At 71.8% G+C, this 41,346-nt stretch carries 32 protein-coding genes and 2 pseudogenes; 14 read left to right on the top strand and 20 right to left on the bottom strand.

All coding sequences use genetic code 11. The features are described from left to right. Nucleotides 1-79 precede the first annotated feature (79 nt). Nucleotides 80-775 (bottom strand): type 1 glutamine amidotransferase domain-containing protein, encoded by a 696-nt coding sequence (locus ABZS54_RS23970; protein WP_355539603.1) that lies wholly within the window; start codon nucleotides 773-775, stop codon nucleotides 80-82. 280 nt (nucleotides 776-1,055) lie between these two features. Between ABZS54_RS23970 and ABZS54_RS23965 the strand changes: the two genes are divergently transcribed. Beyond that, nucleotides 1,056-1,964: a LysR family transcriptional regulator gene (locus ABZS54_RS23965; protein WP_355539600.1), complete on the top strand. Its 909-nt coding sequence runs from the start codon at nucleotides 1,056-1,058 to the stop codon at nucleotides 1,962-1,964. Between the two features lie 191 nt (nucleotides 1,965-2,155). Here ABZS54_RS23965 and ABZS54_RS23960 read toward each other — a convergent pair whose 3' ends face one another. Further along, nucleotides 2,156-3,208 carry a 2-dehydropantoate 2-reductase gene (locus ABZS54_RS23960; protein WP_355539597.1) on the bottom strand — a complete coding sequence of 351 codons (1,053 nt, stop codon included), beginning with the start codon at nucleotides 3,206-3,208 and terminating at the stop codon, nucleotides 2,156-2,158. A 236-nt stretch (nucleotides 3,209-3,444) separates the two neighbouring features. Here ABZS54_RS23960 and ABZS54_RS23955 point away from each other — a divergent pair. Beyond that, nucleotides 3,445-4,208 (top strand): annotated as a pseudogene (locus tag ABZS54_RS23955) (SDR family oxidoreductase). A 335-nt stretch (nucleotides 4,209-4,543) separates the two neighbouring features. Further along, on the top strand, nucleotides 4,544-4,921 hold the full coding sequence (locus tag ABZS54_RS23950; RefSeq protein ID WP_355539612.1) for a MerR family transcriptional regulator: 378 nt from the start codon (nucleotides 4,544-4,546) through the stop codon (nucleotides 4,919-4,921). Between the two features lie 175 nt (nucleotides 4,922-5,096). Here ABZS54_RS23950 and ABZS54_RS23945 read toward each other — a convergent pair whose 3' ends face one another. Beyond that, nucleotides 5,097-5,975, bottom strand: coding sequence for a DMT family transporter (locus tag ABZS54_RS23945; protein WP_355539594.1), 879 nt, complete (start codon nucleotides 5,973-5,975; stop codon nucleotides 5,097-5,099). Nucleotides 5,976-6,003: 28 nt separating this feature from the next. Between ABZS54_RS23945 and ABZS54_RS23940 the strand changes: the two genes are divergently transcribed. After that, nucleotides 6,004-7,434 (top strand): PLP-dependent aminotransferase family protein, encoded by a 1,431-nt coding sequence (locus ABZS54_RS23940; RefSeq protein ID WP_355539591.1) that lies wholly within the window; start codon nucleotides 6,004-6,006, stop codon nucleotides 7,432-7,434. A gap of 72 nt (nucleotides 7,435-7,506) precedes the next feature. Here the strand turns inward: ABZS54_RS23940 and ABZS54_RS23935 are convergent, their stop codons facing one another. Then, complete coding sequence (locus tag ABZS54_RS23935) at nucleotides 7,507-7,893, bottom strand: VOC family protein (RefSeq protein ID WP_355539588.1); 387 nt, start codon at nucleotides 7,891-7,893, stop codon at nucleotides 7,507-7,509. Nucleotides 7,894-8,138: 245 nt separating this feature from the next. Here ABZS54_RS23935 and ABZS54_RS23930 point away from each other — a divergent pair, with 245 nt between their 5' ends. After that, on the top strand, nucleotides 8,139-9,458 hold the full coding sequence (locus ABZS54_RS23930) for an MFS transporter (RefSeq protein WP_355539585.1): 1,320 nt from the start codon (nucleotides 8,139-8,141) through the stop codon (nucleotides 9,456-9,458). Continuing rightward, on the top strand, nucleotides 9,412-9,609 hold the full coding sequence (locus tag ABZS54_RS23925; RefSeq protein ID WP_355539582.1) for a hypothetical protein: 198 nt from the start codon (nucleotides 9,412-9,414) through the stop codon (nucleotides 9,607-9,609). The genes ABZS54_RS23930 and ABZS54_RS23925 overlap by 47 nt, the downstream gene beginning before the upstream one ends. On the opposite strand, the gene ABZS54_RS23920 is transcribed toward ABZS54_RS23925, so the two are convergent. Further along, complete coding sequence (locus tag ABZS54_RS23920) at nucleotides 9,599-10,195, bottom strand: GNAT family N-acetyltransferase (RefSeq protein WP_355539579.1); 597 nt, start codon at nucleotides 10,193-10,195, stop codon at nucleotides 9,599-9,601. The genes ABZS54_RS23925 and ABZS54_RS23920 overlap by 11 nt on opposite strands. A gap of 257 nt (nucleotides 10,196-10,452) precedes the next feature. Between ABZS54_RS23920 and ABZS54_RS23915 the strand changes: the two genes are divergently transcribed. Beyond that, the gene (locus ABZS54_RS23915; RefSeq protein ID WP_355539576.1) at nucleotides 10,453-12,396 is read left to right on the top strand and encodes a LamG-like jellyroll fold domain-containing protein; all 1,944 of its coding nucleotides are present in this window, start codon (nucleotides 10,453-10,455) and stop codon (nucleotides 12,394-12,396) included. A 169-nt stretch (nucleotides 12,397-12,565) separates the two neighbouring features. Here ABZS54_RS23915 and ABZS54_RS23910 read toward each other — a convergent pair whose 3' ends face one another. Both ABZS54_RS23910 and ABZS54_RS23905 read right to left on the bottom strand, forming a co-directional pair. Next, nucleotides 12,566-13,345 (bottom strand): SDR family oxidoreductase, encoded by a 780-nt coding sequence (locus ABZS54_RS23910; RefSeq protein WP_355539573.1) that lies wholly within the window; start codon nucleotides 13,343-13,345, stop codon nucleotides 12,566-12,568. Nucleotides 13,346-13,445: 100 nt separating this feature from the next. Next, entirely contained in the window at nucleotides 13,446-14,663 is a 1,218-nt protein-coding gene (locus ABZS54_RS23905) for an MFS transporter (protein WP_355539570.1), read from the bottom strand. A gap of 64 nt (nucleotides 14,664-14,727) precedes the next feature. Here ABZS54_RS23905 and ABZS54_RS23900 point away from each other — a divergent pair, with 64 nt between their 5' ends. From ABZS54_RS23900 to ABZS54_RS23890, 3 genes are all read left to right on the top strand, one after another. Beyond that, a complete protein-coding gene (locus tag ABZS54_RS23900; RefSeq protein WP_355539567.1) occupies nucleotides 14,728-15,132 on the top strand; it encodes a MerR family transcriptional regulator in 405 nt (134 codons plus the stop codon). A 230-nt stretch (nucleotides 15,133-15,362) separates the two neighbouring features. Then, nucleotides 15,363-15,884: a hypothetical protein gene (locus ABZS54_RS23895; protein ID WP_355539564.1), complete on the top strand. Its 522-nt coding sequence runs from the start codon at nucleotides 15,363-15,365 to the stop codon at nucleotides 15,882-15,884. A gap of 55 nt (nucleotides 15,885-15,939) precedes the next feature. Then, nucleotides 15,940-16,581, top strand: a complete 642-nt coding sequence (locus ABZS54_RS23890) for a LysE family translocator (protein ID WP_355539561.1) — start codon at nucleotides 15,940-15,942, stop codon at nucleotides 16,579-16,581. Between the two features lie 77 nt (nucleotides 16,582-16,658). On the opposite strand, the gene ABZS54_RS23885 is transcribed toward ABZS54_RS23890, so the two are convergent. From ABZS54_RS23885 to ABZS54_RS23875, 3 genes are all read right to left on the bottom strand, one after another. Further along, nucleotides 16,659-17,018 carry a GNAT family N-acetyltransferase gene (locus ABZS54_RS23885; protein ID WP_355539558.1) on the bottom strand — a complete coding sequence of 120 codons (360 nt, stop codon included), beginning with the start codon at nucleotides 17,016-17,018 and terminating at the stop codon, nucleotides 16,659-16,661. A 186-nt stretch (nucleotides 17,019-17,204) separates the two neighbouring features. Then, nucleotides 17,205-18,035 (bottom strand): oxidoreductase, encoded by an 831-nt coding sequence (locus tag ABZS54_RS23880; protein WP_355539555.1) that lies wholly within the window; start codon nucleotides 18,033-18,035, stop codon nucleotides 17,205-17,207. Nucleotides 18,036-18,272: 237 nt separating this feature from the next. After that, nucleotides 18,273-18,542, bottom strand: a complete 270-nt coding sequence (locus tag ABZS54_RS23875; RefSeq protein ID WP_355539609.1) for a cupin domain-containing protein — start codon at nucleotides 18,540-18,542, stop codon at nucleotides 18,273-18,275. A 344-nt stretch (nucleotides 18,543-18,886) separates the two neighbouring features. Here ABZS54_RS23875 and ABZS54_RS23870 point away from each other — a divergent pair, with 344 nt between their 5' ends. Further along, complete coding sequence (locus tag ABZS54_RS23870) at nucleotides 18,887-19,330, top strand: heme-binding protein (RefSeq protein ID WP_355539552.1); 444 nt, start codon at nucleotides 18,887-18,889, stop codon at nucleotides 19,328-19,330. Between the two features lie 58 nt (nucleotides 19,331-19,388). On the opposite strand, the gene ABZS54_RS23865 is transcribed toward ABZS54_RS23870, so the two are convergent. The 9 genes and pseudogenes from ABZS54_RS23865 to ABZS54_RS23825 form a co-directional block, all read right to left on the bottom strand. Beyond that, on the bottom strand, nucleotides 19,389-20,510 hold the full coding sequence (locus tag ABZS54_RS23865; RefSeq protein WP_355539549.1) for a dienelactone hydrolase family protein: 1,122 nt from the start codon (nucleotides 20,508-20,510) through the stop codon (nucleotides 19,389-19,391). A gap of 387 nt (nucleotides 20,511-20,897) precedes the next feature. Then, on the bottom strand, nucleotides 20,898-21,524 hold the full coding sequence (locus ABZS54_RS23860; protein WP_355539546.1) for a hypothetical protein: 627 nt from the start codon (nucleotides 21,522-21,524) through the stop codon (nucleotides 20,898-20,900). A gap of 305 nt (nucleotides 21,525-21,829) precedes the next feature. Beyond that, complete coding sequence (locus ABZS54_RS23855) at nucleotides 21,830-25,171, bottom strand: BTAD domain-containing putative transcriptional regulator (RefSeq protein WP_355539543.1); 3,342 nt, start codon at nucleotides 25,169-25,171, stop codon at nucleotides 21,830-21,832. Between the two features lie 59 nt (nucleotides 25,172-25,230). Next, a pseudogene (locus ABZS54_RS23850) lies at nucleotides 25,231-25,392 on the bottom strand (DUF4082 domain-containing protein); the annotation flags it as partial. A gap of 84 nt (nucleotides 25,393-25,476) precedes the next feature. After that, entirely contained in the window at nucleotides 25,477-27,483 is a 2,007-nt protein-coding gene (locus tag ABZS54_RS23845; RefSeq protein WP_355539540.1) for a CocE/NonD family hydrolase, read from the bottom strand. A 378-nt stretch (nucleotides 27,484-27,861) separates the two neighbouring features. Then, on the bottom strand, nucleotides 27,862-28,809 hold the full coding sequence (locus ABZS54_RS23840) for an alpha/beta hydrolase (RefSeq protein WP_355539537.1): 948 nt from the start codon (nucleotides 28,807-28,809) through the stop codon (nucleotides 27,862-27,864). 3 nt (nucleotides 28,810-28,812) lie between these two features. Next, a complete protein-coding gene (locus tag ABZS54_RS23835) occupies nucleotides 28,813-31,845 on the bottom strand; it encodes a branched-chain amino acid ABC transporter permease/ATP-binding protein (protein WP_355539534.1) in 3,033 nt (1,010 codons plus the stop codon). Continuing rightward, complete coding sequence (locus ABZS54_RS23830; RefSeq protein ID WP_355539531.1) at nucleotides 31,838-34,228, bottom strand: ATP-binding protein; 2,391 nt, start codon at nucleotides 34,226-34,228, stop codon at nucleotides 31,838-31,840. The genes ABZS54_RS23835 and ABZS54_RS23830 overlap by 8 nt, the downstream gene beginning before the upstream one ends. Nucleotides 34,229-34,261: 33 nt before the next feature. Further along, the gene (locus ABZS54_RS23825; RefSeq protein ID WP_355539528.1) at nucleotides 34,262-35,596 is read right to left on the bottom strand and encodes an ABC transporter substrate-binding protein; all 1,335 of its coding nucleotides are present in this window, start codon (nucleotides 35,594-35,596) and stop codon (nucleotides 34,262-34,264) included. Nucleotides 35,597-35,952: 356 nt separating this feature from the next. On the opposite strand from ABZS54_RS23825, the gene ABZS54_RS23820 reads away from it, so the two are divergent. Continuing rightward, on the top strand, nucleotides 35,953-36,855 hold the full coding sequence (locus ABZS54_RS23820) for an alpha/beta fold hydrolase (RefSeq protein ID WP_355539525.1): 903 nt from the start codon (nucleotides 35,953-35,955) through the stop codon (nucleotides 36,853-36,855). A gap of 383 nt (nucleotides 36,856-37,238) precedes the next feature. Beyond that, on the top strand, nucleotides 37,239-39,533 hold the full coding sequence (locus tag ABZS54_RS23815; protein ID WP_355539522.1) for a hypothetical protein: 2,295 nt from the start codon (nucleotides 37,239-37,241) through the stop codon (nucleotides 39,531-39,533). 18 nt (nucleotides 39,534-39,551) lie between these two features. On the opposite strand, the gene ABZS54_RS23810 is transcribed toward ABZS54_RS23815, so the two are convergent. After that, nucleotides 39,552-40,193 (bottom strand): TetR/AcrR family transcriptional regulator, encoded by a 642-nt coding sequence (locus ABZS54_RS23810; RefSeq protein ID WP_355539519.1) that lies wholly within the window; start codon nucleotides 40,191-40,193, stop codon nucleotides 39,552-39,554. 196 nt (nucleotides 40,194-40,389) lie between these two features. Between ABZS54_RS23810 and ABZS54_RS23805 the strand changes: the two genes are divergently transcribed. Continuing rightward, nucleotides 40,390-41,346: glycoside hydrolase family 3 N-terminal domain-containing protein (locus tag ABZS54_RS23805; RefSeq protein ID WP_355539606.1), on the top strand; the 957-nt coding region annotated here is incomplete at its 3' end.

Genomic DNA, 41,346 nt, shown 5'->3' with positions numbered 1-41,346 from the left:
CGCCGCCGACGTCGTCGAGCGGCGGCGGGCGGCGGGCCACCCGATCCGCAGGTCGGCAGGTCGCCCGGTTGCCGTCCCGTCAGTTCAGGACCTTGACCAGTTCCGCAGCCAGCGGGGCGGACGAGGCCGGGTTCTGGCCGGTGTAGAGGTTGCGGTCGACGACCACGTTGGGCGCCCACGGAGCGCCCTCCCGGAAGTCGGCGCCAAGGGCGACCAGACGGTCCTGGACCAGCCATACGGCCTTGTCCGCGAAGCCGGCCTGGGCCTCCTCGGCGTTGGTGAACGCGGTCAATCGGTAGCCGGCGAACGGCGAAGTGCCGTCCGGGCGCTCGGTGGCGAGCAGCGCGGCCGGCCCGTGGCAGACCACGCCAAGCGGCTTGCCCGAATCGAGCGCCGCGCCGAGCAGCGCGCCCGAGGTCGCGTTCACCGCGAGGTCCTCCATCGGCGCGTGACCACCGGGGTAGAAGACCGCGTCGTAGTCGGCCAGGTCGACATCGGCCAGGTCGATCGGCGCGCGCAGCGCGGTGAACCGCTCCAGCGCGGAGGCGACCGCGGCCACCCCGTCCGGGCCGCCGTTCACCTCCGGCGCCAGGCTCGCCTGGTCGACGGTCGGCGCCACGCCGCCGGGTGTGGCGACCACGATCTCGTGGCCTGCCACGGTGAACGCCTCGAACGGGGCGGCGGCCTCCTCGGCCCAGAAGCCGGTCGGGTGCCGGGTGCCGTCGGCCAGCGTCCAGTAGTCGGAGCCGCTGAGCACGAACAGGATCTTCGCCATGGGTCATCTCTCCATTCGGCACCGGAAGCGGGTGCGCTCCGGCGCCATCTGATCGCTTCGTCGGACCGATGGATTCGTCGGACGTCGCGGGCGGATCGTGCGGGGTCGGCCGGTCGCGGTCGATGGATCGTCCCCGCCGGTCGTCGCGGCCGGTCATCGCGCCGTCGGACTCGAACGTAGATCGCCCACCCATCGGTATCCAAATAGGCTCTCCACCATGAGCCATGAAGATTCCGATGGGTCACGGGTCCCCGGATCGGCATCGATACCGGACCCGACCATGCGCGGACCCCTGGATCTGACCCTGCTGCGCACGTTCCTGGCGGTGCATCGCGCCGGCTCCTTCACCGGCGCCGCCCGCGTGCTCGGCCTGTCCCAGCCCACGGTCACCACCCAGATCCGCGCGCTCGAACGCCGACTGGGCCGGGCGCTCTTCGAACGGTTGCCCCGGGGCGTGGCTGCCACACCGATCGCGGACGACCTGGCGATCCGGGTCGCCGAGCCGCTGGACGCGCTGGCCGAGGTGACCGATCGGGATCGGTTCGGCGCGGGCACCCCGGCGGAGCCGGTGCACCTGGCCGGTCCCGCCGAGATCCTGTGTCTGCGTGCGCTTCCCGCGCTCGCGCCGCTGATCGAGCGCGGGGTACTGCTGCGGATCACCCCCGGGCTCACCGACGACCTGCTCGACGGGCTGCGCGCGGGCCGGCACGACCTGGTCCTGGCGACGACCCGGCCGCGCGGGCGCACGCTGGCCGCCGTCCCGCTGATGGACGAGGAATTCGTGCTGGTCGCGGCGCCCCGGTGGGCCGAGCGGATCGGCCCGGACCGGGTGGCCGCCGAGGGGCCGGCAGCGCTGCGCGGCGTACCGCTGGTCAGCTATGCGGAGGACCTGCCGATCGCCCGTCGCTACTGGCGACACGTGTTCGGCACCCGGCTCACCGAACGTGCCGCCATCACCGTCCCGGATCTGCGCGGCGTGCTGACCGCGGTGGTCGCCGGCGCGGGCCTGACCGTGTTGCCGCGTTATCTGTGCGCGGCCGAACTCGCGTCCGGCGCACTCGTACCGCTGCTCATCCCCGACGACCCGCCGATCAACACCGGCTACCTGGTTCGCCGCGCGGGCACGGCGGACCACCCTCATCTGACGCTGGTCCACGATCACCTGGTCCGCGCGGCCCGCACCTGGTGACGCGCGGTCGGGCCGCCGTCCGCCGCGCCGGGCGGGCCCACCGGCGGCCGCCTCAACTCGTGGCCGGCTCCACCGGTCGGCCGGCTCAATCCGTGGGCCGGGTCCACCGGTCCGCCGGGTCGCATCGCCGGTTCCGGCTCCGCCCGCCCGGCACCGGGGGTTACGCCGGCCCGCCGAGGCGGGCACGCCGGTCAGGTGCCCGCGACCGCCGTGGTGAGTTCGGCCAGCAGATCCGGCCCGCTCCACTGCCGCGCCTGCCCGACCGGCGCGGCCTCCGCGTCGCGGATCAGTTCGATCAGGCGCTCGTTCGCCGGCGCGGTCAGCCCGTTGCGTTCGGCGATCGCGAGTATCTCGCCCTGCACGCTGTCGACCTCGGTACGCCGACCCCGTTGCAGGTCCTCCCACATCGAGGAGCGGGCCTTCGCGTCGATCCGCAGCGCGGAACCGGCCAACCGACGAAACAGCGGATCGGGCAGTGCGAGCAGTTGCCGGTTGCGCGCGGCGGAGCTCGGACCGAGCTTGGCCGGCCGGATGCCGTCGGCCCGGAACGCGGTGAGCGCCTCGCCCTGGCACAGCGCCAGGCACGCGCGGTAGTCGCGCTGCCCGAGCTGATCGCGCAGCGGCAGGCCGGACAGCGCGTTGATCGCGTTGTTCAGGTTCATCAGCAGCTTCGCGTGCTGCACCTCGGGCATGTCCTCGCGGACCTGCACCGAGATGCCGGCCTCGGCCAGCACGTCCACGAGCGGGATCGCCCGCGGGTTGGCGTCGATCATCAGCACGCCCGACGTGCCCTGATGGAATACCGCAGGCTCGGTCCGCAGCACGTTGTACGGGACCATGCCGGCCAGCACCGTATGCCCGGGCAGCGCGGCCCGCAGTACGGCCGGGTTGCGCACCCCGTTTTGCAGGCTGACCACGATCGCGGCCGGGCTGAGTCGACCGGCCAGCTGCCGGCCGGCCTCGGCGGTGGCCGCGGACTTGACGGTGACCAGCACGAAGTCGGCTCCGGCCACCGCGTCCGGCGTCTCGGCCAGGGTCAGCCGCTCCGACTCGACCACCGTCGCGGGACGACCCGCGCCGGTGACGGTCAACCCGTCCGCGAGCGCGTCCAGGACGGCCGGGCGGCCGATCAGGGTGATGTCGGCGAACGCGGCGAGCCGACCGCCGAGCTGGCAGCCGACGCTGCCGGCACCGAAGATCGCGATCCGGGGTCGGGGCCGCGAACGTGGAGCAGGTTGGGACATGTACGGCCTCCGCCTACAAATGGAAGAGCCAGGGAATCAATCCGCAAGCGTACGTGCCTCGGACCGCATCCGTGTTCGAGGCAGTCCGAGGCCGGACTCCAAGCACCAGGCCCCGGCCCCCGGGCCCGAGCATTCGAGCCCGCACCGCGCGCACGGACACCACCCCGCCCGGCCCACCCGAACTCGCACACGAACGCTTGACCCTGCCCTTGGCGGCAGGGTTGAACGATCGCGGCATGAACCTCGATGACACCGACTCCCGCGCGCCCCGCGTCGTCCTGATCACCGGTGCGGGCACCGGCATCGGCCGGGCCGCCGCGCACGCCTTCGCCGCCGAGGGCGCGCACGTGATCGCCGTCGGACGCCGCGCCGAACCGCTCGCCGAGACCGCAGCCGGCCACGACCGGATCACCCCGCTCACCGCCGACATCACCGCCCACGGCGCGGCCGAACACATCGTCCGCACCGTCACCGACACACACGGCCGGCTCGACGTCCTCGTCAACAACGCGGGCATCGTCGGCACCGGCAACCTCGGTACCTACACCAGGAAGACGATCGACCCGCTGCTCGCCACCAACCTGATCGCCCCGGTGCTGCTCACCAGTCCGCACTACCGCTCCTGGAGGCCGCCGGCGGGGTGATCGTCAACATCACCACCTCCGTCGGGCAGCGCGCCTGGCCGGGCAACTCGCTCTACGCGGCGACCAAGACCGCCCTCGAACTGCTCACCCGCAGTTGGGCCGTCGAGCTCGCCCCGCGCGGGGTCCGGGTCGTCGCGGTCGCCCCCGGCGCGATCACCACGCCGATCGCCGACCACCAGGGCCTGCCCCCGGAACAGCGCGCCGCCATCCGCGTCTGGCAACTCGCGCACACGCCGATGGGCCGGATCGGCGCTCCCGAGGAGGTCGCCTGGGCGATCACGACGCTCACCGCACCGAACGCCTCCTTCGTCACCGGTGTGGTCCTCCCGGTCGACGGCGGCGCGGTCGTGTCGTAGGTCGTCTCGGCGACCCCGCGTCGGTCGCCGCAGCGTCCGGTGCCGGGGCGCGGCCTGCCGTCGAAGCACCCGCATGGTGGTTCCGTTCGGAGGTTCGCCGGTGCGGCGAGCGGCGAGGAGGCGTGGGGCGGATGCGATGTGCCGGGCGTCGTGGCTCGGCGGGGGATCGAGGGACACGCCCTGTGTCGTCTCGGCGATGTTGACGGCCGCCCGCCCGGATCCGGCGACGGCCGCCGGGGCGGCTCCGGACCCGGGCGCGATGTGGGCCCCGGACGGGCCGCGTACTCGTGATAGGAGTGGTGGGGATGGCGGTGCTGGGGATCGGGGGTGTCCGGATGCGAATCGGTGAACTGGCGAAGGCGACCGGTGCGACGCCGCGTGCGCTGCGCCACTACGAGCAGGCGGGGCTGATCGAATCGGCCCGGTCGGCGAACGGCTATCGGGTCTACGACGAGGGTGTTGTGGCCCGGGTCCGCTCGATCCGCGACCTGCTCGGCGTCGGGCTCACCCTGGACGACGTGCGCGCCTTCCTCCCGTGCCTGGACGCGGGCGTCGATGTCGCCGCGCGAACCCCGTCCGCCTCGGCCGTCCGGATCGCCCTGGACCGGTTGGCCGTCCTGGACGCCCGGATCGCCGCTCAGACCGAGGCCCGGAACAACCTGGCGGCGGCGCTGCGCCGAGCCGGCGTGGACCGCATCCGCCCGGTGGCCTGACCCCGGCCGCCCGGGACGGCCGGGGCCCGGCCGGCGTGCGTACCCGGGTGGAGTGGAGTGGTCAGCGCGCAGGCATGGAGTCCGGATCGACCGGCGCCCGGATCGACCGGCGCCCGCTCCTTTCGGGGTTCCGCCGAAGCCGCCCCGCGTCGACCCGGATTCGCGTCGACTCGGGTCAGGCCCGGTCGGGAGTCGACCTGGTCCGCTGGGTGAGCACGATGCAGCCGAGCACGCCGAGTGCGGCGATCGGCATCGCGGGCGACAATGTCTCGCCCAGGATCAGCACCGCCCAGATCAAGGTCAGCAGCGGTTGGCCGAGTTGCAGTTGGCTGGCCGCCGGTACGCCGATCGCGGCCATCCCCCGGTACCACAGGACGAAGCCGAGGAACTGCGAGACCGCCGCCAGGTAGAGCAGTCCACCCACGCCCCGGGTGTCGAGGTGGACCGCCTCGGTGGCCAGTCCCAGTACCGAGATCAGCGCGGTGGCCGGCGCCGCGAGCACCACGCCCCAGGCGATCACCTGCCATCCGGGCATGTGCCGGGCCAGTCGGCCGCCTTCGGCGTAGCCGGCCGCACACAACACCAGTGCGCCGAACAGGTACACGTCCGCGAGGCCGACCCCGCCGCTGCTCTGTTGCACGGCGAACGCGAACACCACCACCGCGCCCCCGACCGCCGCCGTCCAGAAGGACCGACTCGGCCGTTCACCGGTGCGCAGCACCGAGCAGACCGTGGTGGCCAGGGGCAACAGACCGATCACCACCGCCGAGTGCGCCGTCGAGGAGGTCTGGAGAGCGAGTGTGGTCAGCAGCGGAAAGCCGAGCACGCAGCCCACCGCGATCACGGCCAGCCCGAGCCGGTCCGCCCGCGCGGGCAGCGGTGCCCGCGCCGCCAGCAGTCCCGCCCCGGCGAACAGCGCCGCGAGCAGCCCGCGCAGCCCGGTGACCGTCCAGGGGCCGAACCCGTCCAGGGCCCACACGGTCGCCGGGAAGGTGAGCGAGAAGGTCATGATCGCGAGCGCGGCGAGCGCGGTGCCACCGACCGCTATCGACATTGGGCGAATAGCGCTATCTTGTACTGTCATGAACAACAGTAGCGGTCCCGTCGATCTTGTCGCCATCCTGCGCCAGGAGCTGAACCGCTACTCACATGGCGAGAAGCTGCCGTCCAGTCGCTCACTCGTGGACCGGCATCGGGTCAGCCCGGTGACGGTGTCCCGCGCAATCGCCACGCTGGCCGCCGAGGGGCTCGTGGTCTCCCGCCCCGGGGCCGGTGTCTACCGAGCCGCGCCGAGCCGCCCGGTGGCGCCGACCGGCGACACCTCGTGGCAGGAGGTCGCGCTCAGCGCCGAACCCGGCCTGCCGCCCCGGCGCAGCCCGGACGCGACCGGCGTGTTGTCCGCACTCGCGGTGGCCCCGCCCGAGGTGGTCGACCTCAACAGCGGCTACCTGCACGCGTCCCTGCAACCCGAACGCGCGCTCGCCGCCGCGCTCTCCCGCGCCGGCCGCCGTCCCGGCGCGTGGGAGCGCCCGCCGCTGGAGGGCCTGCCGGAGTTGCGCGCGTGGTTCGCCCGCGACATCGGCGGCACGGTCTCCACGTCCGATGTACTGATCACCGCCGGCGGCCAGAACGCGCTGACCACGGCGCTGCGTTCGCTGGTCGCACCGGGATCGTCGGTGCTGGTCGAATCGCCGACCTACCCCGGCGTACTGGCCGTCGCGCAGGCCGCCGGGCTGCGTCCGGTGCCGGTGCCGATGGATGGCGACGGGGTGCGTACCGATCTGCTCGCCGACGCGTTCGCGGCCACCCGGGCCCGGGCGTTCGTATGCCAGCCGGTGTTCCAGAACCCGACCGGCACGGTGCTCTCCGTCGCTCGGCGCGCCGAGGTGCTGCGGATCGCGCACCAGGCGGGCGCGTTCGTGATCGAGGACGACTTCTCCCGCCGCCTCGTGCACGCGGACGCGCCGGCGCCGCCCGCGCCGCTGGCCGCCGACGATCCGAACGGTGTGGTGGTGCACATCCGTTCGCTGACCAAGACCACCTCGCCCAGCCTGCGCGTCGCCGCGCTCACCGCACACGGGCCGGCCTTCGAGCGGCTGCGCGCCGTCCAGACGGTGGACAGCTTCTTCGTCCCGCGCCCCCTCCAGGAAACCGCCCTGCAACTGGTCGGCGCGCCGGCCTGGCCGCAGCACCTGCGCACGCTGAGCGCGGGGCTACGCGATCGCCGCCGAGTGCTGGCCGGCGCGCTGGAGCGGCTGTTGCCGGAACTGCTCCCGGACCGACTGCCGTACGGCGGCTACCACTTCTGGCTGCGGCTGCCCGACGGGCAGGACGTCGCGGCGCTGACCTCGGCCGCGCTGCGCGCCGGTGTCGCGGTGACGCCGGGCCCGGCGTACTTCACCGCAGAGCCGCCGGCTCCGTACCTGCGCGTCGGATACGCCTACGCCGAGGGCCCGGAGCGGCTGATCGAGGGCGTCGAGCGGTTGCACCGGGCGTTCACCGGGCAGGGTTGAGTCCGGCCTGCGGACGGCGACCGGCCACGGTCGTCGGCCCCAGCACCCACCCGACGGTCGCTCGACGGATCGTCACGAACCGCTGCCGTAGGACCGGGTGATGACCTCCATGTTGTGCCCGTCGGGATCGGCGAAGAACATGCCCCGGCCGCCGTCCCAGTTGTTCACGCGGCCCGCGACCCGGCGGCCGGGGTCCGCGAAGATCGTCACTCCGGCGGTGTGCAGCCGATCGAGGATCACGTCGAACTCGTCCTCCTCGACCCGGAACGCGTAGTGGTGCGGCCGCACTTGCCCGGCCGGGCCGTCCATGAAGTCGAGGGTCACCCCGTTCGCGGTGCCGATCGGCGGGAAGGGGCCGTACGGCGCGCCTACGGGCAGTCCCAGGATGTCCGCGAGGAACGTCGCGGACCGCAGCTTGTCGGTGGCGAGGACGATGGTGTGGTCGAGGCGGATCGGCATGTCGGCTCCCGAGTGTGAGGGCCGGCGGCGCGGTGCTCGCGGCGCTCCGGCCGTCTCGATTCTGGATCGCCCGGCCGGCGGCCGGCAGAGACCCGGATATCCAGGGATCGGCGGTCCCAGGCTGAACACTCCGCTCCTCGGCGGCGCACAGCCGTGGCAGCGTTCGAGGCACCGCCGAAACCGGGCCCGATGCGTCGGATCCGGCCGGGCCAACTCCCGTTCCACCCGCCTCGGAAGGCTTCGCCATGCCCACTTGTGCTCGCATGCCCGATACCGGCGTGGACACCGGCGGCCCCCGCCCGGGCCTGCGCCGCCCCGGTGTCGCCCTCGCGCTGCTCGCCTTCGCGAGCCTGATCACCTCGCTCGACTACAACATCGTCTACGTCGCGCTGCCCGACATCGGCGCGGACGTCGGCTTCTCCGCCCGGACGCTCCAGTGGGTGGTGAGCGCGTACGCGGTCGCCTTCGGCGCGTTCCTGCTGCTCGGCGGCCGGATGGCCGATCTGCTGGGCCGCCGGCGGATGTTCGTGCGCGGCCTGACGCTGTTCGCGGTCTCCTCGCCCGCCGGCGGTCTGGCCCGCGAACCCGGCCTGCTGATCGCCGCCCGCGCCGTCCAGGGCCTGGACGGCGCGTTCCTGTTCCCGGCCACACTGTCCCTGGTCAACACCACGTTCGCCGAGGGCCGCGAACGCAACCGCGCGCTGTCGGTGTGGGCCGCGACCGGCTCCGGCGGTCTGATCCTGGGCTCGCTGCTCGGCGGTGTGCTCACCCAGACGCTCGGCTGGGAGTCGGTGTTCTTCGTCAATGTCCCGCTCGCCGGCGCCGCCGCGCTGCTCGCGTTCGTCGTACTGCCCGCCGACCCCGCCCGGGTCGCCGGTCGGCGCTTCGACATATTCGGTGCGCTGACCGCGACCCTCGGCTGCACGCTGGTCGTCTTCGCCCTGGTCCAGGGACCGGAGTCGGGCTGGACGAACCCGCTCGCCGGCGCCGGGCTCGGCGTCGCCCTGCTGACCGTGTTCCTGCTCGCCGAGGGGCGCAACCCCGACGCGCTGATGCCGCTGCGGCTGCTGCGGAGTCGCAATCTGGGCACCGGGATGACGGTGACGTTCCTGTTCATGGCCACGCTCGGCACGCTGCCGTACTTCCTCACCGTCTACTTCCAGGGTGTGCAGGGGTACGGCGCGCTGCGCACCGGCTTCGCCTTCCTGGTCCCGATGGGCAGCGGGCTGCTGGGCTCGCTGCTCGGCGGCCGGTTGGCGACCCGGTTCGGAGTACGGTCCACGCTGCTCGTCAGCCTCACGGTCAGCGCGGTCGGCGTGGCCGCGACCGGTCCGGGCATCTCCGCGAACGCCTCCTACCTCGACCTGGTGCCGGGTCTGGTGGTCTTCGGGCTCGGTCAGGGCGTCGTCTACACCACGATGTTCGCCGCCGCCGCGACCGGTGTGCGGCCACGAGCAGGGCATCGCGTCCGGGATGGCGTCCACCGGTCAGCAGGTCGGCGGGGCGATGAGGCTCGCGGTGCTGGTGGCGATCGCCAACTCCGGCACGGACGGCCGCACCGGTGAGGCCCTGCGGGTGGCGACCGCGCACGGCCTGCGCACCGCGGTGTTCGCCGCGGCGGTGGGTGCGGGGGTGGCGGTGCTCGTCGCGCTGAACTTTCGGCGGATGGGTCGAGAGGCCGAGGACACCCTCGCGGCGGGGAGCATCACGCCTTGAGGGTGCGGTCGGCCGGCACCTCGAAGATGATCTCCAGGCCGTCCTCCTCGTCCATCTGCTCGCCGACCTCGACGAAGTGGAAACCCCGGATGGTGGCGAGCGACGCCGCGTTGTCCGGCGCGATGGTGACCCGGACGGTCGTCACGTCGGGCTCGTGGGCCGCCCGCTCCAGCAGCGACTTCAGCATCGCCCGGGCATAGCCGCGCCGGCGCGCCCCGGGCACCACGGTGTAGCCGATCTCCACCATGCCGACCTCGTCCGGCGGCCCGTGGAATCCGGCGTAGCCCACCACCGCGCCGTCCGGCTCGGAAACCGCGGCCCGAACCACCCAGGGAGCGCTCTCGGGTTCGGCGGTCACCTGCTCGAAGCGCCGCCGCCACAGGCCGCGCGCCCGGTCGGAAACGAAGAACTCGGGCAGTTCCAGACCGGTTTGGTAGCGCGCCTCGGCCAGATCACCGGCCAGCAGGGCGGTCAGGGGGCGACCGATCAGGTAGACCCAGCGCACCCGCTGCTCGGGAGCCGCCCGGGGGCGGGAGGCGGGGGAGTCGGACGGCGGGTGCGCGGAATCGTCGAGGTGTTCGGTCATCATCGGATCATCGGCGACGACCGACCGGTCGTCCAGCGCATTTCCCGGCGGCCCGGAGAAATTCGCCGGATCCGCTTCACGGCCTTTTGATCCGCCGATCCGCGTGCTGTCCGGCGGGGTGGCCGGCCCTTCGAAGGGCTGCCGATCTGCGAATTCACCCGGCCGACGGCGATTGTTGGCAGTACGGACAATCTGCATGGGTTTTCCACCCAATACCGTGCGGATGCCCCCAACCAGCCCGGCGCCGGAGAACCATCATGTGTCAGCAGCACGACGACGACTGCGATCAGCCGCCCGTCACACCCCTGTCCGAACCCGCGCGACGGGCGTTCCTGCGCTCCGCCGCGCTGGCCGGCGCCGGCGTCACCGTGGCGGGTGTGGTGGGTGCCTCCCCCGCCGCCGCCGCGGGCACCGACGACGCCGCCGGCGCTGCGGCAACGGACTCGACGGTGGACGCGCAACACCTGCCGGCGTGGCGTCCGGACGGCGACAGCCGCCGGTTCACGCTGGTCGTGATGCCGGACACGCAGTACATGTTCGACGAGCCCAGCATCACCACCGCCCCGATCGAGGCGTCCTTCCGGTACATCCTGGAGCACGCGCGCGACGACAACATCGTCTTCATGTCGCACCTGGGCGATCTCACCCAGAACGGCCGCAAGGCCGAATTCGACGGAATCGGCCGGGCCTTCGAACTGCTCGACCGCAAGGGCGTCGGGTACAGCGTGCTGGCCGGCAACCACGACATCGATTCCAACACCGACGACCAGCGCGGGCGTTCGGCGTACCTGGACACGTTCGGTCCGCAACGGTTCCGCGGCAAGCGCTCCTTCGGCGGGGCGACCCCGGACGGCTACAACACCTACCACCTGTTCCGTGCCGCGGGCCGCGAGTGGCTGGTGCTCGCGCTGGACTGGCGGCCCTCGCCGGCCGGCATCGCGTGGGCGAAGAAGGTGATGGCCGACCACCCGCACACGCCGGTGATCCTGACCAGCCATGAACTCGTGTCCGCCGACCGACCCGGTCAGGAGGCGGAGTTCTCCGATCACGGCAGGCAGTTGTGGAACGACCTGATCAAGGGCAACGACCAGATCTTCCTCACGCTCAACGGCCACTACTGGCCGGCCGGTCGCACGACGCACAAGAACGACGCCGGCGGTGACGTACATCTGCACATCACCAACTACCAGAACCGCTACTTCGGCGGCGCCGCGATGATCCGGCTCTACCACTTCGATCTCGACCGCAACACGATCGACGTCGAGACGCTCTCCCCATGGATCCTCGGACGCAGCAACCGTGGTCTCAACGAACTCGAGCGCCGCGAGATGGAGTTGACCGGCCCGGAGGACTACTTCTCGGTGCCGATCGACTTCGACCAGCGCTTCGCGCGTTTCGCCCCGATACCCCAGCGCGCGGCCCGCCCCGCCCAGCGCATGGTGGTGCCCGGCACGGTCGCCTACTGGCGCTTCGACGGTTCCCCCCAGGACGGCGCGCCGATCCCCGGGGCCCAGCGTTTTCCCGACCTGTCCGGGCGTGGCAACGACCTCACCCTCGTGCCGGCTCCGGGCGCCGCGGCCGGTTCGGTCAGCTGGTCCCACCAGTTCCACCCCGACCAGCCCGGACACGGCAGTATCCGGCTCGCCGGCGGCAAGTCGCCGCTGCGCGGCGGCCACCTGCAAACCGCCAACGACGCTCCGCTGAACACCGCGACGTTCCGCTCCGGCTACACGGTCGAGGCGTTCTTCAAGCTGCCCTCCGACTGGGACGGCGGCCGGGACGGCTGGTCGGCGCTGCTGAGCCGCTGGGGCATGAGCGGCGAGGCACGCAAGCCGCAGGGTGATCCGCAGGAGCCGGTCGTCACGCTGAGTCTGTCCGGTGGCCGCGAACTGCAATGGTGCGTCTACCCGTTGAACAGCGACGGCTCGGCGACCAACTGGGGCCACGAACTCCGGTTGGACACGTGGTGGCACGTCGCCGTGGTCAACGACTCCCGGCAGACCACGATGTACATCGACGGCTGCCCGGTGGTGCGCAACCCGACGGCCCGCTCGATCGGCCTGACCACGCTCAACCTGCCCTGGATGCTCGGTGGTTACGCGTACGACGGCAAGCTGGACCAGACACTCAACGCCTGGGTCGGCGACGTCCGGATCGTCGATCGGGCACTGCGACCCGACGCGTTCATGATCGGCCGCTGAGGCACGTCTGCGGTGACCGGCCGGGCCGGTGCCACCGGTACGGTCGACAGCAGGCAGCCAGGCGGGCGGCCCGGACCCGAGTCGACGGCGACTCGGGTCCGGGCCGCCCGGTGTGGTCGGTCCACCGGTGCGGTCGGTGCGGCCCCTCCGGGCGGGCCGGCACGTCGGTTCAGTGCACCGAGAGTCCGCCGTCGACGAAGAGCGACTGGCCTGTCACGTAGGCCGATCCGGCGCCCGCCAGGAACACCGCCGCGGCCTCGAAGTCCTCGGCCAGGCCGTTGCGGCCGACCATGGTGCGTGCGGCCAGGGAGGCGATCCTTTCCGGGTCGCAGGACAGGCGCGCGTTGAGCGGGGTCATCACGAAGCCGGGCACGAGCGTGTTGGCGGTGACCCCGTGCGGCGACCATGCCTCGGCCTGGGATCGGGCCAGCGACTCCAATCCGCCCTTGGACACGCCGTAGACACCGCTCTGCACGAACGCGCGATGCGCCTGCTGCGACGAGATGTGGATGATCCGCCCGTAGCCGCGCTCGGCCATGCCTGGCCCGAACCGCTGCCCCAGCAGGTAGGGCGCCTCCAGGTTCACCACCATCGTGGTGTCCCAGACGTCGTCGTCGAGTTCGCTCATCGGCGGACGCAGGTTGATACCCGCGGAGTTGACCAGGATGTCCGGCTCGCCGAACGCCTCGACCGCCGCCTCGGCCGCCGCGCGCACCCCGGCGCGGCTGCCCAGATCCCCGCTCACCCAGGCCGCCTTGCCGCCCTGGGCGGTCAACTCGTCGACGGCGGTGCTCAGTTCCGCCTCCCTCCGGGCCACGACCACCACGCTTGCCCCCGCACGGGCGAGGGCCCCGGCGATGGCGCGGCCGATACCGGAACTTCCGCCGGTCACCACAGCGACCCGGCCATCCAGCGAGAACAGTCCGGAGAGGTATGCCTGCGAGCTCATGGCGGCAGCCTAGTAGCGAAATCGATCTCGCCGCCGGGGGCAGGTTCACGACCGATCCCCCGCCCCGATCGCTCCCGTTCCGGCCGTCCTCGGCCGGCGATCAGGCGTCCGTGCCCCGGCGTCGGGCCGGAAACCCGTGGGTGCGGGCCGCGACGACCACCGCGAGCACCGGGATCAGCAGCACCAGCACACTCCATGGGAAGGAGCCTGCGCCGAGCAGGTCCAGCAGGATCGCACCGGCCACGCCGCCGCCGGCCATCGCCGCGTTCCACAGGGTGACGAGCATCGCCTGCGCGGCGTCCGCCTCGTCGCCGCCCGCGTCGCCGACGGCGGTCTGTAGGAGGGTGGGCGCGCCGCCCCAACCCAATCCCCACAACACCACTGCGGCATACACCAGGACGTGACTGTCGGAGAATGCCGCGAGGATCGTGGCCGCCGCGGCGAACAGCAGCGTGGCCGCGATGGTCAACTCGCGCAGCCGGCGATGGATCGCGGCGCCCACGACCCAGATGCTCAACAGCGACGCACCACCGAAGACCAGCAGCACCACGTCGGCGGTGCCGCCCATGTCCAGCCGGTCCAGGTAGGTGGCGATGTAGGTGTAGAGGATCGTGTGCGCCAGCACGAACACCAGGGTGACGAACAGAACCGGTGCCACGCCCGGGGTGGCCAGTGTGCGCAGCAGGGGAGTTCGCTCGTCCGGGCGCTGTCCGGGCTGGTCCGGCACGATCGCGACGATCCAGCCGATCAGGGCCAGCGCGAGCACGGTCATCACCGAGAAGGAGACCCGCCAGCCGAACTCGTCGCCGAGGAACGTGCCGGCGGGCACTCCCAGCGACAGCGCGATCGGAATGCCCGCCATCACGATCGCGATCGCCTTGCCCTGAAGGTGCGCGGGCACCATGCGGCGGGCGTATCCGGCCAGCAGCGCCCAGGCCACGCCCGCCGCCACACCGGCGACGAAGCGGGCCACCATGGTCAGCGGGTAGTTGCCGGAGACCGCGGTAACCGTGTTGGCCGCCGCGAATCCGGCCATCGCGGTCAGCAGCAGTCGTTTGCGGCGCCGGCCGGCGGTCGCCGCCGACAGCGGGATCGCGGTGAGCGCGGTACCGATGGCATAGATCGTCACCGACTGCCCCATCGCCGACTCGCCGACCCCCAGGTCGGAGCTCATCGCGGGCAGCACGCCGGCCGGCAGGGTCTCGGTCAGGCTGGTCACGAAGACCGCCGTGGCCAGCGCCAACAGCGCCGCCATCGGCAGTTTCCGGTCGTCGATCGTGGTGTGGGAGGGTGCCGAGGTCGTGCTTCGACTTGTCATGCCGCGTATGGTCGAACCATCACATTGATGTGAGGGTCAAGCGGCGAGACATGAGGTGGGTCACATGCGCATCGGGGAGTTGTCCGAACGCACCGGTACTCCGCGCCGGTTGTTGCGCTACTACGAGGAGCAGAGCCTGATCATCGCGGACCGCTCCCCCAACGGCTACCGGGACTACGACGAATTCTGCGTCGACCGGGTCATGCAGATCCGGGGTCTGCTCGACGCCGGACTGCCGACCCGGATCATCAAACAGATCCTGCCCTGCCTCAACAAGCCCCGCACCATCCACTTCCCGGACGCGACACCGGAAATGCTCGCCGCCCTGGAGCACGAACGCGACCGGATGACCGAACGCGTCAACTGCCTGATCCGCAACCGGGACGCGATCGCCGAGTATCTGGACGCGGTACGCGGCGGCAATCCCCCAAGCACCGCCCGCACCCTCGAACCAGCCGGCACGCACTGATCCGCCCGGCACGAAACCGACGCGGGCGATCGGTCGGCCCGGCTACGCATATTTCCTTGCCCGACCGGGCCGACTCTGTGAGGGTTGCCGGACTCGAAACCGCATCGATGCGGAGATCCGCGCATTGGGCGTCGAGCACCCCCTGCTCGACGAGGGTCTCGCGGAACTGGCCTACGTGCTCGACGCGTTGGCCGACCTGCCAAGTGGCTCGATCGTCGCAGACCTGCATCGTGCGCGGACTCGACTACTACACCAGCACCGTGTACGAGGCCAAGTTCGTCGAATTCCCGGGCTACGGCAGCATCTGCTCCGGAGGCCGCTACGAGAACCTGGCCGGGTCCTTCATCCGGCGCAGTCTGCCCGGCGTGGGTATCTCCATCGGCCTGACCCGGATCTTCGCCAAGCTGGTCGCCGAGGGCCGGCTGCCGATCGGCCCGAAGTGCCCCACCCAGGTGCTGGTCGCGGTGCCCGAGGCCGCATCGTTCCCGCTCGCGCAGCGCACCGGCGCGATACTGCGCGCCCGCGGGATCCGGACCGAGGTCTATCACCAGCCGGACAAACTGCAGAAGCAACTGCGGTACGCGCTGCGCAAGGGCATCGGCCATGTGTGGTTTCCGGCGGCCGACCCGGGCGGCGGGGACGGCGGCCATGGATGGCATGAGGTGAAGGACCTGGCCTCGGCCGAACAGGTCGCCGCCGACCCGCACACCTGGCTGCCGTCCGAGCCGCCCGGGGCGCTGCCCGGGTGGTAGTCGATCCGGGCAATTCGGTGGCATCCCGGCCCGGCACAGGTCCAGGATGCGGGGCATGACGCATACCTTCCTGGCGTTCCTGGGCGCCTGCACGCTCATCGCGGCGAGTCCCGGACCGAGTTCGGTCCTGATCATCCGGCACTCGTTGCAGTCCCGTCGCGCCGGCTTCCTGGCGGTGCTCGGAAACGAAACCGGGGTCTTCATCTGGGGACTCGCCGCGGCCTTCGGGCTGACCGGCCTGCTGGCCGCGTCCCGACTCGCCTACGACATCATGCGCGTCGTCGGCGCCGTCGTCCTGGTCGGCTTCGGCATCCAGGCCATCCGCTCGGCCCGCCGCGACGGCCTGACCGGATTCACCACCGCCGAGACCGGCACCGCGAACGCCGAGCCCGAGCCGGGCAGCGGCCGGCGCGCCTACCGCGCCGCGCTGACCCTGAACCTGGCCAACCCGAAGGCCGCCGTGTTCGCGATGTCCTTCCTCCCCCAGTTCGTCCCACATGGTGCGCCGCAACTGCCCACGATGGTCGCGCTGGCCACGATCTGGGCGGTGTACGAGACCGGCTACTACAGCCTGTACGTGTGGTTCGTCGGCCGGATGCGCGCGGTGCTGAGCCGCGCCAAGGTCCGCCGCCGGTTGGAGCAGACGTCCGGCGGGATCATGGTGGCGCTGGGCATCCGGCTGGCCGTGGAGTCGTGAGTCACGGCAACGCACCCGGGCAGCGGGTCGAGGCGGTGCCTCGCGAGCGACGAAGTCGCCCGACAAGCAGCCGGTAATCACAGTCCGAACGCGGCGCGTCGATCCTCCGGGACCAAGTCGGTGTACTCCGGGTGCTTGGCGATCCAGTCCTTGACGAACGAGCAGTAGGGCAACACCGCGAGGCCCCGCTCCCGGACCCCGTCGAGCGCGGCGCGGGCGAGCCGACCGCCCAGACCCCGGCCGCCGAACTTCGGGTCGATCTCGGTGTGCGTGAAAGCGACCTCGTCGCCGCTGACGAAGTACTCGGCAAATCCCACGAGTTCGGTCGCCCGCAGTGGCGGGGCGACCGGGCCCGTCGAAGTGCCGGGAGCGGCCTCGACGGTGGTGAAGATCTCGTAGCGGGACTGCGCCGGGTTATCGGTCACACGCGTTTCCATACCGCTGCCTCCTGGGTCACGATCGGGACTTGCGGCCCGGGCAATGTCGTCCACGCGCACGGCCTTCGGCCAAACCGATCGCCGCGCTCGCGCGTCCCACGGTATCCGGCGCCCGAGGCGGCCAAATCCCGCTCGCCCGGACCCGGACCCGGCGCCGGCCCGATGCGTGCCGGGCCTGGCCCCGGCTCAGGAGTCGAAGGCGGTCGCGCGGGCGACCTTCTCCCACGCGTCGATCTCGGACCGCACGGAGTCGAGCCGGCCGACGATCGCATCCACCGCGTCCGCGCCCAGCGGCAGGTGCAGCGGGGTGGCCTCCGCGGCGAGCGCGGTCAGGATCGCGGCGGCGGCCTTGGCCGGATCGCCGGGCTGTTGCCCGTCGCCCGCGCCGACCATCCCTCGCGTGACGCCCACCGCCGTCTCGGAGTACGCGGCGATCTCGGCGCTGGCACCGGCGGCACCCATCAGGCCGGTCCGGAACGCACCCGGCTCGACCACCAGCACCTTGATGCCGAACGGCCGCACCTCGTCGGCCAGCGCCTCGGACATGCCTTCCAGGGCGAACTTGGTGCCGCTGTAGGCCGAGAACCCCGCGAACGACATCTGCCCACCCATGCTGCTGAGCTGCACGATCGCCCCGGACCGCCGGGCCCGCATGTGCGGCAGCACGGCGCGCACCAGCGCGGCCGGGCCGAAGACGTGCACGTCGAACAGCGCGCGCAGTTCCGCGTCGGTGGTCTCCTCCAGCGCGCCCACGTGGGTGCGACCGGCGTTGTTGACCAGGACGTCGACCCGACCGTGCCGGGCGACCAGCTCGGTGACCACGGTCTCGATCCCGGCCGTGTCGGTCACGTCCAGTCGCACCGCCTCGATCCGACCCGGGTGCGCGGCCACCAGATCGGTCAACGACTCGGGCCGGCGCGCCGCGGCCACCACGGTGTCGCCGGCGGCCACGGCCGCCTCGGTGATGGCCCGCCCGAAGCCGCTGTTGGCCCCGGTGACCAACCAGATCCTGCTCATCGTGTGGTTCCCCCTTGTGATCGTCCCCGCCGACTCGGCATGTCGTCGCCGGCGATTCCCGTGCCATCACTTTGTCGTGCGGCCCGGTGCCCGGTCCAAGACCACCGGTGATAGCCGTTGGTTATCGATGGGACGGCCGCGTACCGGGCGCCGGACGCCGGACGCCGGGCCCGATGCCGGTGCCGGCGAGCCGAGGAACGGTGGGGCCGAAAAGCGGTGGGCCGCCCCCGGATCGCATCACGGCGGGCCGACGACCACCGTCTGATCCGTGGCGCCGGACCGCACCTCGAACACGGTGAATCCGTGCGGCCCGGCCAATACCTGGTGCACGCAGCCGGACGGGATGAACACGACGTCGCCCACCCCCATATGCACCCCGCTCGACAAACCGTCCCCGGAGAAGACGTCGCAACTTCCCGCGGTGACCAGCACGATGGTCTCCTCGCCCTCGTGGTGGTGCACCGCGGTCCGCTCGCCCGGACCGAGCGTGGCGAAGAAGCCGCACAGGCGTGCTGCGCCCGCGGTCGCGGCGGATACACGTTCGCTGATCCGAAGGCCCTGCGCACCGACGACGTCGGCGCCGGGGGGGCACGAGCACGGCTTGGTTCACGGATTCACGGTCGACCATGGGTTCAGGGTCGACGCCGGGCCCCTGCCGGAAACGCGCGTGCCGCCGAACCGCACCGAATGGGCGAGTCCGCCTCCGCTGCCCGTGGGCTCGAACCCGAGCCCGGGACGGCCCTTTCGCAATCTTCGCCACGCCGGCACCCTTGGGGCGGCCTGGGGCGTGTCCGCAAGCCCCCACGTGGTCCGGCCGGGGCCGCGTGCGGTCTCTCGACGCGGGAGCAACGATGGCATACGAGGAGAACCGCGCCGGGCACGTCGTGCCGAACCACGATGTGGCCGCGAGTGCCGCGCGGGCGATCGTGCGGAATGTGGTGGCCGCGGCATCGGCGGCCGGGCGCGCGGTGAGCGTCGCGGTGGTGGACGGCGCCGGCGTACCGGTCGCGTTCGAGCGCATGGACGGCGCGCTGCGGTTCAGCGCGGATCTGGCCACGGCCAAGGCCCGCACCGCCGCGGCCTTCGGGCGGGCCACCTCGGCGATGGAGGAATCGCTGGGCGATCGGCCGGTGTTCGCGCAAAGCTTCGTCCGGCACGGGAGTTGGTATCTGGGCCGCGGCGGTCATCCGCTCCTGGTCGACGGCCGACCGGTGGGCGGGGTCGGGGTCAGCGGGGACGCGGCGGAGTACGAGGACGAACTCGCCCGCGCCGCGGCCGAATCCTTTCGGCGATGACGCGGACGACCGATCCGGTGCCGCGTCCGGCACCGGATGGTCGTCAACCGGGAGCCGGTCAACCCACGATGCGCTTCTCCACCGCCACCGTCGCCCGCTCCACCTCGCGGGCCACATCCCGAACCAGGCCGTTGACGCGCAGCAGCACCGCCGAGGCGACCGTGGTCGCCGCCTCGACCAAGTTCCCGGACGCCGCCGCCGTGCCCGCCGCCGCCGCCGCGCCGCGGACGCCGCTCGTCGCCGCCGGGAACGGCAGCGGCAACGGGCCCGCGTGCGAACGCAGGTCGGAGAGTTGGCCATTCTTCAGGGCCATCACCGCGTCCTCGCCGGACACGTACCCCTCGCAGTGGCCGTATCCCTTCAATGCCGCGTGCAGGAAGGCGGTCGCGTACACGTTGGTGATCGCGTGTTGTTCGGCGAAGCCGATCCCCGGCTTGCCGTCCCGGGGCAGGCCGGGCAGGTGAATGTCCATGTCGCTGGGGTCGAGGAACTGCACGTGGTTGCCGCCGCTGATCTCCACGTACGCCTTGTAGCCCTGCGGGACCAGGTCCAGGTAGTGCACGCCCGATCCGGGTGAGATCTTGTCGTTCTGCCCCGACACGATCAGCGTCGGCGCGGCCACCTTGGCGATGTCGGCGTCGATCCGCGCGTACAGGTCGGGTTCCTTGACATTGCGGCCCGGCGCGAAGCCCATGACGGCGCGAATGCGCTTGTCCCGGGCCGCCGCGACCAGCGCGCCGGCCCCGCCCAGGGACACCCCGACCGCCGCGAAGGCGTCCTGTTTGATCAGGCCGCGCAGCGGGTTGAATCGGTCGTCATCGATGTCGATCAGCTTGTCGATGGCATCGCTGATGGTGTCCGCGTGCACGTGCGGGTCGAGCGCGAGAATGTTCTCCGGGAAGTAGCGGAAGACGATGTAGCCGTGCCGCACCACGTAGTCGGTGAACCAGTCGTACATGTTCGAGCCGGTCCAGGTCGCAGGCGCGAGAACGACGGACGGATACGAGCCCTCGGACTTGTCCGCCGGGGCCAACCAGCCGTCGTACTCGGCCGGGTAGCTGATCTTGGCCAGGGTGAACCCGGGTCCACCGGTCCAGAACGGGAACTCGATGGTGCCGATGCCGAAGGGTCCCGGCTGGTCCGGTCGTACCGGACTCTCGGGTACGAATGTGGTTGTCATGAAGGGAGTCAACCGTCTGCCGGCTCGCTTTCACACGGCGATACTTGGCCAAAGAATCGAAACCCCGGTCACCGTCGTGAGTTGTGGCGATCCAAACGGGCAATCCGCCCGGCCGTCGACGTCCGGCACGGCCGCTGTCCCACACGGCTATTGATGGACCACCAGCAACACGGCCCTGCTGCCGAGACCTGTTCGGCGTCGGTGACGTCGACTTCGTACAGTTCCACCCAGCCGCGGACATGCACCCGGTGCAGCAGGCGGGTGTGCACCGCCTCGCCGCTCACCTGCGGCCCCTGATCGGCCCGGACCACCGTGACCGCCGGCGCACCGCCGTCGAGTGAGGCGAGTCGATCGATCGGCTCGTGCGCGCCGGGCCGGCGGCCGTGCTCAGCGGCCGGAGTCCCCCGAGACCAGCCGCAATCGCACCCGCTCACGCGGGCTCTCGGCGGTTCCGCTGCCGAGGCCGCCGGCGATACCGAAGCCCAGGCCGTCGGAGCCCGCGGAGCCGTCACTGAGGAGTCTGCACATCGCTTCCTTGGAGTGGTTGCCCTCGTCGAGCAGTCGACGGATCAGCGGCTCGTCCTCCGGCCGGTCCGCGCGCTCGGGGTCGGCGATGCCCTCGGACAGCCGCTGGACCAGATCGAGCAGCGCGTGGTCCTCGGGCGTCAGGCCACCGGCCCGCCATCCCTGTGCGGCCGGATGATTGCGGCGCAACGCCGCACCCGCCGCCACCGCGCGGGCCGAGTTCGCGTCGCGCAGCACGGCTATGGCGCGCGCGGCCCATGCCTGCGGGCTCTGCCGGCGACGGTACGCGAGCCGATGCTCGGGTGGCGCGACGCGGCGTCGTGCGGTGCGCACGGCGGCGACGTGTCCGCGCATCCGGTCCACCGTCGGGCCATCGACCCACTCGATGCCCCAGGCCGCGATGCCGTCGACGACGATGCACACCTCGGTCCCGGCGACCCTGGTCAACTCCTTGTCCAGCCCGACCTCCCGGATCCCGCGATCGCTCACCGCTGCTCCTTCCGATCGCGTGATCACCCGTTCAGCCACTGCTCCGGATCATGCCCATGCCGAAGGATCCGAACACAAAATACATCTGCAGGCCGATATGAACGATCAGCTTGTATTTGCAATCCAATAATGGGCATTCGGCCGGCAGATGCAAATTTCCCCCATTGACCGAGTCGACCGCCGCGGCCGCCGACACCCCGCAGTCGGCCCCGACCCGGGTGTTCAGTACGGGAGTTGCTCATGCACTCGCAGCAACAGCTCTTGCAGGATGCTGCGTTGGCCGGCACCCTGCTCGAACTCCAGGCCTACTGAGACGCATTCGATACGGAGAGCGGTTCGAGTCGGGCCAGCACGGCGCCCAGCGCCTGCTCGCGGGGCAGTGCGGCGCCACGCTCGTATGCCTCGCGGTAGCCGGCGGTGCCCAGGGTCGCGACGAGCCGGTCCACCAGCAGTCGCAGGTCCGGACTGCCCGCGTCGAAGATGCCGCGCAGTGCCGCACTCAGCCCGAGTGCCTCGGCCGCGCCGACCGAATCGCCTTCCCACCGCAACACCGCGGCGAGCAGCTCCGCCGTCGGCGCGACGTCCGCCAGATCCCGACGGACGACCGCCGCGGCGGAAGTCGCGGGCAGCAACTCCCGGGCACGCGCGACCGGGTCGGCCCGATCCGTGCCGGCGGACGGCACCGGGTCGATCTCGTGCGTGCGACCCGTCGACGCTGGGTCGACGTTCTCTTCGGCGGTCGCCTTGGCAGTCGCCTCGAAGGTCGCCTCGGCGGCCGTGAGCAGCGTGGCCAACCGCCCCTGCGCGAGCATGTCGCCGACCATCTCGGCGGGCAGCGACAGGCTCTCGGCAAGCGACCCCAGGCGGTCCAGCATCCGCTCCGCCGCCCGAAACTCCCCTGCTCTGCGGTGCAGTTCGGCGCGGCCGGAAAGTGCCGCAAGCTCCAGGTACCGGTGCCCGCGCGCCCACGCCTGCCGGTCCGCGGCCTCCAGCTCGGTCCGCGCACCGGCCAGGTCGCCGACCCGCATGCGCTCGGCTGCGAGCGTGCCCCGGTACAGCGACGCGTCGTCCGCAGCGCCCAGTTCGCCGGCAAGTGCGACCGCCCGCTCGAACGCGTCGATCGCGGGCTCGTGTTCACCGCGCATCGAGTGGTGCGCGCCGATGGCCATCAGCGCCGTCCCCAGACCCCACCGATCGCCGACTGCGGCGAACCCGGCCAGCGCCTCGGCCCGCGCGCTCGCCCCCGCCTCCCAGTCACCGCGATCAGTGTGCACGAAGTCCGTCATCCAGTGTGCACAGGCCCGGACCCACGGATCCGCCCCGGACGCCATCCGGGCCAGTTCACGCTCGCCCGCCTCGGTATTCCCGGACAGGAACGCGGCCAGCGGCAGTCCCACCACAAGCGCCGGGTAATGCGCGAACACGTCGGTGCTGGCGCAGGCTTCGAGCAGCGAACGCAGTTCCTCACCGTCCGCGAGCCGCGGCGCGCCGATCCCGGCCAACAGGCGCATCACGGCAAACGCGGCCCGCGCGTGCTCGGGCAGCGCGTCGCCGAAGCGCAGCACCTCGGGCACGATGGTCTCGAACGGCGCACCGATCCCGCGTATCCCCCAATACCAGAACAACGCACCTGCGAACCCGGCCGCATCCGCCGCCTGCCCGGCGTCCACGAACGCCCGCAGCGCGGCCATCAGGTTGTCGTACTCCGCATCCAGCAGCGCAAGCGAGTCCAACTGCGCGGACGTGCGCAGGAGCGGGTCCTGCTCGTACGCTAGCGCCAGGAAGTAGCGCTCGAACCGCACCGCGAACCCGGCCTGTTCGCCGGCCAGCACCAACTGCTCGGCCGCATAGGCGCGCACCGTCTCCAGCATCCGGTAGCGCGGTTCACCGTCACCGACCGCGTCCACGATCGACTTCTCCACCAGCGAGCCGAGTACGTAGAACACGTCTTCCACGGGCAGCAGTTCGTCGGCACACACCGCTTCCAACGCGGCCACCGTCGCGCCGCCCGGGAACACCGACAGACGTCTGGCGAGCAGTTGTTCAGGCTCGGCCAGCAGATCCCAGCTCCACTCGACCACCGCGTGCAGCGTGCGCCGACGCGGCGGCTCGGCCCGGCTGCCCGAGCCGAGCAGGCGGAAGCGGTCGTCCAGTCGCCGCGCGATCTGCTCGACACTCATCGCGCGTAGCCGGGCGGCGGCCAACTCCAGCGCGAGCGGCATCCCGTCCAGCCGCCGGCAGATCTCCACCACCGGGCCGATCGTGCCGGCATCGAGCGCGAACCCGGGACGCACCGCACCGGCCCGATCCAGGAACAATCGCACCGACGCCGCCTCGGCTGCCGCGGCGAGGTCCGCGTCCGGATCGCCGACCGAAGTCGGCACCGGCAACGGACCGACGCGGCACAGCGCCTCGCCGGTGATGCCCAGCGGTTCTCTGCTGGTCGCGACGACGGTGAGCTGCGACAGCCGGTCCAGGAGGCGGTACGTCAGCTCCGCCGCCGCGTCGACCAAGTGCTCGCAGTTGTCCAGGATCAGCACCGCCGCACCGACGTCGAGCAGTTCGGCGACCCGGTCCAGCGCGGTACCCGTCCGGCGCGGCCGGCCATCCGAGGACCGCAGATCCCACGAGCCGAGCGCGGACAACACCGCGTCGGCCACCCCCTCCGGCGTACCCACACCGGCCAACGGCACGAACCACACCCGACCGCGCCGGTACGCCTGATGCCGGGTCACCGCCTCCACGGACAACCGGGTCTTGCCCGCGCCGCCGGCGCCGACCAGGGTCACCAGCCGGGAACCGGCCATCAGCACGGCGAGCAGCCGCAGTTCGTCGTCCCGGCCGAAGAAGCCGGTCAGCCGCGCCGGCAGCGGCGGGGCGGCGGCCTCGGAACGTGCCACGGGCCGGTCCAACTCGCCGCGCAATACCGCGAGATGGGTCTCCCGCAGCTCGGCGGACGGGTCCACTCCCAGTTCTGCGGCCAGTCGGCCCCGAATGTCCTCGTACCCGGCCAGCGCATCCGCCTGGCGACCCACCGCGTACAGCGCCCGCATCCGCATGGCCGCGGTCCGTTCGCGCAACGGGTGCGCCGCGCAGGCCGCCTCCAGGTCGGCCAGCGCCTCGGCATGCCGACCCAACCGCAGCTCCGCCTCGAAGCGGTCCTCGGCCGCGTCCACCCGCAACCCGTCCAGCCGCGTCGCGACCGCCCGGGCAAACGGCGCCTCGGCCAGGTCCGCCAGCGCCGGCCCCCGCCACAGCGCGAGCGCCTCGGCCAACACCGAGGCCGCCTCGTCCGGTCGGTCGGCGGCCAACTCGCGTCGCCCGCGCGCGGCCAGCTCCTCGAAGCGATGCGCGTCCACGTCCTCGGCGCGCATGCCGAGCCGATATCCGCCGCCGACCAGGTCCACCGACACGTCGGCCGGCCGCAACACCTTGCGCAGCCGCGACACCAACGTCTGCACCGCGTTCCCGGCATCCGCGAGCGGTTCGGCGCCCCACAGCCCGTCCACCAGCGCGTCCACCGACACGACCCGGCCCGCGTCCAGCGCCAGCCTGGCCAGCAGCATGCGCAACCGCACCCCGCCCACCTCGATCGGCGCGCCGTCATCGCCCTGAGCCCGAATCCCGCCGAGCAACCCAACCTGCATCCGGCCAGGATCGCAGAGCCCCGATCCCGGTCGGCGGGCGGTGGGCACGCGGACTCGTTGGTGAACGTGGCGGTGGCAAGTCGACAGCCCCCGCCGGTCCGAATCGTTCCGGTGTGCGGGCCGGTGTTGCCGGGGCCTTTGTAGAACCGCAGGCCGGTGGCGAACCCGCGCGTGTTGGCGCCGAATTTTGGTCGGAGGCTGTGAATCGGGTCGTGCGGCATGGGCGATGGCGGGCGCCCGGCCGGGGATCCACACCCCCGGCCGAACGCCCGCACACGAACCATGGAGCAACAGCGCTCAACCCGTCACGGGCAAACGCTCGTGCACGGGGTTCCGAACGCCGTAGCCGAGGCCAGCGGGATCGTCACCGAGGACGGGTTGGCCGGCCCCGACTTCACCTGCCAGATGCCGGCCAGCAGGCCCGGGGTCTGGGTCAGGGTCGCGGCCAGGTGCGGGGTGTCGGCCGTGGTGACGTTCACCCGGATCCGGTGGCCCGGGGCGATCGAGGCGAAGGTCGGGAAGACCTCGATGTCGTAGCGGGTGATCTGGTTCGGCTGCACGGATGTCGTGGTGGTCTGGGTGGACGGGTGGTACGGCATCAGGGTCGTGCCGTCCGGGGCGTACCAGGTGCGAGCCGGGTCGAGGGCGCGGTGCGAGCCGGCCAGGGCGCCGGAGCTGAGCGGGACGGAGGAGCCGTCGGGGGCCACGTCGGTGACGGTGACCACCCAGTGCGTCTCGGGGGTGTTTGATTGGGCGTACAGGGTCGCGCCGATCGGACCGGCGAGCACCTTGGTCTCGGTCATCGGGGCGGTCGTGTAGACCAGCGAACTCGAACCGGTCTCCCGCGCCGTGTTGCTGTCGGTACAGGCGGGATCCTTGATGAAACCGCCGATCCATTGCGCGGTCGAGCGGGTACACGGACTGTTGTTGGTGGTCCAGCTGATCCACTCGCTGCCGTTGCCGGTGGGCGCGTTCGGAGTGAGCAGGCCGTCGTTCGCGGAGGCCGGTGCGCTGCCGGTGCGGCCCTTGTCCAGGTAGAGGCGGGTTGGGTCGGCGCCGGTGAACGGATAGTTGCGGGTGTCCAGCCAGCGGTTGCTGCCCAGTTCCTTGACGTGCAGCGGGTTCGGGTTGGCGCCGCCGGTGATGCCGGTGTCGATGCCCTTCAACCACTTGTCATACCACCGCAGTTGCAGACCCGGCAGGTCCAGCGTCGGGTCCTGGCGCGGGTCGTGGTACCACGGCCCCATCAGGAGCTGGTAGCGGTCGGTAACCGGCTGGCCGGCGATCATCGGCGCGCCCACCGGGCGGCCCGCCCACGCGTTCTGCAGACCGGCGTAGTTCATCAACGCGCCGCGCTGGAACAGGTCGTACCAACCACCGACCAGGAACGCGGGCACGCCATTGGCGACCACGTTGCCCAGCAGGTCCGCCGGTCGGCGCTGCTGCCAGAATGTGCCGTCGTACGCCTGCTCGCCGCCGCCGAGCAGGCCGGTGAGGATCGGCAGGTTGGCCGAGGCGACGCCGCCGAGGTGTTGCAGCTCCAGGGTCAGGGTGTCCAGGATGTTCTGCGTCGAGCCCTGGCGCAGTGCCTCGGCCAGCGGTGCGGTCATGTGCGAGATGCCGGTGTAGGTCAGCCAGAAGGACATGAACTGGGCATCCGGGATGCCGCCCATTGTGGCCAGTTCGCGGTACAGGTCGTTGCCGGCCACCAGCGGGAAGATCGCCTTGACCGGCGAGTTCGGGCCGACGGACGCGGCGGTCATGATCTGGTTGATGCCGGCGTAGGAACCGCCGTTGAGGCCGACCTTGCCATCGGAGTGCGGCACCTGAGCCGCATAGGCGACCAGTTCGGCGCCGTCCTGGGCCTCCTTGGGCGCCCACGGCGACCACGAACCGTTGGAGGTGCCGGTACCGCGCACGTCCGCGGCGATGGCGATGTAGCCACGCTGGACGAACCAGGACAGCTCGGCCTCGGTGGAGCCCTTGCCGTACGGGGTCTGGGTCAGCAGCACCGGGAAGGAGCCGGCTGCGGGCGTGTTGGTGCCGGCTGCGGCCGGTGTGTAGACGTCGACGCGCAGGACCGTGCCGTCGGACATCGTGACAGGCAGGTTCTGCTGCTTGGCGATGCCGTACTGAGCAACGCTGCCCTGCACGAGCGGCGTCGCAGCGGCGGGCGTCGAACTCGCGGGTACCGCGCCGAACAACGCGGCGAGCAGGGCGAGAGTCGAGGCGAGGGCGACGCCGATACGTCGGCGGGCCGCTCTGCGTGCTGTTCGTTGCCGGGGAGAGTGGACGGGTATGTGGACGGACACCCTTGGCCTCCAAGGATCACGCGATGCGAGGGGGGACGGTGGCGCGAAGTGCGTTGGGTGGGATGGATGGAATCGGTAATCGTTCGCGTCGGGCCCGGACGGGCCCGACGGCGCAGGACGGGCACGGCCGCGAGGCGGGGCGTGCCGAGACGGCCGCATGGCGGCTCGGCCCACGGGGCCGGCCGGCGGCTGCGTCGTGCTCGAACGACGGACGACCCGGGCCGCCGACCACTCCGGGTTCCCGGAGAGCGGGCCGTGGCAGGGCCGCACGACGTTCGAGAACGACCGTTCGGGGGGTGTCGAGAGGCGAGCATCCCGGTCAGGGCGCGAACATCCCGGTCGGGACGGAGCGCCCGGGTCGGAACACAAGCGTCCCGATCAGGGCGCTAGCGTCCCGGTGAGTGCTCGGCGCACGGAGGCGGCTCGAAGGTCGCCGACGAGGGCGTGGGTGACGGTGCCGGGGATGACCCAGCCGCCATGCAGGTGGGCCAGCACGCGGAAGGCCGCGCCCGCAACCCCCGCTTCGTGCAGCCGGGTCAGGTAGCGCTCCCCCTGGTCGCGGACCGGGTCGTATTCGGCGACGGTGATCACGGCCGGCGGCAGGCCGCTCAGGTCGGGCTCGTACATCGGCGAGACTCTGGGATCGCGCGGGTCGGTGACGCCGGCCAGGTAGAGGCCGAAGAACTCGTTACAAGCCTCGGGGGTCAGGCCGCCGAAGTCGAGGTTCGCCTCGGGGTCGGGGTCCATCCGGGTCAGGTCCAGGCAGGGCACGTCGAGCAACTGGGCGCACGGCATCGGCAGTTCCCGATCGCGGGCGACCAGGCACAGCGCGGCGGCCAGATTGCCGCCCGCGCTGCACCCGCCGACGGCGATCCGCTCGGAATCCAGGCCGAGTTCGGCATGGTTGGCGTGCAGCCACGCGTAGCCCGCGACGCAGTCCTCCAGCGGTACGGGGTAGGGGTGTTCGGGCGCGAGCCGGTAGTCGACCAGGGCCACCGCGCAGGACACCAGCGAGGTGATCGGCCCGAGCTCGACTTCGGCGGTGTCCAAGTCGCCCTGGAACCAGCCGCCGCCGTGGATGAAGTAGAACACCGGTGCGACGACGGGCAGTCCGTCCGGTCGCAGGATCCGGACGGTGATCTCGCCGTCCGCGACCGGCACCCGGTGGTCGGTGGCGGTGACGTCGTCGGGCCGGCCGGTGAACGCCAGTCGCATGGTCGCGTTCGCGAGCTTGCGCCGCTCCTCCAGGGTCCCGGGCGGCTCGTTGTTGTCGCGGTGGGCGGCCAGCAGGTCGATGATGCGCTGAATCGGCGGATCCAGGGGCATGGGTCAGCTCTCCATCACGGGGTCGGGCACGGGGTGCGACAGGGAAGGGCCGGGCTTGGGCTTGGGCTCGGGCTTGGCCCGGGAGCCGGACCCGGAATCGGTCTCCGGCTCGGGCTCGGATCCCGGCTCGGACCCGGGCTCGGACCCGGGCTCGGACCCGGGCTCGGGAGCGGCCGCGGTAGGGACACCCCCGGTCGCCGCGCCCGACCGGTCGATCGCGCGCGCGTCGGTGCCGAGGTAGCCGGCGATCACGGCCGGGTCGGTGCGCACCTGTTCCGGTGCGCCCTCGCTGATCACCCGCCCGGCGGCCAGGCAGTACAGCCGATCGCTGATCGACATCATGAACGGCATGTCGTGCTCGATCACGATCATCGCGGCGTCCAGTTCCCGGCGCAGTCGCAGCAACAGCGGGCCCAGCGCCTCGGTCTCGCGTTGGGCGACGCCGGCGGTCGGCTCGTCCAGGCACAACACCCGTGCGTCCAGCGCGATCAGGTTGGCCAGTTCGACGATCCGCCGGGTGCCGGTGGACAATTGCGCCACTGGCGTATCGGCGTAGCGGCCCAAGCCGACCAGGTCGATCAGGTCGGCCGCCTCGGCCCGTCGGTGTCGTTCGGCGCGGGTGGCGGCGGGCAGGAGCAGTGCGGTCGACATCAGGCCGGAGCGGCGGCGCGCCTCCAGCGCGACCAACACGGTCTCCCGCACCGTGAGTTCCGGGAAAAGGCGGGCCGCCTGGAAGGTGCGCCCGAGGCCGAGCGCGGCCCGCCTGGCGGGGGCCAGGCGTGAGACGTCCCGGCCGAGCAGTTCGACCGTTCCGGTGGCCGGTGCGAATCCGCCGATCGCGTTGAGCAGCGTGGACTTGCCCGCGCCGTTGGTGCCGATCAGACCGAGGATCTCGCCGGGGCGCAGCTGGATCGATACCGAGTCCACGGCGGTGTTGCCGCCGTAGCGCACGGACACCCCACGCGTGACCAGTACCGGAGCGTCGGTCGGGGCCGCCGGCGTCTCGGTCCGCTCGCGAACTCGCAGGGAAGGTTCCGGTTTCGGCACAGGCGTCGACGGCGCGGGTTCCGCCGACAGCCGCCCTTCGGCCCAGCGCAGCACCGCCGCGCGCGCCGCATTCGCGATCTGGGTCAGTCCGCCCGGGAAGTACAGGAGCAGTACCAGCAGTCCGATGCTGGAGGCGAAGATCGGCACGAGCGAGTTCCCGGGGAAGAACGTGGGCAGTCCGATCACCCACACCGCCCCGATCACCGGGCCGACGGTGGAGCCGAGGCCGCCGATCACCACGATCGCCACCAGGGTCAGCGAATCCGAGACCTGGAAGAATCGTTCGGTCAGCGGCACGCTCTGCACGCTCCCCGCGAGCAGCGCGCCGCCGAGTCCGGCGATCGCCCCGGACAGCGCGAACGCGGTGACCTTGGTGCGCAGCGGCGCGACGGTACAGGCGGCCGCCGCCTCCGGGTTGTCGCGCACCGCGATGGTGCGCCGCCCGGTGCCGTGCGCACGCAGCCGGGCGATCAGTGCCAGGACCACGATCAGCACGGCCAACAGCACGTAGTAGTAGGTGCGTTCATTGGACAGGTCCAAGCCGAACAGGTCGCCTCTGGGCAGCGGCACCGAGGACGCGTTGCCGTCGGTGAGGAACGGCCGCCGGTAGAGGTAGCCGGCCGCGGCGACGCCGAGTGCGAAGGTGCTGACGGCGAGCAGCATGCCGTCCACCCGCAATGCGCCTGCGCCGACGATCGCCGCCAGCGCGGCCGTGACCAGTGCGGCGAGCAGCGCGGAGAGGGCGAACGGCAGGGCCTGGAAGGCGATCGTGCGGTCAGCACCGATGTCGATCGAGACACCCCGGGTGAGCGCGGCCGTAGTCAGCGCACCCAGGCCGGCGAACGCCATCTGGCCGAGCGAGAGTTGCCCGGCCCAGCCGGTGAGCACGGTGAGCGAGCAGGCGCAGATCGCGAAGGCCAGGATCGTGCCGTAGAGCAGGTGCCGGGATGCCTGGGTGACCACGAGCGGCAGCAGCACGGCGACCAGGAGCGGTACGACCAGGGCGAGTCTGTTCAGGTGCCGGATCCACCAGATGCCGCGCAGCCGTTCCGGGATCGGCGCCGGGCGTGGTCCGGTGGCGAACGCGCGCACGTCGCCGCGACCGTCGGTGCGGGCGTCGCGCCGGGCGCGTACCCACACCGCGGTGACCACAGCGCACAACAGCAGGAAGTCGACCAGGCCGCTCTGTTCGACGAAGTTGAACCGAACGGCCGCCTGGAGCACGCCGATCAGGACGCCGGCCAGCATCGACCAGCGGAACGAGGTCAGGCCCGCGACGACTGCGGCGGCCATCGCCCGGACCATGGTGTTGGGGCCCAGGTCGGCGGTGGCGGCGACCCGGCCGGACTGGCCGGCGATCAGGATCATCGCGAGGGTCGAGAGCAGGCCGGCCAGGGTCCAGACCACGGTGGACACGATCTTGGGGCTGATCCCGACCGTGCGGGCCAGGTTGGGATTCTCGGCGGACGCGGTGACCGCGCGGCCCTGGGTGGTCCGGCCGAGGAACCAGGTCAGTGCGCCCGCCACGACCGGGACCACCACCAGGACGCAGACCTGCGCGCCGGTCACCCGGACTCCGGCGATCTCCCACTGCGAGGTGATCGCCACCGGGTAGCTCGCGCGGACCGCGCCGTCCACGTCGGGCAGCGCGCGCACCGCCGCCACGCACGCCTGCGCAACGCCGATGGTGGCGATCAGTACGGTCACCCGGGCCGAGTCGAACAACCGGCGAATCACCGCGAGTTCGACGATGGTGCCGGCGAGCGTACCGACCATCAGGGCACCGACCAGGGCGGCCCAGAACGGCACGCCATAGTTGATCACCGCGAGCGGCAGCAGCGCCGCGCCGATCAGGCCAAGGTTGCCGACCGCGAAGTTGATCACCCGGCTGGAGCGGTACACCAGCACGATGCCCAGTGCGATCAGGCCGATCGCAAGGCCGTTGACCAGGCCGTCGAAGGCGATCTGGCGAGTCATCAGGTCAGCCATGGTCGACACCCTTTTCCTCGGTACCGACGGGATCGACGGAACCGGCGGGATCGGCCGGATCGAAGAAGCCGGCGGGATCGGCGGGAACTGCCGGGTCCCCCGCCTCCGCCTCGCCGCCCAGGAACACCGCCCGAACGAAGTCGCGTTCGGCCAGGTCGGCCGCCGCTCCCTCGAACCGGATCCGGCCCTTCTCCAGGAAGATCGCCCGATCGGCGATCGACATCGCCACGTTCAGCGACTGTTCCACCACGATCATCGCGAGGCCCTCGGCCTTCAGTCGCTCGATCACCGCGAGCAGTTCGGCCACCATCGCCGGCGCCAGACCGAGCGAGAGTTCGTCGATCAGCAGCACCTCGGGGTCGTGCAACAGCGCCATGGCCAGCGCCAACATCTGCTGCTGCCCGCCGGACAGCGCCGAGGCCGGCTCGTCGGCTCGCTCGACCAACTGCGGGAACAGCCCCAGCGAACGCTCGATCCGGGTCCGCACCTGTTCGGGATCGCCCCGGTGAATGTACGCGCCCATCTCCAGGTTCTCCCGCACGCTCATCCCGGGGAACACGCCCGCACCGCCCGCCAACGACACGATGCCCAGCCGGATCCGCTGCTCGGGGGCGACGAAGGTGACGGTACGTCCGCCCAGTCGGATCACCCCGCGTTCGGGCGTGGCCAGCCCCGCGATCGCCCGCAGGATCGTCGACTTGCCCGCGCCGTTGGTGCCGAGCAGTGCCAGCACCTCGCCGCGTCGGACCTCGAAGCCGACGTCGAACAGGACCTGGACCTGGCCGTAGGAGAAGTCCACGTGGTTGAGCTGGAGCACCGGAACCTGATCCGGTCGGGCCTGCCGACGCTCGTATTCCTGGTGTTCCTCGTGCAGTTCGGCCACGATCAGCGCGAGGTCGTCGCGCACGTAGCCGGCGCCGCGCATGATCAGCAGACCGCCGATGACGGTGGCCGGAACCAGGGTGACAAGCACCGCGGTACGCGGGCCGAAGCTGTCGATCAGCGGCGCGGAGACCAGGCCGCCGCCGGTGGCGCCGATGAAGAACACGTAGATGGACGCCATCGCGGTGCCCAGGCCGCGCAGCCGATACGGCACGATCGTCTGCATCAGCGGACCCATCAGCGCGAACGCGCAGGACAGCAGCACGATCTGCGGCACGCCGAAGACGGTGTAGAGCACCGGGTTGGGCGAGAAGTACTGCAGCGGCGCGAACAGCGCCGAGGGCACGATCAACAACCCGATCAGGCGCAGCGCCTGTGCCGGGTCCTCGCGGAAGCGGCGGTCGTAGTAGCGACCGATGAACGGCAGGACGAGCAGTCCGCCGATGCCGCCGGCGGTGCCGACCAGGCCCCGGTCGAACGCGTCCAGGCCGTACTCCTGTTCCAGGAACAGGTTGCCCAGCACGGGTGTGGTGAACAGGCCGAAACCCATCGCCGCAAAGGCCAGGATCACCGTCTTGAGGGTGCGGATCCGGCCCAGTCGGGCGAACGCCGCCTCGATCGAGATCGGCGGCGGGTTCTCGTCCTCGATCACCTCGCCGAGCACGTCGGCCTTCTCCCATTGCCCGCGCGGGGGTTCGGGCAGGAAGAACGCGAACGCGGCGAAGATCACGACCGGCAGGCCGAGCAGGTAGTACGCCCACCGCCAGCCGTCGGGTCCGCCGACCGCCGCGGCGATGCCGCCGACCACCAGCGGGCTGAGCACCGCGCAGAGCCGGCCGGACACGCCGATCGAGGCGCCGAGTCGGCCGCGGATCCCGATCGGGTAGGTGTCGGCCAACAACGACCCCTGCACGGGACCGCTGTTGGACTTGGCCACGCCCGCGCCGAACCGGGTCCAGAAGAACATGAACGCGTTCGTCGCGAAGCCGGACAGGAACACCATCACGGCGAAGAACGCGGTGGAGACGCCGATCACCGGACCGCGCCGGAAGCGGTCCGCGATCCAGCCCATCGGCACCGCGCCGAGCACGGTGAACGCGCCCGCGGCGACGCCGAGGAAGACGATGGTGCCGTTGCCCACGCCCAGGCTGTCCCGGATGTCGGGGGCGAGCACCGCGAGCGCGGCGCCTTCGAGTTCGTCGAGCGCGGTCAGGATCAGCAGCACCGTGAACACGGACGTGCCGCCTCGGCGCAGCCCTTGACGCAGGGTCAGTTGCTCGGCGGCCGGCTTCCCGCCGGTCGGTCCGGGGGCGCCGCCGACACCGGGGACGGCGGTGTCGGCGGCGGGGCCGTGGGGGGCCAGCGGCGACTTCCGGCTGCCGGGTGACGTGCGTCCGGCCGCCCGAGGTGATTCGTCCAGGACCGCACCGGCGAGGTCCGCCAGGTTGCCCGGCTCGCCTGCGGTGTCGTCCCGCTGGGGTGCGGCGGTGCCGCCGTCCATATGTGATCGGCCTTTCTCGTGGTTCGCGTGCCGTCACTTCGTGGCGGAGATCGGCGGCACCGCCGGGAGCATCTGGTTCTGCGCCGGGTCCCAGCGGTACACGCCCACCGCGTCGCCGGCGCTGTGCTTGCCGGGGGAGAGGGAGGCGAGCGGCATGCCGGGCAGCGCGAGCTTGGTCAGCGATTCGGCACCGCGCTGCCAGGACGTGGCGGTGAGGTCGCGGCCGGCGGCGTCGGCGGCCTGGACGAACAGCCGGAACGCGGCGCACGAGTTGGCCACCGCGCTCAGGCTCTCCCGGCTCGCCGCCGCCGCATCGAAGCGCTCACCGACGCCGCCCGCGTTGTACTCGTCCACACACGCCGCCACAGCCGGATCGGCGAGCAGTTCCGACTTGGTCGGGATGTACGGCGCGGCCACCGTCACCCGCTGCATCGTCGCGGGCTTGATCCCGGTGGTCTTGACCACGGCCGGACTGAGTGCCTGGGCCGAGGTCGCGTATACCTGTTCGGGCAGCCAGTTCGCACGTTGCAGCGCGATCATCAGGTTGGAGAAGTTGGACGTGTTGAGGATCGTGTCGGCGCCCGCCGAGCGCATCTTCTGGACCAGGGTGTCCAACGCCTGGTCGCCGGCGGCCTGGTCGGTGCCGTAGTCGTCGAGCGGGGTCTGCACGACCACGTCGACGCCGGCCGCGTCCAAGAGCGGCTTGACGGTGTTCTTGGTGACCGCCGCGTCCTGGGCCTCCCAGTAGAGCGCGACCTTCTTGCCCTGGAGCAGCTTCTGGTCGAGCAGAGCCTTGACCGCGGCGGCCCGCTGCCGGTCGTCGGCCATCTCCAGCGCGACGAACGGCGCCTTGGAGCGGCGGTCGCGTTCGGCGGACTGCCCCCATTGCCCCAGGTACGGCGTGCCGTGCGTCTCGGTGAAGCACAGCGGGGTGTCCCCGGTGAGGATGCCGATCGCCAGGAACACCTTCTTGTCCTCGCTCAATTCCACACACGCGGCCTGCGCCTCGGCCGGGCCGGTGGGCAGGAACGGGCGGAAGGCGAGTTCGATGGTGCGGCCCTGGACACCGCCGCGCTTGTTCTGCGCGGCGATCCAGGCGGCGTACATGTCCTTGCTCGCCGGGCCCTCGCTCGGCACGCCGAAAGCCTTGAGCTGGGCCGGGTCGGTCGCGGCGACGCCGAGCTTGACGGTGGTGTCGGTGACGCCGCGCGCGGGGCCGCTCGGGGCCGCGGCCGGGCCGGCGGGCTTCCTGTCGTCCGACTTCTTCTCGACCGAGCAGCCGACCGAAGCGGTCAGGCCGAAGGCGGCGAGCAGGACGCCTACTGCGATACGTCGCGCCGGAGCGGGTCCATCTCCTCGGAGCAACACAAGGGCTCACCTGTCCTTCGAAGGAAGCAGTGGATCACGGGTGGTTCGGTCGCGGCTCCGGGGCTGGAACAGCGAGTGGAGCAGCGGTGGAACGGTGCGGTCCGGCGGCGAAGCGCCGGCGGGGTCGACGAATGGGTGCGGTCAGCGGGTGCGGTCGACGGGTGGAATCGGCGGGTGGAGTCGGCGGGTGGAGTCGACGAGCGCGGGATCGGCGCGACCGCGGTGAGCAGCACCGGGAGCACCGACGTGCGACGGCGCATCCGTGGTGGGAATGGCGGCCGGGTGGCCCTGGCCCCGACGAATCCGGGGGGATTTGTGTTGTCACATCACGACGGCGGGACGCTAACATCGAATACATGCCAGATGGAAGGCTTTCGTGGACGGCATCATCCCGACTCCTCGCCGGCGGTACACACGGCAAGGCCGAATCGCACCACCGCGACACCCCTCGACCACCGTTCTCCGGGGCGGACCTGCGCTATTGCGACCTGCCCGCGGTCGGGCCCGATCCGGGCACCGCGCCGCTGCTCCTGCTGCACGGATTCGCGGGCAGCCTGGCCGACTGGGACGGCGTCGCGCCGCTCCTGGCGCGGGATCGACGGGTCCTCGCGTACGACCATCGCGGGCACGGTGACAGCACCAAGTTCGCGGACCGATCCGCCTACACGTTCGACCACCTCTTTGCCGATCTGGAGGGGTTCGTCGAGCGCATGCTGCCCGAGCCGATCGATCTGCTCGGCCACTCGATGGGCGGCGTCCTGGCGCTGCGGTACACGCTGGCCCACCCGGACCGGGTGCGCTCGCTCGTGCTGATGGACACCGCCGCCGAACCCACCTCCACGCCGCTGCCGCGGGTGCTCAGCGCGGGCATGAACGCGGTGGTGGGCAGGTTCGGCCTGGGTCCGCTGCTGACCGTGCTCAAGCCGTTCACCCGCACACCGGCGGACGCCACGCCCGAGGACTCGGCCCGCCGCGAGCGGCAGACCCGCGCAATCACCGGGATGGACCCGGAGGCGTTCGTCGGCTGCGCTCGGGCGCTGGGCGCGTACCCGTCGCTGGTCGGCCGGTTGGCCGAGTTGTCCTGCCCGGTGACCGTCGTCGTCGGCGAACACGACCGACGGCTTCGGGGCGCGGCCGAGCAGTTTGCCGCGGGTATTCGGGGGGCGGAGCTACGAGTCGTCGCGGGGGCCAAGCACAGCCCGCAGACGGAGCGGCCGGATGCCTGGTTGGCTGCGGTCCGCGGGCACCTGGCCCGCTGACGGGGTCGGCGCGGGCTTCGCCCTCAGGCGCCGGTCCGGCTCTGTCCCAAACGCCGGACCGGCTGAGGGGACCCGCCTTCGACCGAGGTGGCCCCACCCGCCGGCCGGGCTGGATTTCGCATGACTTCGGTGAATTGTTCGGCATCCCGAAGCGCTTGGCGCACCGGCATCGCTCAACCTGCCGGATCGTTCGACCTCCCGAGTCGCCCAACCCCTCGGCTCGCCCACCCACAATCCCTCACTGTCGACTCGCACAAACCCCCCGCGTCGCCCACCCCCAGCTCGCTCCCCCGGGCAGTTCGCCCCCGGATTGATTGCCTTCATGGGCCCTCGGAAGTCGGGCTCGGTTCTGTTTGTTTTCTCCGACACGAAGGAACGATCGCGTGATCTTCAGTACCGACTTTCCGCCCGGGCGGTGGCGGGCCCGGTGGATCTGGGCCGAACCGGAGGGTGGACGTCCACAGGGGCGGCATGCCGTCGCGTTGCGAGCCGTTCTCGATCTCGATCGAGTGCCCGAGCGGGTACCCACGCGCGTGGTCGCGTTGTCCGGGTACGCGCTGGCCGTGAACGGGGTCGAGGTGGCGCGCGGGCCGGTGCGCGCGAATCCGCGCATCCGGCCGTACGACGACCTCGATCTGGCCGCCCATCTGCGGCCGGGCGCCAACCTCGTGACCGCGCTCGCCTGGATCCACGACGGGCCGAATCCGTGGTGGTTGCCGCCGTCGCCGTTCGGCAACGACCTGGTGCACGGCGCGTTCGTGCTGGAGGCCCGGCTCGGTCCGGATGCGTGGTTCGTCACCGACGAGCGCTGGCAGGCCCGCGTCCTGGACTGGTGGACCGCGACCCCCGGCGGCGGCACCGTCTCCGGGCGCGGCCGCGAGTTGCTCGACGCCCGTGCGCTGCCTGCCGATTGGCAACATCCCGACCACGATCCCGGTTGGCCGGCGGCGGTACTGCGGCGCGCGATGACCACCGGCGAGCCGGGTCGGCCCGAGCCGCCCAGCTACCCGGGCGGCCCGTTCGGCGGCCGGCCGATCACCTGGCCACGACCGCACGAGACGATCCTGACCCCGAGTTCGGCCGGCGCGTACGCGGCGAAGCAGGTGCTCTCCGGCACCCTGGTCGTCGATGCCCACGGCCCGGCCGGCGCCGAGGTCGTCGTGCACACCGCCGAGTTCGTCGACCCGAGCGGACGGCCCGCTCCCGGCGAACACGACGCGAGCTTGGCGGTGACCCTCGACGGCACCCGTCGCGAGCTGGAATCGTTCGACTCCTACGGCCTGCGCGGCGTCCTGGTCGAGGCCCCGGACGGCGTCACCGTGCACCGCGTGGCGGTCCGCGAACGCACCTATCCGGTCACCGGCGACGCGTGGTTCGCCTGCTCGGATCCGCGCCTGGAACACATCTGGCGGGTCGGACGCCGCACCGTGACGCTGTGTTCGGCGGATGCCTACGTCGACTGCCCGACCCGCGAGCAGCGGGCCTGGACCGGCGACGCGGTGGTGCACCAGTTGGTCGACCTGACCACCAACTCCGACTGGCGGCTGGCCCGTTGGCATCCCCGGCTGGCCGCGTCGCCACGCTCGGACGGGATGTTGCCGATGGCGGTGGCCGGAGACGCCGAGTGGGCCGACTTCACGGTGATCCCGGACTGGGCGCTGCACTGGGTGCACTCGGTGTGGAACCTGTACCGCTACGTCGGCGATCGGGAGGAGATCGCCGAGCTGCTGCCGGTGGCCGAGCGGGTGTTGCGCTGGTTCGTGCCGTTCCTGGACGACACCGGCGTGCCCACCGACGTGTTCGGCTGGGTGATCATCGACTGGTCGGCCGTGCACACCGAGGGCGTCTCGGCGGCACTGTGCGGCCTGTGGGGCCGGGCCCTCCTGGAGTTCGCCGAACTGGCGGACTGGCTCGGCGATCCGGGCCGGGCAACGTGGGCGCGCACCACGCATGCCCGGCTCGTCACCGGTTTCGAGCGGCTGTGGGATCCGGAGCGGGAGCGCTACGCGGACTCGATCGCGGACGGTGAGCGCCGCCCGATGGCGTCCCAGCACGGCCAGGCGGCGGCGATCGTGGGCGGCCTGGTGCCGGCCGAGCGGATCGCGCGGCTGGTGGCCGTGCTCACCGCCGAGGAGGACCTCGTGCACGCCGCCTTCAGCGCCCCGGACGGGCCCGCCGAACCCGGCTCGGACACCGAGGTCGGCGGCGCGCACCTGCGGGCCGGGCCGCCGAAGCCGTGGTGGGACACCGGCCGCCGGGTGGTGCGCGCCCAGCCGTTCTTCCGCTACGTGGTGCACGACGCGCTGGCGCAGGCGGGCCGGGCCGACCTGATCGCCGGCCTGTGCCTGGACTGGGTGGCCCTGCTCGCGCGCAGCGACACCTCGTGGAGCGAGACCTGGTACGGCGGCACGATCAGCCACGGCTGGTCCTCCACGCCCACCCGCGACCTGATGACGCGCGTGCTGGGCGTCGAGCCGGCCGAACCCGGCTTCGCGGTGGCCCGGATCGAACCCGCGCTCGGCCGGCTGACCCGGGCGTCGGGCGCGGTGCCCTGCCCGGCGGGACCGATCGAGGTGGTGGTGACGCCGAGGCTGTTGAGCGTGCACAGCCCGGTGCCGTTCGTACACGCCGGCCGGTCCTACCCCGCAGGCCGGCACGACATCCGCCGGCCGGACTGACGCGGGCTCACCTCCCGGTCACCGCTTCGCCGTTCCACCGTCCTCGGGCAGCGGAACGGCGAGCACGGCCAGGAAGCGGTCCAGGAACTGTCCGTAGGCCGCCACCATGTCCACCCGGTCGGGTTCGAGCAGCCACTGCACCTGGAGACCGTCCATCGCGGCCAGCATCAGCTCGGCGCTGTGCTCGGCGTCCACGTCGGCGGCGATGTCGCCGTCGTCCCGGGCCTGCGCGAGGTGCCCGGCGGCGATCTCGCGCGCGATCCGGTAGCGCTCCACGAAGTACGCGTGTGCCGGATGCGCGGGATCGGTGGCCTGCACGGACAACGTCGCGAACAGCCGGATCAGCAGCGGCTGCCGGGCGTTGAGCGCGACCACGTCCCGGCTGGCCCGCACCCAGGCGATGCCGGAGACGTCCACCGGCTCGTCCGGGGTCAACGTCAGCTCGTCCTTGTAGCGCAGCACCGCGGTGAGCAGTTCCTCCTTCGACGCGAAGTGGTGCCGCAGGCCGGTATGCGACAGGCCCACCTGGGCGGCGATCTCGCGCAGCGAGACCGCGTCGTACCCGCGCGTGGCGAACACCTCCAACGCCGCGTGCACGATCTCCTGCCGCCGTGCGACACCTCGCGCGTACGGGCCCCGTGCCCCCGTGCGATCCGACATCCGTCCGGCTCCCCTCGTGAAAGCATTCCACCTGGAATGTATTGAATGTAGTGTGCCCCGCGTGTCGCAGGCCAACGGTCATGATGACCGCACCCTTCCCCCGTCCTCGGCCGAAAAGGCGTCCGGCGCCTTCGAGCCGCTCGAAACCACTCCCACTCCCACCCCCACGTACAGCCCCAGGGCGCCGGACGCCCGCATCGACGAACACATCGAGGCGGCCCTGGCCCGACTCGATCTCGAAGCCAGGGTCCGCCTGCTCACCGGGTCGGGATTTTGGCGAACCGCCGCCGAACCCGCCATCGGACTGCGCGAGATGGTGCTGTGCGACGGCCCGGCGGGAGTGCGGGGCGAGCGCTTCGACGAACGCGAGCCGTCCGCGTCGCTGCCGTGCCCGACCGCGCTCGCCGCGTCCTGGGACGAGGACCTGGTCGAGCGGCTCGGCGGCCTGCTCGCGATCGAGGCGCGCCGCAAGGACGTGGACATCGTGCTCGGCCCGACCGTCAACCTCCAGCGCAGCCCGTACGCCGGCCGGCACTTCGAGTGCTACTCGGAGGAGCCGCTCCTGTCCGGCCGGATCGGCGCGGCACTGGTGCGCGGCATCCAGACCGGCGGCGTGGCGGCCACCGTCAAGCACTTCACCGCCAACGACTCGGAGACCGAGCGCTACTCGGTCGACGTACGGATGTCCGAGCGCGCGCTGCACGAGATCCACCTCGCCCCGTTCGAGGAGATCGTGCGCGCGGGCGGGGTCTGGGCGCTGATGGCCGCGTACAACAGCGTGGACGGCGTCACGATGACGGAAAGTCCGTTGCTGGAAACGCCGTTGCGCACCGAGTGGGGATTCGACGGATTGGTCGTCTCGGACTGGTTCGCGACCCGCTCCACCGAGGGCGCCGGGCGCGCCGAACTGGACCTGGCGATGCCGGGTCCGGGGCCGGATCGGCCGTGGGGCGCGGCGCTGGTGGCCGCGGTACGCGCGGGCCTGGTCCCGGAGGAGGCGGTGGAGCGCAAGGTGCGCCGGCTGCTGCTGCTCGCGGCCCGGGTCGGCGCGCTCACCGCGATCGTGCCGCCCACGCCCGCGCGCCCGGCGCCGGACTCCGCGGCCCTGCTGCGCGAGGCCGCCGCGGCGGGCATGGTGCTGCTGCGCGACACC

The organism is Embleya sp. NPDC005575 (assembly GCF_040605455.1).
Classification (GTDB): domain Bacteria; phylum Actinomycetota; class Actinomycetes; order Streptomycetales; family Streptomycetaceae; genus Embleya.
Note: the sequence above shows the minus strand (reverse complement) of the source record. Positions and strands in the feature narration are given on the sequence as shown.

What these genes read in the sequence shown, in the direction of transcription:
- ABZS54_RS23930 (WP_355539585.1), top strand. Translation starts at nt 8,139, where the DNA reads ATGCCCACTTGTGCTCGCATGCCCGATACCGGCGTGGACACCGGCGGC.
- ABZS54_RS23830 (WP_355539531.1), bottom strand. Translation starts at nt 34,228, where the DNA reads ATGGACGGCGGCACCGCCGCACCCCAGCGGGACGACACCGCAGGCGAG.
- ABZS54_RS23940 (WP_355539591.1), top strand. Translation starts at nt 6,004, where the DNA reads ATGAACAACAGTAGCGGTCCCGTCGATCTTGTCGCCATCCTGCGCCAG.
- ABZS54_RS23910 (WP_355539573.1), bottom strand. Translation starts at nt 13,345, where the DNA reads ATGAGCTCGCAGGCATACCTCTCCGGACTGTTCTCGCTGGATGGCCGG.
- ABZS54_RS23905 (WP_355539570.1), bottom strand. Translation starts at nt 14,663, where the DNA reads ATGACAAGTCGAAGCACGACCTCGGCACCCTCCCACACCACGATCGAC.
- ABZS54_RS23880 (WP_355539555.1), bottom strand. Translation starts at nt 18,035, where the DNA reads ATGAGCAGGATCTGGTTGGTCACCGGGGCCAACAGCGGCTTCGGGCGG.
- ABZS54_RS23885 (WP_355539558.1), bottom strand. Translation starts at nt 17,018, where the DNA reads ATGGAAACGCGTGTGACCGATAACCCGGCGCAGTCCCGCTACGAGATC.
- ABZS54_RS23950 (WP_355539612.1), top strand. Translation starts at nt 4,544, where the DNA reads ATGCGAATCGGTGAACTGGCGAAGGCGACCGGTGCGACGCCGCGTGCG.
- ABZS54_RS23945 (WP_355539594.1), bottom strand. Translation starts at nt 5,975, where the DNA reads ATGTCGATAGCGGTCGGTGGCACCGCGCTCGCCGCGCTCGCGATCATG.
- ABZS54_RS23915 (WP_355539576.1), top strand. Translation starts at nt 10,453, where the DNA reads ATGTGTCAGCAGCACGACGACGACTGCGATCAGCCGCCCGTCACACCC.
- ABZS54_RS23965 (WP_355539600.1), top strand. Translation starts at nt 1,056, where the DNA reads ATGCGCGGACCCCTGGATCTGACCCTGCTGCGCACGTTCCTGGCGGTG.
- ABZS54_RS23960 (WP_355539597.1), bottom strand. Translation starts at nt 3,208, where the DNA reads ATGTCCCAACCTGCTCCACGTTCGCGGCCCCGACCCCGGATCGCGATC.
- ABZS54_RS23820 (WP_355539525.1), top strand. Translation starts at nt 35,953, where the DNA reads ATGCCAGATGGAAGGCTTTCGTGGACGGCATCATCCCGACTCCTCGCC.
- ABZS54_RS23835 (WP_355539534.1), bottom strand. Translation starts at nt 31,845, where the DNA reads ATGGCTGACCTGATGACTCGCCAGATCGCCTTCGACGGCCTGGTCAAC.
- ABZS54_RS23855 (WP_355539543.1), bottom strand. Translation starts at nt 25,171, where the DNA reads ATGCAGGTTGGGTTGCTCGGCGGGATTCGGGCTCAGGGCGATGACGGC.
- ABZS54_RS23900 (WP_355539567.1), top strand. Translation starts at nt 14,728, where the DNA reads ATGCGCATCGGGGAGTTGTCCGAACGCACCGGTACTCCGCGCCGGTTG.
- ABZS54_RS23870 (WP_355539552.1), top strand. Translation starts at nt 18,887, where the DNA reads ATGGCATACGAGGAGAACCGCGCCGGGCACGTCGTGCCGAACCACGAT.
- ABZS54_RS23865 (WP_355539549.1), bottom strand. Translation starts at nt 20,510, where the DNA reads ATGACAACCACATTCGTACCCGAGAGTCCGGTACGACCGGACCAGCCG.
- ABZS54_RS23935 (WP_355539588.1), bottom strand. Translation starts at nt 7,893, where the DNA reads ATGCCGATCCGCCTCGACCACACCATCGTCCTCGCCACCGACAAGCTG.
- ABZS54_RS23840 (WP_355539537.1), bottom strand. Translation starts at nt 28,809, where the DNA reads ATGCCCCTGGATCCGCCGATTCAGCGCATCATCGACCTGCTGGCCGCC.
- ABZS54_RS23810 (WP_355539519.1), bottom strand. Translation starts at nt 40,193, where the DNA reads ATGTCGGATCGCACGGGGGCACGGGGCCCGTACGCGCGAGGTGTCGCA.
- ABZS54_RS23970 (WP_355539603.1), bottom strand. Translation starts at nt 775, where the DNA reads ATGGCGAAGATCCTGTTCGTGCTCAGCGGCTCCGACTACTGGACGCTG.
- ABZS54_RS23920 (WP_355539579.1), bottom strand. Translation starts at nt 10,195, where the DNA reads ATGACCGAACACCTCGACGATTCCGCGCACCCGCCGTCCGACTCCCCC.
- ABZS54_RS23890 (WP_355539561.1), top strand. Translation starts at nt 15,940, where the DNA reads ATGACGCATACCTTCCTGGCGTTCCTGGGCGCCTGCACGCTCATCGCG.